The organism is Paracidovorax konjaci (assembly GCF_900112675.1).
In the GTDB taxonomy this organism is placed as follows: domain Bacteria; phylum Pseudomonadota; class Gammaproteobacteria; order Burkholderiales; family Burkholderiaceae_C; genus Paracidovorax; species Paracidovorax konjaci.
Genome location: NZ_FOMQ01000011.1, coordinates 1 through 56,019, shown reverse-complemented (window position 1 = coordinate 56,019; position 56,019 = coordinate 1). Strand labels below are relative to the sequence as shown.

The 56,019-nt window shown below is 69.5% G+C and carries 51 protein-coding genes, 1 pseudogene and 1 riboswitch (1 of these 53 only partly in view); of the genes and pseudogenes, 41 read left to right on the top strand and 11 right to left on the bottom strand.

All coding sequences use genetic code 11. The features are described from left to right. The 7 genes from BM144_RS16100 to BM144_RS23195 all read left to right on the top strand — a co-directional run. A protein-coding gene (locus BM144_RS16100) for a metal-dependent hydrolase family protein (protein WP_092954331.1) crosses the window boundary here: on the top strand, window positions 1-553 show its 3' portion. It extends 680 nt beyond the left edge of the window; only the last 553 of its 1,233 coding nucleotides appear in the window; its start codon lies beyond the left edge, outside the window; it ends in the stop codon at window positions 551-553. Window positions 554-602: 49 nt separating this feature from the next. Continuing rightward, complete coding sequence (locus BM144_RS16095) at window positions 603-1,823, top strand: ABC transporter substrate-binding protein (RefSeq protein WP_092954329.1); 1,221 nt, start codon at window positions 603-605, stop codon at window positions 1,821-1,823. Window positions 1,824-1,902: 79 nt separating this feature from the next. Next, window positions 1,903-2,778 (top strand): branched-chain amino acid ABC transporter permease, encoded by an 876-nt coding sequence (locus tag BM144_RS16090; protein WP_092954327.1) that lies wholly within the window; start codon window positions 1,903-1,905, stop codon window positions 2,776-2,778. A 13-nt stretch (window positions 2,779-2,791) separates the two neighbouring features. Then, on the top strand, window positions 2,792-3,673 hold the full coding sequence (locus tag BM144_RS16085) for a branched-chain amino acid ABC transporter permease (protein WP_092954325.1): 882 nt from the start codon (window positions 2,792-2,794) through the stop codon (window positions 3,671-3,673). Beyond that, a complete protein-coding gene (locus BM144_RS16080; protein ID WP_092954323.1) occupies window positions 3,670-4,431 on the top strand; it encodes an ABC transporter ATP-binding protein in 762 nt (253 codons plus the stop codon). Before BM144_RS16085 ends, BM144_RS16080 begins: the two co-directional genes overlap by 4 nt. Next, window positions 4,428-5,141 carry an ABC transporter ATP-binding protein gene (locus BM144_RS16075; RefSeq protein WP_092954321.1) on the top strand — a complete coding sequence of 238 codons (714 nt, stop codon included), beginning with the start codon at window positions 4,428-4,430 and terminating at the stop codon, window positions 5,139-5,141. The genes BM144_RS16080 and BM144_RS16075 overlap by 4 nt, the downstream gene beginning before the upstream one ends. A gap of 245 nt (window positions 5,142-5,386) precedes the next feature. Further along, the gene (locus BM144_RS23195; RefSeq protein WP_175526051.1) at window positions 5,387-6,175 is read left to right on the top strand and encodes a hypothetical protein; all 789 of its coding nucleotides are present in this window, start codon (window positions 5,387-5,389) and stop codon (window positions 6,173-6,175) included. A 354-nt stretch (window positions 6,176-6,529) separates the two neighbouring features. Here the strand turns inward: BM144_RS23195 and BM144_RS16065 are convergent, their stop codons facing one another. Continuing rightward, window positions 6,530-6,976, bottom strand: coding sequence for a universal stress protein (locus BM144_RS16065; protein ID WP_092954319.1), 447 nt, complete (start codon window positions 6,974-6,976; stop codon window positions 6,530-6,532). 144 nt (window positions 6,977-7,120) lie between these two features. Between BM144_RS16065 and BM144_RS16060 the strand changes: the two genes are divergently transcribed. The 9 genes and pseudogenes from BM144_RS16060 to BM144_RS16020 all read left to right on the top strand — a co-directional run bounded on the left by BM144_RS16060 (window position 7,121) and on the right by BM144_RS16020 (window position 15,254). Further along, complete coding sequence (locus BM144_RS16060; RefSeq protein WP_092954317.1) at window positions 7,121-9,532, top strand: heavy metal translocating P-type ATPase; 2,412 nt, start codon at window positions 7,121-7,123, stop codon at window positions 9,530-9,532. Beyond that, window positions 9,532-9,669, top strand: coding sequence for a cbb3-type cytochrome oxidase assembly protein CcoS (gene ccoS / locus BM144_RS16055; RefSeq protein WP_092954315.1), 138 nt, complete (start codon window positions 9,532-9,534; stop codon window positions 9,667-9,669). The genes BM144_RS16060 and ccoS overlap by 1 nt, the downstream gene beginning before the upstream one ends. A gap of 64 nt (window positions 9,670-9,733) precedes the next feature. After that, window positions 9,734-11,173, top strand: a complete 1,440-nt coding sequence (ccoN, locus tag BM144_RS16050) for a cytochrome-c oxidase, cbb3-type subunit I (RefSeq protein ID WP_092954313.1) — start codon at window positions 9,734-9,736, stop codon at window positions 11,171-11,173. Window positions 11,174-11,192: 19 nt separating this feature from the next. Continuing rightward, window positions 11,193-11,822 carry a cytochrome-c oxidase, cbb3-type subunit II gene (ccoO, locus tag BM144_RS16045; protein WP_092954311.1) on the top strand — a complete coding sequence of 210 codons (630 nt, stop codon included), beginning with the start codon at window positions 11,193-11,195 and terminating at the stop codon, window positions 11,820-11,822. A 12-nt stretch (window positions 11,823-11,834) separates the two neighbouring features. Then, a pseudogene (locus BM144_RS16040) lies at window positions 11,835-11,972 on the top strand (cbb3-type cytochrome oxidase subunit 3); the annotation flags it as partial. Window positions 11,973-12,006: 34 nt separating this feature from the next. Then, window positions 12,007-12,933, top strand: a complete 927-nt coding sequence (gene ccoP, locus BM144_RS16035; RefSeq protein WP_092954306.1) for a cytochrome-c oxidase, cbb3-type subunit III — start codon at window positions 12,007-12,009, stop codon at window positions 12,931-12,933. Window positions 12,934-13,031: 98 nt separating this feature from the next. Continuing rightward, the gene (gene ccoG, locus BM144_RS16030) at window positions 13,032-14,480 is read left to right on the top strand and encodes a cytochrome c oxidase accessory protein CcoG (RefSeq protein ID WP_092954303.1); all 1,449 of its coding nucleotides are present in this window, start codon (window positions 13,032-13,034) and stop codon (window positions 14,478-14,480) included. Between the two features lie 88 nt (window positions 14,481-14,568). Then, window positions 14,569-14,850, top strand: coding sequence for a FixH family protein (locus tag BM144_RS16025; protein WP_092954300.1), 282 nt, complete (start codon window positions 14,569-14,571; stop codon window positions 14,848-14,850). 116 nt (window positions 14,851-14,966) lie between these two features. Further along, window positions 14,967-15,254 (top strand): hypothetical protein, encoded by a 288-nt coding sequence (locus BM144_RS16020; protein ID WP_092954298.1) that lies wholly within the window; start codon window positions 14,967-14,969, stop codon window positions 15,252-15,254. Window positions 15,255-15,431: 177 nt separating this feature from the next. On the opposite strand, the gene fnr is transcribed toward BM144_RS16020, so the two are convergent. Next, window positions 15,432-16,151 (bottom strand): fumarate/nitrate reduction transcriptional regulator Fnr, encoded by a 720-nt coding sequence (gene fnr, locus BM144_RS16015; protein WP_092954620.1) that lies wholly within the window; start codon window positions 16,149-16,151, stop codon window positions 15,432-15,434. Between the two features lie 195 nt (window positions 16,152-16,346). On the opposite strand from fnr, the gene hemN reads away from it, so the two are divergent. The 4 genes from hemN to BM144_RS15995 all read left to right on the top strand — a co-directional run bounded on the left by hemN (window position 16,347) and on the right by BM144_RS15995 (window position 22,020). Then, window positions 16,347-17,729, top strand: coding sequence for an oxygen-independent coproporphyrinogen III oxidase (hemN, locus tag BM144_RS16010; protein ID WP_092954295.1), 1,383 nt, complete (start codon window positions 16,347-16,349; stop codon window positions 17,727-17,729). Window positions 17,730-17,742: 13 nt separating this feature from the next. Continuing rightward, a complete protein-coding gene (locus BM144_RS16005) occupies window positions 17,743-18,525 on the top strand; it encodes a sulfite exporter TauE/SafE family protein (RefSeq protein WP_092954292.1) in 783 nt (260 codons plus the stop codon). A gap of 106 nt (window positions 18,526-18,631) precedes the next feature. Further along, complete coding sequence (locus BM144_RS16000; protein ID WP_092954289.1) at window positions 18,632-19,942, top strand: HD-GYP domain-containing protein; 1,311 nt, start codon at window positions 18,632-18,634, stop codon at window positions 19,940-19,942. Next, window positions 19,939-22,020: a putative bifunctional diguanylate cyclase/phosphodiesterase gene (locus tag BM144_RS15995; protein ID WP_092954286.1), complete on the top strand. Its 2,082-nt coding sequence runs from the start codon at window positions 19,939-19,941 to the stop codon at window positions 22,018-22,020. The genes BM144_RS16000 and BM144_RS15995 overlap by 4 nt, the downstream gene beginning before the upstream one ends. Before the next feature lie 449 nt (window positions 22,021-22,469). Here the strand turns inward: BM144_RS15995 and BM144_RS15990 are convergent, their stop codons facing one another. Together BM144_RS15990 and BM144_RS15985 are read right to left on the bottom strand one after the other, a co-directional pair. After that, complete coding sequence (locus BM144_RS15990) at window positions 22,470-22,913, bottom strand: cell division protein ZapA (protein ID WP_092954283.1); 444 nt, start codon at window positions 22,911-22,913, stop codon at window positions 22,470-22,472. Further along, the gene (locus tag BM144_RS15985) at window positions 22,914-23,159 is read right to left on the bottom strand and encodes a DUF904 domain-containing protein (RefSeq protein ID WP_092954280.1); all 246 of its coding nucleotides are present in this window, start codon (window positions 23,157-23,159) and stop codon (window positions 22,914-22,916) included. Window positions 23,160-23,275: 116 nt separating this feature from the next. Next, a riboswitch (cobalamin riboswitch) is annotated at window positions 23,276-23,528 on the top strand. Between the two features lie 89 nt (window positions 23,529-23,617). Between BM144_RS15985 and BM144_RS15980 the strand changes: the two genes are divergently transcribed. The 10 genes from BM144_RS15980 (at window position 23,618) to BM144_RS15935 (ending at window position 33,996) form a co-directional block, all read left to right on the top strand. After that, window positions 23,618-25,486 carry a TonB-dependent receptor domain-containing protein gene (locus BM144_RS15980; protein WP_175526050.1) on the top strand — a complete coding sequence of 623 codons (1,869 nt, stop codon included), beginning with the start codon at window positions 23,618-23,620 and terminating at the stop codon, window positions 25,484-25,486. Then, window positions 25,483-26,922 (top strand): cobyrinic acid a,c-diamide synthase CobB, encoded by a 1,440-nt coding sequence (locus BM144_RS15975; RefSeq protein ID WP_245783691.1) that lies wholly within the window; start codon window positions 25,483-25,485, stop codon window positions 26,920-26,922. The genes BM144_RS15980 and BM144_RS15975 overlap by 4 nt, the downstream gene beginning before the upstream one ends. Further along, window positions 26,919-27,518, top strand: coding sequence for a bifunctional adenosylcobinamide kinase/adenosylcobinamide-phosphate guanylyltransferase (locus tag BM144_RS15970; RefSeq protein ID WP_092954274.1), 600 nt, complete (start codon window positions 26,919-26,921; stop codon window positions 27,516-27,518). The genes BM144_RS15975 and BM144_RS15970 overlap by 4 nt, the downstream gene beginning before the upstream one ends. Then, complete coding sequence (locus BM144_RS15965; RefSeq protein WP_092954271.1) at window positions 27,515-28,474, top strand: ABC transporter substrate-binding protein; 960 nt, start codon at window positions 27,515-27,517, stop codon at window positions 28,472-28,474. The genes BM144_RS15970 and BM144_RS15965 overlap by 4 nt, the downstream gene beginning before the upstream one ends. Then, complete coding sequence (locus BM144_RS15960) at window positions 28,471-29,547, top strand: FecCD family ABC transporter permease (protein WP_245783690.1); 1,077 nt, start codon at window positions 28,471-28,473, stop codon at window positions 29,545-29,547. The genes BM144_RS15965 and BM144_RS15960 overlap by 4 nt, the downstream gene beginning before the upstream one ends. 5 nt (window positions 29,548-29,552) lie before the next feature. Next, a complete protein-coding gene (locus tag BM144_RS15955; protein ID WP_092954268.1) occupies window positions 29,553-30,350 on the top strand; it encodes an ABC transporter ATP-binding protein in 798 nt (265 codons plus the stop codon). Window positions 30,351-30,422: 72 nt separating this feature from the next. Further along, window positions 30,423-30,992 (top strand): cob(I)yrinic acid a,c-diamide adenosyltransferase, encoded by a 570-nt coding sequence (gene cobO / locus BM144_RS15950; protein WP_092954265.1) that lies wholly within the window; start codon window positions 30,423-30,425, stop codon window positions 30,990-30,992. 199 nt (window positions 30,993-31,191) lie between these two features. Beyond that, the gene (gene bluB / locus BM144_RS15945; protein ID WP_434802675.1) at window positions 31,192-31,950 is read left to right on the top strand and encodes a 5,6-dimethylbenzimidazole synthase; all 759 of its coding nucleotides are present in this window, start codon (window positions 31,192-31,194) and stop codon (window positions 31,948-31,950) included. Then, window positions 31,943-32,950 (top strand): adenosylcobinamide-phosphate synthase CbiB, encoded by a 1,008-nt coding sequence (cbiB, locus tag BM144_RS15940; RefSeq protein WP_092954262.1) that lies wholly within the window; start codon window positions 31,943-31,945, stop codon window positions 32,948-32,950. Before bluB ends, cbiB begins: the two co-directional genes overlap by 8 nt. Then, the gene (locus BM144_RS15935) at window positions 32,947-33,996 is read left to right on the top strand and encodes an aminotransferase class I/II-fold pyridoxal phosphate-dependent enzyme (protein WP_092954608.1); all 1,050 of its coding nucleotides are present in this window, start codon (window positions 32,947-32,949) and stop codon (window positions 33,994-33,996) included. Before cbiB ends, BM144_RS15935 begins: the two co-directional genes overlap by 4 nt. A 7-nt stretch (window positions 33,997-34,003) precedes the next feature. Here BM144_RS15935 and BM144_RS15930 read toward each other — a convergent pair whose 3' ends face one another. Continuing rightward, on the bottom strand, window positions 34,004-35,749 hold the full coding sequence (locus BM144_RS15930) for a phospholipase D-like domain-containing protein (protein ID WP_245783689.1): 1,746 nt from the start codon (window positions 35,747-35,749) through the stop codon (window positions 34,004-34,006). 7 nt (window positions 35,750-35,756) lie between these two features. After that, window positions 35,757-37,247, bottom strand: a complete 1,491-nt coding sequence (locus BM144_RS23320) for a type III effector (RefSeq protein ID WP_245783688.1) — start codon at window positions 37,245-37,247, stop codon at window positions 35,757-35,759. A 243-nt stretch (window positions 37,248-37,490) separates the two neighbouring features. Between BM144_RS23320 and budC the strand changes: the two genes are divergently transcribed. From budC to cobT, 4 genes are all read left to right on the top strand, one after another. Next, window positions 37,491-38,291, top strand: a complete 801-nt coding sequence (gene budC / locus BM144_RS15920) for a meso-2,3-butanediol dehydrogenase (RefSeq protein ID WP_092954601.1) — start codon at window positions 37,491-37,493, stop codon at window positions 38,289-38,291. Between the two features lie 207 nt (window positions 38,292-38,498). Continuing rightward, window positions 38,499-40,247, top strand: a complete 1,749-nt coding sequence (locus BM144_RS15915) for an SIR2 family protein (protein ID WP_092954255.1) — start codon at window positions 38,499-38,501, stop codon at window positions 40,245-40,247. Between the two features lie 217 nt (window positions 40,248-40,464). Beyond that, window positions 40,465-41,940, top strand: a complete 1,476-nt coding sequence (locus BM144_RS15910; RefSeq protein WP_092954252.1) for a cobyric acid synthase — start codon at window positions 40,465-40,467, stop codon at window positions 41,938-41,940. 60 nt (window positions 41,941-42,000) lie between these two features. Further along, window positions 42,001-43,080: a nicotinate-nucleotide--dimethylbenzimidazole phosphoribosyltransferase gene (gene cobT, locus BM144_RS15905; protein WP_092954249.1), complete on the top strand. Its 1,080-nt coding sequence runs from the start codon at window positions 42,001-42,003 to the stop codon at window positions 43,078-43,080. Between the two features lie 189 nt (window positions 43,081-43,269). Here cobT and BM144_RS15900 read toward each other — a convergent pair whose 3' ends face one another. Together BM144_RS15900 and BM144_RS15895 are read right to left on the bottom strand one after the other, a co-directional pair. Next, complete coding sequence (locus tag BM144_RS15900; protein WP_092954246.1) at window positions 43,270-43,677, bottom strand: hypothetical protein; 408 nt, start codon at window positions 43,675-43,677, stop codon at window positions 43,270-43,272. Window positions 43,678-43,703: 26 nt separating this feature from the next. Continuing rightward, window positions 43,704-44,471, bottom strand: a complete 768-nt coding sequence (locus tag BM144_RS15895; protein WP_092954242.1) for a hypothetical protein — start codon at window positions 44,469-44,471, stop codon at window positions 43,704-43,706. Between the two features lie 344 nt (window positions 44,472-44,815). Between BM144_RS15895 and BM144_RS15890 the strand changes: the two genes are divergently transcribed. From BM144_RS15890 to BM144_RS15865, 6 genes are all read left to right on the top strand, one after another. After that, complete coding sequence (locus BM144_RS15890; protein WP_092954239.1) at window positions 44,816-45,874, top strand: ABC transporter ATP-binding protein; 1,059 nt, start codon at window positions 44,816-44,818, stop codon at window positions 45,872-45,874. Between the two features lie 100 nt (window positions 45,875-45,974). Then, a complete protein-coding gene (locus BM144_RS15885) occupies window positions 45,975-47,255 on the top strand; it encodes an ABC transporter substrate-binding protein (RefSeq protein ID WP_092954236.1) in 1,281 nt (426 codons plus the stop codon). Between the two features lie 214 nt (window positions 47,256-47,469). Beyond that, a complete protein-coding gene (locus BM144_RS15880) occupies window positions 47,470-48,378 on the top strand; it encodes an ABC transporter permease (RefSeq protein WP_175526049.1) in 909 nt (302 codons plus the stop codon). Next, window positions 48,378-49,274 carry an ABC transporter permease gene (locus BM144_RS15875; RefSeq protein WP_092954230.1) on the top strand — a complete coding sequence of 299 codons (897 nt, stop codon included), beginning with the start codon at window positions 48,378-48,380 and terminating at the stop codon, window positions 49,272-49,274. The genes BM144_RS15880 and BM144_RS15875 overlap by 1 nt, the downstream gene beginning before the upstream one ends. Before the next feature lie 80 nt (window positions 49,275-49,354). Beyond that, on the top strand, window positions 49,355-50,104 hold the full coding sequence (locus tag BM144_RS15870; protein ID WP_434802674.1) for a GntR family transcriptional regulator: 750 nt from the start codon (window positions 49,355-49,357) through the stop codon (window positions 50,102-50,104). A 47-nt stretch (window positions 50,105-50,151) separates the two neighbouring features. After that, on the top strand, window positions 50,152-50,961 hold the full coding sequence (locus BM144_RS15865) for an aspartate/glutamate racemase family protein (protein WP_092954595.1): 810 nt from the start codon (window positions 50,152-50,154) through the stop codon (window positions 50,959-50,961). A gap of 90 nt (window positions 50,962-51,051) precedes the next feature. Here BM144_RS15865 and BM144_RS15860 read toward each other — a convergent pair whose 3' ends face one another. Then, window positions 51,052-52,623: a tyrosinase family protein gene (locus BM144_RS15860; protein WP_092954227.1), complete on the bottom strand. Its 1,572-nt coding sequence runs from the start codon at window positions 52,621-52,623 to the stop codon at window positions 51,052-51,054. A 140-nt stretch (window positions 52,624-52,763) separates the two neighbouring features. Then, window positions 52,764-54,092: an MFS family transporter gene (locus BM144_RS15855; protein ID WP_092954224.1), complete on the bottom strand. Its 1,329-nt coding sequence runs from the start codon at window positions 54,090-54,092 to the stop codon at window positions 52,764-52,766. A 315-nt stretch (window positions 54,093-54,407) separates the two neighbouring features. Here BM144_RS15855 and BM144_RS15850 point away from each other — a divergent pair, with 315 nt between their 5' ends. Then, window positions 54,408-55,424, top strand: a complete 1,017-nt coding sequence (locus tag BM144_RS15850; protein WP_092954221.1) for a YcjF family protein — start codon at window positions 54,408-54,410, stop codon at window positions 55,422-55,424. 271 nt (window positions 55,425-55,695) lie between these two features. Here BM144_RS15850 and BM144_RS15845 read toward each other — a convergent pair. Next, a partial coding sequence (locus BM144_RS15845) for a transposase (RefSeq protein WP_139225677.1) occupies window positions 55,696-56,019 on the bottom strand: 324 nt, incomplete at its 5' end.

Genomic DNA, 56,019 nt, shown 5'->3' with positions numbered 1-56,019 from the left:
GGCGCATGCCTACACGCCGCGCGCCATCGCCCGCGCGGTGCGCTGCGGTGTGCGCACCATCGAGCACGGCAACCTGGTGGATGCTGCGACGGCCGACCTGATGGCCGAGGCCGGCGCCTTCATGGTGCCCACGCTCATCACCTACGAGGGCCTGGCCAGCGAGGGCGAGCGCTACGGCCTGCCGGCCGTCTCCATCGCCAAGATCGAGTCGGTGCGCGGGCAGGGCCGGCAGGCCATCGAGATCCTGGCCAAGGCCGGCGTGAAGATGGGCCTGGGCAGCGACCTGCTGGCCGAAACCCACTACCTGCAGGCCGACGAACTGCGCCTGCGCGCGGACGTGCTGGGCAACGGGCCGGTGCTGCAGCAGGCCACGCTGATCGGTGCGGAGATCCTGGGCCAGCAGGGCCAGCTGGGCGAAATCACGCCCGGCGCCATCGCCGATCTGCTGCTGGTGGACGGCAACCCGCTCACCGACATCGCCTGCCTGCTGAACCAGGGCGAGCGCATCCGCGCCATCGTCAAGGACGGCGCCTTCGTGAAAAACACGCTCTGATATCCACCCCCCCCCCCCTCGACCTGACCTGATCTGACCGGAGACCACCATGCAACGTAGAAATTTCGTCAAGCTCGGCGGCGCCGCAGCGGCCCTGCAGTGCCTTCCCTCCATCGGCTTCAGCCAGCAGGGCGAGGTGTTCCGCATCGGCTCGCTCACGCCCATCACCGGCGCGGGAAGCCCCTACGGCCCGGGCATGCAACAGGCCATCCGCCTCGCGGTGGACGAAGTGAATGCGGCCGGCGGCGCGGGCGGGCGCAAGCTCGAACTCTTCACCGAGGACGACCAGACCAAGCCCGATGCGGCGGTGCTGGCCGCCAAGAAGCTCATCGAGGTGAACAAGGTGCAGGCCGTGCTGGGCACCTGGGCCTCGGGCGTGACGCTCGCCGTGATGCCGCTCACCGACGCGGCGGGCATCATCCAGATGAACGTCTCGGGTGCGCCGGCCATCTCCACGCTGGACACCAAGGACCTGGTGTGGCGCTTCCAGGCCACCAACGACCGCTTCGGCGCGGCGTTCGCCGAGATCTGCACCAAGCGCGGCTTCAAGCGCCCGGCCACCATGGCGTTCAACAACGCCTCGGGCCTGGGCAACGTGGAAGGCTTCACGCGGGTGTGGGAGAAGCGCGGCGGCAAGGTGGCGGCGCACGTCACGTACGAGCCCAGCCGCCCGAGCTACCGCAGCGAACTGCAGAAGATCCTGGCGGCCAAGCCCGACGTGATCGTGATGGGCTCCTACCTGCCCGACACCACCATCATCCTGCGCGAATGGTTCCAGTCCGGTGCGGACAACAAGTGGGTCATCCCCGGCTGGGCCGCCAATCCCGATCTGGTGAAGGCCCTGGGCCCGGAGGTGTGCGAGGGCATCATCTCGGTGGAGACCGTCTCCAACGAGAAGAGCACCTCGTATGCGCAGTTCGACGCGGCCTTCACCAAGGCCACCGGCAAGCCGGCCTCCACCAACATCTATGCCGCCATGGCCTACGACATGGTGATCTCGCTCGCGCTGGCCATGGAAGCGGCCGGCCCCAAGGCCACGGTGGAGCAGGTCAACGCCAAGCTGCGCGAAGTCTCCAACGCGCCCGGCACCGCCGTGTATTCGTTCGCCGAGGGCAAGGCGCAGCTCGGCAAGAAGGCCAAGGTGAACTACGAGGGCGCCTCCAGCAAGCTGGACTTCGACAAGTTCGGCGACGCCACGCCCGATTTCGGCGTGTTCGTCATCGAGAAGGGCCAGCTGGTGCGCCGCGACGTGGTGTCGATCACGATGTGATCGCGCATGCCGAGGGCGGCCGCGGTGGCGGCGCCTTCGGCCTTCATTTGCCAAGGCGGGACCTGCACGAGATGACGCAATGACCTGGATCGATTTCGCAAACCTGTTGATCAATGGATTGATCGAAGGCCTGGTGGTGGCGTTGCCCGCGCTGGCCATGACGCTGGTGATGGGCGTCAACCGCTTCCCCAATGCGGCCACCGGCGACCTGCTCACCACCGGCGCCTATGCGGCCGTGGCCGTGCAGATGCTGGGCGGCGTGCCGCTCTGGCTGGCGGCGCTGGCGAGCGTGGCCGTCACGGCCGCCGTTTCGGCCGGGTCGTACCAGCTGATCTTCCGCAAGCTGGTGGGGCGGCCCATGGTGGCCTCCATGCTGGCGGCCATCGGGCTGGGCTTCCTGTTGCGCAGCCTGATCTCGTTCTTTGCCGGGCACGACCAGCGCACCTTCGACATGCCGCTGGTGCGCGCGTGGAACTTCGGCGGCATCCGCATCCTGCCCACCGACCTGCTCATCGCGGCCATCGCTGCGGCCTGCCTCGCGGTGGTGTTCGTGCTGATCTACCGCACCAGCTTCGGCCGCCAGCTGCGGGCCGTGGCCGACAGCGCCGACCTGGCGCGCGCCAGCGGCATCCGCGCCGGGGGTCTCATGCTGTGCCTGTGGCTGCTGGTGGGCGCGCTGTCTTCCATCGGCGGGGTGCTGCTGGGGATGAAAGCCATCGTCACGCCCGAGATGGGATGGGAGAGCCTGATCCCCGCATTCGCCGCGATGGTGCTGGGGGGCATCGGCAGCCCGCTGGGGGCGGTGCTGGGCGCGTTGCTGCTGTGCGTGGTGCAGGAGCTGTCGGTGCCGCTGCTCGGGCCGTCGTACAAGCTCGTGCTGTCGTTCGTGGTGCTGGCGCTGGTGCTGCTGTTGCGCCCTGCCGGCATCCTGGGCCGCGTGCAACTGGTGCGCTGAAGGGGGCCGATCCATGATTGCTTATCTCTGTGCCATCGGCATCGTCGCGCTCATCTACTGCCTGCTGGCGCTGGGGCTGAACCTGCAGTTCGGGTTGACCCGGCTCGTGAATTTCGGCGTGGTGGCGTTCTTCGCGGTGGGTGCCTACACCTCGGGGCTGCTGTCGCTCCAGGGCGTTCCGCTGGTGGTGTGCTTCATCGCGGCGGGCGTGCTGTCGGGCCTGCTGGCGCTGCCCATCGGCCTGCTGTCGCTGCGGCTGCGCGACGACTACCTGGCCATCGTCACGCTCGGCTTCTCCGAGGCGGTGCGCATCACCATCCAGCAGGAAAGCTGGCTGACGAAGGGCGTGCAGGGCCTGCCGGGCCTGCCGAAGCTGTTCGCGGGGTGGGGCGGCGGCATGTCCGACGTGGCCATCTTCACGGTGCTGGCCGTGATCGTGGGCGGGGTGTGCTGGGGCACGGTGCGGCTCACGCGCAGCCCCTTCGGCCGCCTGCTCAAGGCCATCGGCGACGACGAGGCCGCGCTGTCGGCGCTGGGCAAGGACCCGGCGCGCTTCAAGGTGCAGGTGTTCATGCTGGGGGCGGCGCTGGCCGGCGTGGCGGGCGCGTTCTACGCGCACTTCATCACGTTCATCACGCCGGAGCAGTTCATACCGCTCATCACCTTCTATGTGTGGATGGGGCTCGTCATGGGCGGGTCGGGCTCGGTGCGCGGCGCCATGTTCGGCTCGCTGCTGCTGATGGTCTTCCTCGAAGGCTCGCGCTTCGCCAAGGACTGGGTGCCCGGCGTGTCGGAGGTGGGCATGGCGAGCCTGCGGCTGGCGGCCGTGGGGCTGGCGCTGATCCTGGTGACGCTCTACCGGCCCCATGGCCTGTTCGGAGGCAAGGCGAAATGAGCATGCTCAAAGTGGAAGCCGTGACCCGGCTGTTCGGCGGCTTCAAGGCCGTGGACGGCGTCTCGCTGCAACTGGCCGAACGGGAGATCCTGGGCATCGCCGGCACCAACGGCGCAGGCAAGAGCACGCTGTTCGCGGCCATCGCGGGCCAGCAGCCGGCCGACCTCGGGCGCATCACGTTCGATGGGCAGGACATCACCCGCATGCCGCCGTACCGGCGCGCGCGCATGGGCCTCGTGCGCACCTTCCAGATCCCGCGGGAGTTCAAGAGCCTGACGGTGCACGAGAACCTCATGGCCGCAGCCGCCAACCCGCAAGGCGAACGGCTGGTGAACGCCTTCTTCCAGACCCGCGGCCTGCGCGCGCACGAGCCGCAGTTGGCCGCCAAGGCCGACGGCATCCTGCAGTTCCTGAACCTGGCGCGCGTGCGCGACGTGCCGGCCGGCGGGTTGTCGGGCGGCCAGAAGAAGCTGGTGGAACTGGGCCGCGTGCTCATGCTCGACCCGCGCTGCATCCTGCTGGACGAACCCTTCGCGGGCGTGAACCCCGTGCTGATCGAAGAAATCTGCGACCGCGTGCGCGAACTGCAGGGCCGGGGCATCGCCTTCATCGTGATCGAACACCACCTGCAGGCGCTCAAGGCGCTGTCGCACCGGATGATCGTGATGGACCGGGGCCGCATCCTGGCCGAGGGCGACCCGCACGGTGTGCTGGACGACCCGCGCGTGCAGGAAGCCTACATGGGAGGAGTGGTATGAGCGAAGCAGGCAACCTGCTGCAGATCGGGCAATTGCGCGGAGGGTACTCGGACGTGGACATCATCCACGGCATCGACCTGTCCGTGGCGCCGGGGCAGATCGTCACGATTGCCGGCACCAACGGCGCGGGCAAGTCCACGCTGGTGAAGGCGCTGCTGGGCCTGCTGCCGCGCGTGGAGGGCCGCATCCACCTGGACGGGCGCGACATCACCCGCCTGTCGGCCGAGGACCGCTTCGACGCGGGCCTGGCCTATGTGCCGCAGGTGGCCAACGTCTTTCCCTCGCTCACCGTGCGCGAGAACCTGCTGGTGGTGCGCGGCGTGCCCCACGTCAGACGCCGCATGGACGAGGTGCTGGCCGACTTTCCCGCACTGGTGGAGCGCCTGCCGCAGCCCGCCAGCAACCTCTCGGGCGGGGAACGCCAGCAGCTGGCTTTTGCCCGCGCGCTGATGCCGTCGCCACGCATCATGGTGCTGGACGAGCCCACGGCCGCGCTGGCGCCGTCGCTGGTGGGCAAGGTGTTCGACATGGTGCAGACGCTGCCAGCGGCCGGCGTGGCGGTGCTCATGGTGGAGCAGCGCGCGCGGCAGGCGCTCACCATCAGCCAGCAGGGCTACATCCTGGACCAGGGGCGCTGCGTGCTGAGCGGGCCCGCGCGCGGCCTGCTGGAAGACCAGCGCATGGCGCAGCTCTATCTGGGCAACCATTGAGATGTTGGAGGGGCGACTGACGAGGAATGACGCGTTTGCTCAGTCATGGAGGTTCATCGACATGTTCGAATTCCTGCAGGCCGGCCAGCGCGCAGGGGGTGAAATCGCCGTGCGAAACGTGCTCTCTGATTCGGATTCAGTGACGGTGTTTCGCATGTGCGTTGCGGGGCTGCAGAAGTTCTTCGAGCATCGCTCACAGGTTTCTCTGGCTTTTCGCAAGTCGCATCGCTGTGCCAAGGCTTTCCATGCCCCGAACTGTTTTGTCCGTCCATGCCACCTTCCAAAATATGCAGCCGTTTGGGGCAGGCGATGATTCGCCATCGCCCGGCAGCCGAAAGACCGGGCAGGAAATGCCCAAAAATCAACGACTGGATGGTTTGGCGCCGCGTTCAACCAAAGCACTGATGCCGTCAGTGGCAAGCGAGCGGCAAGTGAACGCTTCTGCTCGCGAGTTTGCAATGTTTCATGCCTTGCAGCCAGGACCAGCCGACATGTCTCCGGGTGACTTGGGAGCGCGAATCGGCTCAGGCAGTCAAAAGGATGTGTTTCTCCTGAGAGGTCGGCCTGGTGCTTGTGTTGCACTGATCCGCCAGGAGGCAATCGGGCATTTCGATACCCCGCTCTCGCATGCGCAACGAGAGATGGGAGCGCTCTTGCATTTGAAATCGCGGGGATTTAGAACTGTGGAGGTCTATTCACTTGTGCGCGTCGGCGGCAAGATCGGAATCGAGCAGGCCTATTTGCCCCGTGTGAAGAACTCAGCAGATATCGTGGCGTCTGGGGGCGTGGTGCCAGAGGGCAGATATCTCACGGCAGTGACTGTGAGTGACTGCGATGCCAATATATCGACGCTCCGGGAAACCAACACCGTAGTGGATGATCTGCAGTTCTTGGTCGAAGAGTCGGGGTCCATGCACATTACGGATCCGCGTGCGGTTTTCACTGGGGACCCATCCAAGAGCGTGGGATCCGTCAAGGCTCTGCGGGGCTTGGCCCTGTCCGCTATTCTTCCCTCGGACGACGAGAGCGATTGACCATTTTCATGGGGGAACGTGGCTGGCCGCAGGTGGCCGTCGTTCGACTGCGTATGCATGCCGGCTCATGGGCGAGCCTACTTCAAGTCTGGGAGTCAGATGGGTTGCTGGACGGGCCTACGGCCGCGCTCGCGTCTTCGTTCGTGGGCAGGGTCTTCTGCACGATGTAGAAGATTTCGGCCGCTGGCTTGGCGATGCTCATGGTGAAACAGCGTGCGTGCCATGCGTTCATGCGCAGCCAGCAGGGCCATATTTGTATGCTTCAGTTCTGTCTGGGTAACCATTGAGGGCGTTTCCCAGGGAGGCATCCTGCTCTCTGTGCAAATGCGCGCTATGGCCGCCACGGGCGGCGCGTCAGCGCAGCACGAGCACCGGCACCTGCGAATGCGTCAGCACATGCTGCGTCTCGCTGCCCAGCAGCAGGCGCTTGAGGCCCTTGCGGCCGTGCGACGCCATCACGATCAGATCGCACCGCTGCTTGGTGGCCGCCGCGATGATGGCTTCGGCCACCAGGTCCGACTTGGCGACCAGCGCCTTCACCTTCACGCCCTGGGCTGCGCCCTGCGCACGGATGCCGTCCACGAGCGCCTGGGCCTGCGCGGCCCACTCGCCTTCGATGCGGCGCGCCTCGGCGGCATCCACGGGCGACCCGCCCTCGAAATAGCTGCGCGGATAGCGCGGCACGACCTTGAGCACCATGGCCTGGCCACCCGCGAGCCGGGCGAGGCAGAGCCCGTGCTCCACCGCCTTGGCGGACAGATCGGAACCATCGGTGGCAATGAGAATGCGCTGGTAGGGCATCGGTAACCTCCTCGGGGATTGGGGTGTCGGGGGCCGCCTGTCGCAACCGGGCGTTGGCGGTGCCGGCAGGGTAGGGCGACGCCGCGGCCGATGTCTTGACATGGGTCAATGTGGGCCGGGGCGATGCGCCCTAGCCTCCAGGCCATGATGTCCGAAACCTCCGCGCCCCTGCCACCGGTCGATCCCGGGGCAGTGTCCGCGCTGCTCGACGATCCGCAGGAATGGCCCGCCTTCGGCCGGCCCCGACCCGCGCAGGAGGGCGTGCCCGGCAGTGCCGCGGAAGACGCGGCAGCCGGCATCTGGGAATCGCATGTAGTGCTGGGCGGCATGCACTGCGCAGCGTGCGCGCTCACCGTGGAAGACGCGCTGCGCGGCGTGCCCGGCGTGCTGCAGGCGGACGTGAGCGCGGCCACCCACCGCGCGCGCGTGGTGTGGGATGCGCGGCGGGTCCGCCCGTCGGGCTGGATGGCCGCCGTGGCGGGCGCGGGCTATCCTGCGCTGCCGGCCCTGGACGCCTTCGCACGCGAGCAGCGCCAGCGCGGGCAGCGCCGCGCGCTCTGGCGCTGGCTGGTGGCGGGCTTTTGCATGATGCAGGTGATGATGTACGCGTGGCCCGCGTACGTGGCGCAGCCCGGGGATCTTTCCGCCGAGATGGAGCGGCTGCTGCGCTGGGCGTCGTGGGTCATCACGCTGCCGATGATGATCTTCTCGTGCGGGCCGTTCTTTTCGAGCGCGCTGCGCGATCTGCGGCTGCGCCGCGTGAGCATGGACCTGCCCGTGGCGCTGGGCATGGGCATCACCTTCGTCGTCAGCACGGCGGGCACCTTCGAGCCGTCCGGCGTCTTCGGGCGCGAGGTCTACTACGACTCGCTCACCATGTTCGTGTTCTTCCTGCTCACGGGGCGGTGGCTGGAAGGGCGCCTGCGCGACCGTACGGCAGGGGCGCTCGAAGCGGTGATGAACCGGTTGCCCGACAGCGTGGAGCGCTGCGGCGAGGACGGTGCCTTCACGCGCGTGGCCGTGCGCCGGCTGGCCGCGGGCGACCGCATCCGCGTGCTGCCGGGCGAGGCCTTCCCGGCCGATGGCCGCATCGAGCGCGGCAGCACGCAGGTGGACGAGGCGCTGCTCACGGGCGAATCGACGCCGTTGCCCCGGGCCGAAGGCGACGCGGTGGCCGCAGGCAGCTACAACCTGCGCTCGCCGGTGGAGGTGTGCGTGGAGCGCGTGGGCGGCACCACCCGCTTTGCCGAGATCGTGGCCCTGATGGAGGCGGCCTCCGCGCAGAAGCCCCGCCTCGCGCAGCTGGCGGACCGCATCGCGCGGCCCTTCCTCGTCGGCGTGCTCATGGCTGCGGTGCTGGCCGCCGCCTGGTGGTGGCCGCGCGACCCCGAACACGCGCTCATGGTCGCGGTGGCCGTGCTCATCGTGACCTGCCCCTGCGCACTGTCGCTGGCCACGCCGGTGGCCATGCTCACGGCCGCGGGTGCACTGGCCCGCGAAGGCGTGCTGGTGCGCAACCTGCAAGGCCTGGAAGCGCTCGCCGCGGTGGACACGGTGGTGTTCGACAAGACCGGCACGCTCACGCGCGACGGCATCGAGATCTCCGCGGTGCACCCGGCAGAGGGCTTCTCGCACGCGGAGGCCCTGGCGCTGGCCGCGGCGCTGGCGCGGCATTCGCTGCACCCGCTCTCTCGCGCGCTCGTGGATGCGGCCGGTGCCTTGCCAGACACGGCTGTGCGGTGGCGGCTGAGCGACGTGCGCGAGGTGGCCGGCCAGGGGCTGGTGGCCCGCGTGGTCGATGGCGAGGGCCGGCACGCACCGGCCACGCTGCGGCTGGGCAAGCCGCACGGCGCGGCGGACTCCGGCGTCCAGCAGATCGCGCTGTGCGCCGACCCGGTGGAGGAGGGCGGCATCGGCGCGGCAGGTACCGGCTGGCCGGCCGAAGTGGCGCGTTTTGATTGGCGCGAAGACCTGCGGGCCGACGCCGCGGGCGTGGTGCGCCGCCTGCGCGCGGCCGGCGTCGCGGTCGAGCTGCTGTCTGGAGACCGGCCCGAGGCCGTGGCGCGTGTGGCCGAGAGCGCGGGCATCGATGCCGCGCGCGGCGACTGCTCTCCGCAGGACAAGCTCGCGCGCATGCGGGCCTTGCAGGCCGAGGGCCGCCGCGTGGCGATGGTGGGCGACGGGCTCAACGATGGGCCCGTGCTCGCAGGAGCGCACGTGTCGTTCGCGTTCGGGCGCGCGGTGCCGCTGGCACGGTCGCGTTCGGACTTCGTGGTGATGGGCGACCGGTTGGCACTGGTGGAGCGCAGCGTGCAACTGGCGCGCCGCACGCTGCGCGTGGTGCGACAGAACCTTGCCTGGGCCGCCGCCTACAACGCGCTGTGCGTGCCGCTGGCCGTGGTGGGCTGGATGCCCGCGTGGCTGGCCGGCCTGGGGATGGCGCTCAGCTCCCTGCTGGTGGTGGCGAACGCCGCCCGGCTCGCGCGCGCCCCGCGCACCACCGTGCCTGAGGGGCCTGCAGCCCCTGCCGCGCAGCCCTACCTGGGAGCCGTGTGATGGACATCCTGTACCTGCTGATTCCGCTCTCGGTGGTGCTCGTGCTGCTCATCCTCGTCGGGCTCTGGTGGGCCATCGACCGGGGGCAATTCGAGAACGTCGAGCAAGAAGGCGAACGCATTCTTCGGGACGATTGACGCTCGTCAAAGGCTTCCCGATCCCCCCTCGTCAAAATTTGTAAGCAATATAAAGAGGTGCCCGATGGATTCTTCTGTCTCGAATGCCGCGCACTACAACGACACGGTCGTGCGGCAGTTTTCAATCATGGCCGTCGTGTGGGGCGTGGTCGGCATGCTGGTGGGCGTGATCATCGCCGCGCAGCTCGCCTGGCCCGAACTCAACTTCGGTATCCCATGGCTCAGCTATGGCCGCCTGCGGCCGCTGCACACCAACGCGGTGATCTTCGCGTTCGGCGGCTGCGCGCTGTTCGCCACCAGCTACTACGTGGTGCAGCGCACGGGGCAGGTCCGTCTCTTCGCGGGCCGGCTCGCGTCGTTCACGTTCTGGGGATGGCAGGCGGTCATCGTGGCCGCGGCCATCAGCCTGCCGCTGGGCTACACCACCGGCAAGGAATACGCCGAGCTGGAATGGCCCATCGACATCCTGATCACGCTGGTGTGGGTGTCCTATGCCATCGTGTTCTTCGGCACGGTGGGCAAGCGCCGCGTGCGGCACATCTACGTGGCCAACTGGTTCTTCGGCGGCTTCATCCTTGCGGTGGCGCTACTGCACGTGGTCAACAGCGCGGAAGTGCCCGCGGGCTGGATGAAGAGCTACTCGGCCTATGCGGGCGTGCAGGACGCCATGGTCCAGTGGTGGTACGGCCACAATGCCGTGGGCTTCTTTCTCACGGCCGGGTTCCTGGGAATGATGTACTACTTCATCCCGAAGCAGGCCGGCCGTCCGGTGTATTCGTACCGCCTGTCGATCGTGCACTTCTGGGCGCTGATCTTCACCTACATGTGGGCCGGCCCCCACCACCTGCACTACACCGCGCTGCCCGACTGGACGCAGTCCGTGGGCATGGTGTTCTCCCTGATCCTGCTGGCCCCCAGCTGGGGCGGGATGATCAACGGCGTGATGACGCTCTCGGGCGCCTGGCACAAGCTGCGTGAAGACCCCATCCTGCGCTTCCTGATCGTGTCGCTGTCGTTCTACGGCATGGCCACGTTCGAAGGCCCGATGATGTCCATCAAGACGGTCAACGCGCTGAGCCACTACACGGACTGGACCGTGGGCCATGTGCACGCCGGCGCGCTCGGCTGGGTCGGCCTCATCACCATGGGCTCGCTCTACTACCTCGTGCCGCGCCTGTTCGGCCGCGAAAAGATGCACTCCATCAAGGCGATCGAGCTGCATTTCTGGCTGTCCACCATCGGCATCGTGCTCTACATCGCCGCGATGTGGATCGCCGGCGTCATGCAGGGCCTGATGTGGCGCGCGGTCAATGCCGACGGCACGCTCACCTACACCTTCGTGGAGAGCGTGAAGGCCACCTATCCGTTCTACGTCATCCGTTTCTCCGGCGGGCTGCTGTACCTGGGCGGCATGCTGGTGATGGCCTGGAACGTCTGGAAGACCGCCATGGCCGGCCGCTCGGTCAAGGTGCAGATCCCGGTCGTGAGCCCGGCCCACGCCTGAAACCCGAGGAGCGCATTCCATGTCCGACAACACCAAAGCTTCCACCGGTTTCTCCCACGAGAAGATCGAGACCAACAACTTCCTCATGATCGTGCTGATCGTGCTGGTGGTTGCCGTGGGCGGTCTCGCGGAGATCGTTCCGCTGTTCTTCCAGAAGTCCACCACCGAGCCGGTGAACGGCGTGCAGCCGTACACGGCGACGCAACTGCTCGGCCGCGACATCTATCTGCGCGAGGGCTGCTACAACTGCCATTCGCAGATGATCCGGCCCTTCCGCGCCGAGACGCTGCGCTATGGCCACTACTCGGTGGCCGGCGAGTTCGTCTACGACCACCCGTTCCAGTGGGGCAGCAAGCGCACGGGTCCCGACCTGCACCGCGTGGGCGGAAAGTACAGCGACGAGTGGCACCGCATCCACCTGAACAACCCGCGCGACGTGGTGCCCGAGTCCAACATGCCTGCCTACCCCTGGCTGGAGAAGACCGCGGTGGACCCCGCCGTTGCGGCACCCCGCATGAAGGCGCTGCGCACCGTCGGCGTGCCCTACACCGACGAGCAGATCGACGGTGCGGCCGCCGAAGTCAAGGGCAAGACCGAGATGGACGTGCTCGTGGCCTATCTGCAGGTCATGGGGCGTGCGCTCAAGTAACGGGAGACGGCCATGGACATCACCACGGTGCGCATCATCGCCACGCTGGTCTCCTTCGCCTGCTTCATCGGGATCCTGGTCTGGGCGTTCTCGCGCCGCAACCGGGCCCGCTTCGACGAAGCGGCGCAACTGCCGTTCGCCGAGCAGGACGCTCCCCTGAACTCTTTCAAGAACGAGAAGAACCATGAGTGACTTCACCCACAATTTCTGGTCGGTGTACGTCGCCGGACTGACCATCGTCGGCATCGTCGGGTGCCTCCTCCTGCTGTGGATCACGTCGCGCAAGAAGGCCGTGCCGCGCGCGGACAACACGACGGGCCACGTCTGGGACGGCGACCTCACCGAGATGGACAACCCCATGCCGCGCTGGTGGATGTGGCTGTTCGTCATCACCATCGTGTTCGGCCTGGGCTACCTGGCCGCCTATCCGGGCCTGGGCCGCTTCACCGGGCAGCTCGGCTGGTCGCAGCACGGCGAGTACGAGGCCGAGATGGCCAAAGCCAAGGCGGAACTGGAGCCCCTCTATGCGCGCTTTGCCGCGATGACCACCGAGCAGGCAGCCGCCGACCCCGAGGCCATGGCCATCGGCGAGCGCCTCTTCATGAACAACTGCGCGCAGTGCCACGGCTCCGACGCACGCGGCAGCAAGGGATTTCCCAACCTGGCCGACAACGACTGGCTGCACGGCGGTGCGCCGGCCAACATCCGCGAGACGCTGGAGAAGGGCCGCATCGGCACCATGCCTCCGATGGCGGCTGCAGTGGGTACGCCGGAAGAGGTGCGCAACCTCGCGCACTACGTGCTGAGCCTTTCGGGCAGCCCGCACGACTCGCTGCGGGCCTCGCTGGGCAAGACGAAGTTCACGGCCTGCGCGGCCTGCCACGGCATGGACGGCAAGGGCAACACCGCCTTGGGCGCGCCCAACCTGACCGACGACATCTGGCTGCACGGCTGGGGCGAGGCCGCCATCGTGTCCATGATCAACAACGGCAAGGTGAACCAGATGCCGGCCCAGGCCGACAAGCTGACCGAAGCGCAGATCGGCGTGCTCGCCGCCTACGTCTGGGGACTGTCCAACAAGCCGGGCGCCACCGGCACGGCGGTGCGCTGAACCGCTGAACGTATCCCGCGGGGCGGTGCCGGCCGGCGCGCCGCCCCAGCGGAGGATCTTTCGACAAGACGACCGGCCAGCGACAAAGCAGACCCACCATGAAGCCACCTGACGGGAAGCCACGCAAGGTCATTCCGATCTCACCCGTGCCGGCGGACGGCGCATCGGCCCAGGCCGAAGTCGTCTCGCTCTACGAGGCCCAGAAGAAGATCTACCCGCGGTCCATCTCCGGCGTGTTCGCGCGCTGGCGGTGGGCCATGGTCTTTCTCACGCAACTGGTCTTCTACGGCCTGCCCTGGCTGGAGTGGGGCCAGCGGCAGATGGTGCTGTTCGACCTGGGCGCGCGGCGCTTCTACATCTTCGGACTGGTGCTCTACCCGCAGGATTTCATCTACCTGACGGGCCTGCTGATCATCTCGGCCCTCTCGCTGTTCCTCTTCACGGCCGTGGCCGGCCGGCTGTGGTGCGGCTTCGCCTGCCCGCAGACCGTCTACACCGAGATGTTCATGTGGATCGAGCACAAGGTCGAAGGCGACCGGAGTGCCCGCCTGCGGCTGGACAACGGCCCGTGGACGTTCGAGAAGGTGCGCAAGAAGAGCCTCAAGCAGTTCCTCTGGATCGCGGTGTCGGCCTGGACGGGGTTCACCTTCGTCGGGTACTTCGTGCCCATCCGTGAGCTGGGTGCCGAGCTGCTCGCGCTGCAGGGCTCCTGGCAACTCTTCTGGGTGGTCTTCTACGGCTTCGCCACCTATGGCAACGCAGGCTTCCTGCGCGAGCAGGTCTGCAAATACATGTGCCCGTATGCGCGCTTCCAGAGCGCCATGTTCGACAAGGACACCCTGGTCGTCACCTACGACGAGCTGCGCGGCGAGCCGCGCGGCCCGCGCAACAAATCGGTGGACCACCGTGCCAAGGGCCTGGGCGACTGCATCGATTGCACGCTGTGCGTGCAGGTCTGCCCGGTGGGCATCGACATCCGCAACGGTTTGCAGTACGAATGCATCGGCTGCGGCCTCTGCGTGGATGCCTGCAACACCGTGATGGACAAGATGAAGTACCCGCGCGGCCTCATCCGCTACTCCACGCAGAACGGCGTGGCGAACCGCTGGACCCAGTCGCAGATGCTGCGGCGCGTGCTGCGCCCGCGCGTCCTGATCTACACGGCGGTGCTGGTGGCGCTGTGCGTGGGCATGCTCGCGAGCCTCATGGTGCGCACACCGCTCAAGGTGGACGTGGTGCGCGACCGCGCGGCGCTGTCGCGCATCGTGGCCGGCGGTCGGCTGGAGAACGTCTATCGCCTGCAGATCATGAATGCCACCGAGGCGCCGCAGCGGTACCGCATCTCGGCCTCCGGCCTCGACGGTGTCGCCGTGGCTTCCGAGCCCGAGGTGGACATCGCCGCCGCGCAGTCGCGCTGGGTGGCCGTGCGCCTGCAGATCCCCTATGGATCGGCCCCTCCGGGATCGCACACGGTGGCGTTCGATATCGAGGCGCTGGAAGCCGGCGCCCACGTCCGGGAGAAATCGATCTTCCTCGTGCCGCGGTGACGCGGCGCCGGTTGGTGTTATTCAGTATGGTGTGCCCCATCGCCGCATGGTGTGATGGGGCCGTGATGACGAAACGAAGGAGTTCGTGATGACACAGCAATCCTCCCCATCGGCCGTCGTGGCCCCGCAGCCCTGGTGGAAATTCGGCCACGTGTGGCTCGTGATCGCCGGCCCGGCCGTGGTGGTCGTGGCGGGCCTCGCCACCGCGTGGCTGGCGGTCAGCAAGCCCGATCCCGTGCTGGCGGAGGACTATTACCGCCGCGGTATCGAGATCAACCGAACCCTGGAGCGCGCGGGCAACGACGGCATGGCGCCAGCGATGAAGGCCCGCAACCACGCCGCCACGCCGGCGCAGGACCAGCCGCGCTGAAGGGGTCGCCAGGGGGCGGGCCGCCTCGCGGGGCGGTGCCGCCCTGGGCCTCCCGGGGGGGCTTCTGCCGTTCGCGGTGCCCCCCGCACAGACAGTCAGCCAAGGAGCAGATCGCAATGAGGACTCAACGCTTGATGTGGATCGCCTGGCCCGCCTTCCTGGTGGCCGGCCTGATCGAGATGGTGGTGTTCGCCTTCGTGGACCCCGAGGCGCTTCACTGGTTCGACCAGCCGCTCACGCTGTCGCGCGACGGCGTGTACACGGTGGCGTTCTTCGTTTTCTGGGCGCTCACGATGCTGTCGGGCGCGCTGACCACGCTGCTGTCGATGTCGCCGTTCGAGCTCAACCGCTGCCCGGTGCCCACGGGCGAAAGGCCGCTCGAGTGCGGCAAGTTCTCGCAATGAACGTTTTCTGAATGCTGCCTGTCCCGCCAAGGCGTTCGAAACCGGCGCGGCCAGAAGACCAGCAGACGCCGTGGAACCGGCTTTGCCGGGCCACTGGCGTCGCCCCCCCTTCCTGCGAAGCGCAGCGCCGCGAGAGGGGGGGGGAGCGGCGCAAGCCGCTCGGGGGGATGCTCTTTTCTAGTGGCAGGCTTGGCTGTTCACGATGCGCTTGAGGGCGTCGGGGTCCAGGATGCGCACGTGGCGCTGCTTCACTTCCACGGTGCCTTCTTCCACGAACTTCGAGAAGGTGCGGCTCACGGTTTCCAGCTTGAGTCCGAGGTAGCTGCCGATTTCTTCGCGCGTCATGCGCAGGACCAGTTCCGATTGCGAGAAGCCGCGCGCATGCAGGCGCTGGACCAGGTTGAGCAGGAAGGCCGCGAGGCGTTCTTCGGCGCGCATGCTGCCCAGCAGCAGCATGACGCCGTGTTCGCGCACGATCTCCCGGCTCATGATCTTATGGACATGGTGCTGCAGGGCCGTGACTTCGCGCGACAGCTCTTCGATGCGGTCGAAAGGCATCACGCACACCTCGGCATCTTCCAGCGCCACCGCATCGCAGGTGTGGTGGTCGCTCACGATGCCGTCCAGGCCGATGATCTCGCCTGCCATCTGAAAGCCCGTGACCTGGTCGCGTCCATCCTCGGTGGCCACGCAGGTCTTGAAGAAGCCCGTGCGGATGGCGAAGAGCGACGTGAAGGCCTCCCCGTTGCGGAACAGCGTCCCGCCGCGCTTGACCTTGCGGCGCGTGGCGACGATGTCGTCGATGCGCTGCAACTGCTGCTCGTTCAGGCCCAAGGGCATGCAGAGTTCGCGCAGATTGCAGTTGGAGCATGCAACCTTGATGGTGTGCGGATTCATGGATGAGCGGCCTTCCGTTTCAAGCGCGCCGGCCGTGGCCTGCCCGTGGTTCGAAGGGGAAGTGGGCACGGGCAAATGGCTGGCAACTGTCATGGGTCAATTGTGGCAGCGCTGCGCGGCCGAAAGCTTGACGCACGTCAAGGACGGGGCGGTGGCACCTGGGGCACATTGTGGTTCGAGAAGGAATTCCGCACCATGAATGCTGTGACACCCGAGCTTTTGCGCCGCTTCGACGTGCCAGGGCCCCGCTACACCTCCTACCCGACCGCGGACCGGTTCGTGGAGGCCTTCGGCCCGGACGAGTATGTGCTGGCGCTCCAGCAGCGCAGGCTCGGCTCGGCGGCCAAGGCCGTGCCGCTCTCGCTCTACGTGCACATCCCGTTCTGCGAATCGCTTTGCTACTACTGCGCTTGCAACAAGATCATCACGCGCCACCCGGAGCGGGCCGACGTCTACCTGCGCTACCTGAGCCGCGAGATCGATCTGCACATGGCCCACTGCGCTCCCGGGCAGGCGGTGAGCCAGTTGCACATCGGCGGCGGGAGCCCCACCTTCCTGAGCGACGATGGCCTCCAGGAACTCATGGGCATGCTGCGGCGCAGCTTCACGCTGGTGCCGGGCGGCGAATATTCGATCGAGATCGACCCGCGCACGGTGGATGCGGGCCGGCTCGCACGGCTGGCGGAGATGGGCTTCAACCGGCTCAGCTTCGGTGTGCAGGATTTCGACCCCGAGGTCCAGAAGGCGGTGCACCGCGTGCAGCCCGCCGAGCAGGTGTTCGCTCTCATGCACGAAGCGCGCCGCCTGGGTTTCGAATCCATCAACGTGGACCTGATCTACGGCCTGCCGCGGCAGACGCCGGAATCGTTCGACCGCACGCTCGCGCAGGTGAGTGAATTGCGGCCCGACCGGATCGCGCTGTATGCCTATGCCCATCTGCCGGAGCGCTTCAAGCCCCAGCGGCGCATCGTCGCGGCCGAGCTGCCGATGGCATCGGCCAAGGTGTCGATGCTGTCGCGTTCGCTCAATGCATTCCAGGAAGCCGGCTATGTGTACGTGGGCATGGACCACTTCGCATTGCCCGAGGACGCGCTGGCCGTGGCCAAGCGGCAGGGGCGGCTGCACCGCAACTTCCAGGGCTACAGCACCCAGCCCGACTGCGACCTGATCGGCCTGGGGGTATCGGCCATCGGGCGCGTGGGCGCGACCTACAGCCAGAACGCCAAGACCCTCGACGAGTACTACGACTTCATCAACCAGGGGCGCCTGCCCGTGGTGCGCGGGCTCGCGCTCACGCGCGACGACCTCGTGCGCCGCTCGGTCATCATGGCCCTCATGTGCCAGGGCGAAGTGCTGTTCGAGCCCATGGAGCAGTCCTGGCTCATCGACTTCCGCCGGTATTTCGCCGCGGAGATGGAGGTGCTGGAAGGCATGGCGGAGCAGGGGCTCGTCACCGTGGGAGACGACGGCATCTCGGTGACCAGCATGGGCTGGTTCTTTGTGCGCGGCGTGGCCATGGTGTTCGACCGCTACCTGCAGGCCGACCGCAACCGCGTGCGGTTCTCCCGCATCATCTGAACGGGATCCACCCATGCCCGATGCCCTGGTCTGGACCGCCTTCGCCATGGGGCTGGCCGGCGGCCCCCATTGCCTGGCCATGTGCGCGGCACCCTGCGCCGCGCTCATCGGCGGTACGGGAAGGCCCGCTGCCGCCGCCACGGAAGGTGCTCCGGTGCAGTGGGTGGCCATGCCGGTGGGAGGCGGGGGATCGGCCCGCGCTGCGCTGCCGCCGGTCGGGGCGCCGTCGGCCACCGCCGTGCGCACGGCCTGCTTTCACCTGGCGCGGCTCGCAGGCTATGCGACGGCCGGGGCGGTCGCGGCGTTGGCCATGGACCGCCTCGCGTGGCTCACGCAGCAGTCCGCGGCGCTGCGGCCTGCCTGGACACTGATGCACGTCGGCATGCTGGCCTGGGGCCTGCTCATGGCGTTGCAGGCCCGCCAGCCCGCGTGGGTGGAACGGGCGGGCCGTGCCGTGTGGGCGCGGATCGGCCCGAGAGTCCGCGCGCCCGGGGGCGTGGCGGCCGCCGGAATGGCCTGGGCGCTGATGCCTTGCGGGCTGCTGTATTCGGCGCTGCTGGTGGCCGCCCTGGGGGGCAGCCCCTGGCGGGGTGCGGTGGCGATGGCGGCCTTCGGCGTCGGGGGCATGCTCTGGCTGGTGGGCGGTGCCTGGGCCTGGCGGCGGCTGCGCAGCCACGTGGACGCTGCCCGCGCCACCTGGGGTACGCGCGCCGCGGGGGCGCTGCTGGTGGCCGTGGCGGGCTGGGCGCTCTGGATGGACGTCTGGCGCCACCCTATGGAAATGTGGTGCCGATAGGGTTTGAAATTTTGCCCGGCGACCGAAACGGGTGCTTATGAAGTAGTGATAATGGTTACGAACGAGAGGTGTTTCCACACGACCTCCCGTACCCTCGCTACAGAAAGTGAACCACTCCCTCCTCATCGACGTTGGCCGGCTGCGCGTGGGCATGTACATCCAGCTGGAGCTGGGTTGGATGAACCATCCGTTTCCGGTCAGCAGCTTCCGCATCGCGTCGGGTGAGCAGATCGGCACCCTGGTGTCCCTCGGGTTGGGGCAGGTCCGCTGGGTCCCTGGCAAGAGCGACCCGGGGTTGCAGGAAGCCCTGGCATCGGAAGACAGCCGCCGCGAAGCCGCGGCGGCCGGCACCGCGGAAGGCGCAGGCGCAGGCGCAGGGGCGCCGGCCCCGCTGCCGCACGCCGAGCCGGCCGATTCGCTCCAGGCGCGGCTGGAGGCCCAGAGGCGGTCCCTGGCCCAGTGCGACGAGCGCTTCGCCCGGGCCACCCGCATCTACGAACGCCTCGCGCTCCATGCCGAGCAGGATCCTGCCGAGGCGCGCAAGGCCACCGAGTCCCTGATCACCGGCTGCGTGGACGAACTCATGGCCAATGGCGATTCGGCCATCCGCCTGCTGTCCGAGCGGGCCGGCACGCGTGCCGCGCTGCACTCCGTGAACGTGACCGTGCTCGGTCTGCTGCTCGGCAAGGCCCTGGGACTGCAGGGCGACGACCTGAACAACCTCGGCGTCGCGGCCCTGCTGCACGATCTGGGAAAGATCACGCTGCCCCCGCACGTGGCCCAGCCCAGCGCCGTACTCGGCCCGGCCGACCAGGCCCTCTACGAGGCGCACGTGGGCGAGTCCGTGGTGCTGGCGCAGCGCATGGGCCTGGGCCGGGCCGTGGTCTCGGCCATCGCCCAGCACCACGAGATGGCCGACGGCAGCGGTTTCCCGCTCGGGCTGAAGGCAGGCGACCTGGGCCGTGCGGGCCAGGTGCTCGCCCTGGTCAACCATTACGACCGCATGTGCAACCCACTGCGCGGCGCGGCGCCCCTCACGCCGCACGAGGCGCTGTCGGTGCTGTTCGCGCAGCACAAGGCGCGGTTCGATCCCAAGGTGCTGCAGGCGTTCATCCGGCTCATGGGGGTCTATCCCGCGGGGTCGATCGTGCAACTGACCAACGACCGCTATGCGATCGTCGTCTCGGTCGATTCGAGCCGGCCCCTGCGGCCGCTGCTGATCGTGCACGACGGCGCGGTGCCCAAGGAAGAAGCCCTCGTCGTGGACCTGGAGCGCCTGCCCGACCTCGGCATCCGCCGCAGCCTGCGGCCCGCCCAGCTCCCGCGCGATGCGCTGGACTATCTTTCGCCCCGCAAGCGCATCTGCTACTTTTTCGAGCGCGCCGTGGACATCGGCCCGGACGGGGTGGCTTCGTGAGCGGCGCACCCATCGATATTGCCTGGCGCTCCGTCTTCCAGGGGTTGCCCGAGGCGCTCTGGCTGGTCGATGCCCAATCGCTCAACGTCGTCTTCTGCAACCAGGCCGCGGCCGACCTGGCCGGCCGGCCCGCCGAGGCCATGGAAGCGATGCCGGTGCACGCGCTGGCCTGCACGCCCGAAGACCTCGCGTTCTGGTCGCAGGACATGGCCGGCCTGATGGCGGGCATCCATTCGCACTCCAACATGCTGCGCAGCGACGGGCAACTGGTGCCCGTGGACCGCCGCGTGGCCGCGGTCGCCTCGCCCGCGGGCATGCCGCTGCTGGTGCTGGGCATGGTGGACCGCAGCGAACAGGCGTCCACGCAGCGCGAGCTGGAACGCCTGCTGTCCGAACTGCGCGCCACGCTCGATTCGGCTGCCGACGGCATGCTCGTGTGCGACATGGCCGGCCGCGTGCGGGCGTTCAACCAGCGCCTGGCGTTGCTCTGGAACATGCCCGACACCCTGCTGGTCGAGCGCAACGACGCGGCCGTGGAGGCGCACATGGCGGGGCAGGTCGCCGATGCCGATGCCTACCGCGCGCGCCTGCTCGGCATCGCGCAGTTCCCCGACGAGGAAACCACCGACATCCTGCAGTTGCGCAACGGCACGGTGATCGAGCGCCGGTCGGTCCCGCAGCTGAGCCACGGCCGTCCGATGGGCCGGGTGTATTCCTTCCGCGACCTCACGCTCCAGCACGCGGCCCAGAAACGCATCGAACAACTCGCCTACAGCGACGTGCTCACCGGCCTGCCGAACCGCCTGCTGCTGTCGCGCCGCGTCGCGTCGGCCATCGAGTCCGCGCGTGTCCAGGGCGGTGGATTCGCGATCCTGTTCATCGACCTGGACCGCTTCAAGATCATCAACGACTCCCTGGGGCATCTCTTCGGCGACCGCGTGCTGCAGCTGGTCGCGCAGCGCCTGCAGAGCTGCCTGCGGCAGACCGACATGCTGTGCCGGCTCGGGGGCGACGAGTTCGTCATTTACCTGCATTCCGGCGCCACCGACGTGGCGGAAGGCGTGGCGCGCCGCATCCTTGAGGAGATGCGCCAGCCCTTCATGCTCGACGGCATGGGTTTTTCGATCCAGTGCAGCATCGGTATCGCCCTCCACCCGCAGGACGGCGAGACGCTGGACGACCTCATCAAGCAGGCCGACACGGCCATGTACCGCGTGAAGGAGCGGGGCCGCGGCAGCTACGGCTTCTACCAGCCGCAGATGAATGCGGACCTGCTCTCGCGCATGAAGCTCGAGCACGCGATGCGGCAGGCGCTGGACCGGGGGCACATGGCCGTGCACTACCAGCCCCAGATCGCCATGGCGACCGGGCGCGTCGTGGGGGCCGAGGCACTGCTTCGCTGGACCGATCCCGAGCTGGGCGCGATCTCTCCGGGCGTGTTCATCCCGCTGGCCGAGGAGTCGGGCTACATCGTCACGCTGGGTGCGTGGGTGCTGGAGCAGTCGATCCGCGAGGCGGCCGAATGGATGCGCGCCGGCTCTCCGCTCATGGTGGCGGTGAACGTGTCCGCGCTGGAGTTCCGGCAACCCGACTTCGTCGAGCGCCTGGTCGTGCTGCTGCAGCGCCACGGCCTGCCGGCCACGCTGCTGGAGCTGGAACTCACCGAGACCATCCTGCTGCAGGATGCGCAGGAGATGGAGCAGCGCCTCGCCGCGCTGGCCGAGCTGGGGGTGGGACTGGCCATCGACGATTTCGGCACGGGCTATTCCAGCCTGGCCTACCTCAAGAAGCTGGCGATCCACAAGCTCAAGATCGACCAGTCCTTCGTGCGCGGATTGCCGGGCGACGAAGGCGACCGCGCCATCATCCACGCGATCGTGCACATGGGCCGCGCGCTGCGCATCGAAGTCGTCGCCGAAGGGGTGGAGACGCCCGCGCAGCGCCTGGCGCTGGAGCAGATGGAGTGCCATTACTTCCAGGGTTTCCTGTGCGCGCCGGGGTTGCCGGCCGAGGCCTTCCGGGCGCTCATCACGGGTGGCCAGGCCTATGTGTGGGAGCCTGTCCCCGAGCCCACCTGATGGGGCGTGGTCCGGTGCCCGGCGCACCCGTTCGCCGGGGGGCGGGCCTGCGGGCCCGGGGGCGAAATCTGGGGGCGGGGGGCTGCCCCGCCTGTGCATGCGCTTTCGGCCACGGCTTCCTGCCTGCCGCTTACCGGATAGCCGGTGGAATGCAGGCACGCTTTCAGGTGCAAGGGCCCGCCAGGCCCTGAACGAAAAAGCGCCGCGGGGTTGGGCCGCGGCGCTGGGAATGGGTGTCTGCAGTATCCACCGGACCCTCATCCTGAACCGGGGGTTCAGGGGGGCGAGGGCAGCCAGGCGTTGGGCTCATCTGACGCGAGATGATCACGCTCACCGGGCAATGTACCAAGCCCGTGCTCAATGAGCATTGGTTCAAGGAAATATAAAGCCCGGCGGCACTGCAGACGCCTCCATTGTAGGCGCGCAAAACGCCCTTTGGAAGCGCAGGGTCAGAGGTGCCGGTGATCGTCGCCGAGCGCCTGGTCCAGGCGGCGCAGCAGCGCGTCGAGCGCATCGCCACCGGGCGCGCCGGACTCCGCGGTGTCGGCCAGCAGGCTGGCCTGCGAGGGCACCGGCGCGGGCGCCGGCGATGGCTCCAGCGGCGCGGCGGCCGGCGGAGGCAACGGGGCCGATGCATCGAATGCCGGGCCGGCCGGCTCCGCCGCACTGGCAGCGCCCTGGGCCGCAGCCTCGGCACGGTCGGCCAGTTCGAAGGCGAGGTTGAGGGCCGCCAGCACGGCAATGCGCTCGCGGGCGCGGACCTTGCCTGCATCGCGGATGCGGGTCATGGCCGAGTCCACGCGCTCGACGGCCTGCAGCAACCGCTCCTGCTGCCCTTCGGGGCAGGCGAGGCGGTAGCTCTGCTGCATGATCTGCACTTCGATCTGGTTCATTCAGGCGTCCTTGGGCAGGTCGGTCGGGTTGGCCGGTGCATCGTCCTCATCGGGGGGCAGCTTTTCCAGCAGCGCATCCACGCGTATGCGGGCGGTATTGAGGCGCGACCGGAGCGAATCACGCTCCTGCGTGAGCGCGAGCACCTGGGAGGTGAGCAGCGCATTGACGCGCTGCAGCTCGGCATGGCGCGCGAGAAGCCGCTCCACGCGCTCGGTGATCTGGTCGATGGGAGGGGGGGAAACCATCCGGGGATTGTAGGGTTGGCAGTCTCGAAGTGAGACTTCGCGCCGGGTAAGCACCTGTGTGCGGGCCGGCGCACGGGCGCCATTCCGGCATGCGGAGCGCCGCGACGCGGGGGTTGGCTAGAATCCCCGCCGTTGGTGCCTGCGGTCCTGGTTCACAGGCCGCGGTTCAACGGGAAGCAGGGAGGCGCCGTCCGCCATGGGCGCGCCGTGCCTGCGCTGCCCCCGCAACGGTCAGTGGACGAAAGCCGCCGCCCCGGCCCGGCTTTCCCCTCCTTCACAAGCCACTGGGCGCCTTGAACAAGCGCCTGGGAAGGCGTCGGAGGGCGTGGTTCCACCAGCCCGGATACCGGCCAACACGGAGGCCGTGCGCCCCGGCCCACCAGGCCCGGGGCGCACGGCCGTGTCACCCAATGCCGGCGGGGAGGCCGGCGCGGGTCCGCTCTCTGCCGATCGTTTCCATGCATTCACCATTTCCCCGTGTCCGCGGCGCCGCTGGCGTGCGCTCCTTCCCGTCCCTGCACGTTCCCGCCGCCGTGGCGCTGGCCGCAGGCCTCGCCCTCGCGGCCGGCGCCCACGCCGCACCGGCCGCGCAGCTCGGCGATACCGTGGTCACCGCCACGCGCACGCCCCAGCCGCTGTCCGACCTCGTGGCCGACGTGTCCATCGTGGACCGCGAAACGATCGAATCGAGCGGCGCGACGGGCGTGGCCGACGTGCTGGCCCGCGTGCCGGGGGTGGAGATCTCGCGCAACGGCGGGCCCGGCACGACGACCAGCGTGTACCTGCGCGGCGCCGAGCAGCGTTTCACGGCCGTGTTCATCGACGGCGTGCGCATGGATTCGCAGACCACGGGCGGCGCACCCTGGGAGGCGATCCCGCTGGGCCTGATCGACCGCATCGAGGTGCTGCGCGGCCCCGCCGCGGCGGTGTACGGCTCCGACGCCGTCGGCGGCGTGATCCAGATCTTCACGCGCAAGGGCGAAGGCCCGGCGCAGCCCTACGTGGGCGTGGGCGCCGGCAGCCACGGCACCTACAAGGCCGAGGCCGGCGTGAGCGGCTCGGCGGGCGAGGGCCGTGCGGTGGACTACGCGTTGGGTTTCGAGCGCGAGATCAGCGACGGCTTCAATGCCCGGACCATCGCCGGCCAGAACCCCGACAAGGACGGCCTGCGCCATTCGTCCGTGAACGCGCGCGTGGGCCTGCAGATCGACCCGCGCCAGCGGCTCGAAGGCACGCTGGCCGCGGCCGACACCAATGCCGGCTACGACACCACGCCGCTGGGCAACGACGACCGCGCGCTGCACCGCATGCACGCGCTGGGCCTGAACTGGCGCGCGCAGTGGAGCGACCGCTACACCACCCGCGTGTCGGTCACCGATTCGCGCGACCGCTACGAGACACGGCCTTCGCCCTACCTCACCGACACGCGCCTGCGCGGCTACCTGTTCCAGAACGAGTGGCGCGAGGGCGGCCACCTCTTCACTGCCGCGCTCGAGCGCCGCGAGGACGAACTGCGCAACGGCACCATCGACGGCGACCGCTCGCAGGACGCGCTGGCGCTGGGCTACGGATTCACGTCGGGCCCGCACGCGCTGCAGTTCAACGCGCGCCACGACTCCGACAGCGAGTTCGGCGGCCACAGCACCGGCAGCATCGCCTACGGCTACGCGATCACCCCGCAATGGCGCGCGACGGCCTCGGCGGGCACCTCGTTCCGCGCGCCCACGCTCTACCAGCGCTTCAGCCAGTACGGCGTTGCCTCGCTCAAGCCCGAGGAAGGCCGCAACACCGAGGTGGGGCTGCGCTGGGCGCAGGGCGCGAGCAGCGCCTCCGTCGTGGCCTACCGCAACCGTGTGAAGAACCTCATCGTGTTCGGCGCGGCGGGGCCGTGCCAGGATGCGTTCGGCTGCTACGCCAACGCGGGCCGCGCCCGGTACCAGGGCGTGACGCTGTCGGCCCAGCATGCGCTCGGAGGCGTGCAGCTGCGCGCATCGCTGGACCTGCAGAACCACCGCGACGAGGACACCGGCCGCCAGCTCGCCCGCCGCGCCAAGCGCCATGCCACGCTGGGCGCCGACACGCGCATCGCGGGCTGGACGGTGGGCTCGGAGGTGCAGGCCTCGGGCCGCCGCTTCGACAACGCCGCCAACACCTTCGTGCTGGGCGGCTACACGCTGGTGAACCTCTACGCCAGCACGCGCGTGGGCCAGGACACGACCCTGCTGGCGCGCGTGGACAACGTCACCGACAAGGACTACCAGACCGCGCGCACCTACGCACAGGCCGGCCGCACGTTCTATGTGGGCCTGAAGTGGGCGCCGCGTTGAGCGCCTTCGCGGTGCCGGCGGGCAGCGGCACGGTCCGCTGCCCGGCCATCGCCATCGCCGCGCCGTCGTCGGGGCAGGGCAAGACCACGGTGACCGCCGCGCTGGCGCGCCTGCACGCGCGCCAGGGGCGGCACGTGCGGGTGTTCAAGTGCGGCCCGGATTTCCTCGATCCGTGCTGGCACGAACTCGCGAGCGGCGCGCCCGTGCACGCCATCGACCTCTGGATGACCGGCGAGGCCGACGCCGCCGCGCGCCTGCATGCCGCGGCCGTCGAGGCCGACCTGGTGCTCGTCGAGGGCGTGATGGGCCTGTTCGACGGCACGCCGAGCCTGGCCGATCTCGCGCAGCGCTTCGGCCTGCCGGTGCTGGCGGTGGTGGATGCCTCCGCCATGGCGGGTACCTTCGGCGCGCTGGCCTGGGGCCTGCGCCATTACCGGCCGGGCCTGCCCTGGGCGGGCGTGCTGGCCAACCGCGTGGGCAGCGAGCGCCACGCGGGCATGCTGCAGGGCAGCCTCGCGGACGCGCAGGACTGGCTGGGCGCACTGCCGCGCGTGGTGCCCGCGCAGGACGCTGGAGCGGCCCCGCAGCCGGCCCGCCAGCGCGCGGGCCTGCTGCCCGAACGGCACCTGGGCCTGGTGGCGGCGCACGAGCTGGCCGACGGCCTGGCGCGCATCGACCAGGCCGCCGACGCGCTCGCGCAGACGCCGCTGGGCCGCCTGTCGATCGAGGACTGGCGGCAGCGCTTTTCCGTGGACTTCGAGGCGCCCGCGCCGCAGGCCGCGGTGCCGCCGCTGCTGGCGGGGCGCACGGTGGCGGTGGCGGACGATGCCGCCTTCTGCTTCATCTACCGCGCCAACCTGGACACGCTGCAGGCGCTGGGCGCGCGCGTGGTGCGCTTCTCGCCGCTGGCCGATGCGCAGCTGCCCGGCTGCGATGCGGTGTGGCTGCCGGGCGGCTACCCCGAGCTGCATGCCGAGCGGCTGGCCGCCAACACGGGTATGCAGGCCAGCCTGCGCGCGCACGTGGCGGCGGGCCGGGCGGTATGGGCAGAATGCGGCGGCATGATGGTGCTCTTCGAATCGATCACCCTGGCCGACGGCGCCACGCGCCAGCCGCTCTGGGGGCTGCTGCCGGGCCACGTGGCCATGCAGCGGCGGCTGGCGGCCCTGGGGCCGCAGCAGCTGGACCTCGGCGGCCATGTGCTGCGCGGCCACACCTTCCACTACTCGACCTGCGACAGCCGCGCCGACGTGCGCACGCACACCACGCGGCCCGAGGCGGGCAGCGGGCCTTGCGAGGCGCTCTACCGGCACGGCAGCATCCATGCGAGCTATTTCCACGCGTGGTTCCCCTCCAGCCCGCGCGCGGTGGCGGCGCTGTTCGGGGCCGAGGGCGCGCTGCAGGCGGAGCCCGGCGCGCACGGGGACGTGGCATGACGCAGGCGCCGTCGATCGCGCGCAGCGAACTCATCCTGGGCGGGCAGAAGAGCGGCAAATCGCGCCGAGCCGAAGCGCTGGCGCGCGCCTGGCTGGACCGGTCGCCCGCGCACCGGGCCGTGCTGATCGCCACCGGCCAGGCCTGGGATGCCGAGATGCGCGAGCGCATCGCGCGCCACCAGCGCGAACGCGCCGAGCGCGTGCCGGGCATGGCCACGGTGGAGGAGCCGCGCGACGTGGCCGGCGCGCTCGCGCGCTGCAGCACGCCGCAGACGCTGGTGGTGGTCGATTGCCTCACGCTCTGGCTCACGCAGTGGCTGATGCCGCTGCAGGCGGAGGCTTCTGAACCAGACAGTACCCATGCCGCCGGATTCATTGAACAGTCTGCTATGTTTTTAGGAGCAATCCGGCAGGCGCCGGGCCCGGTGGTGGTGGTGGGCAATGAGATCGGCCTGGGCGTGATCCCGATGGGGCGCGAGGTGCGCGGCTTCGTCGATGCGCTGGGCGTGCTCAACCAGCGCACCGCCGAGGCCTGCGAGCGCGTCACGCTCGTGGCCGCCGGGCTGCCGCTCACGCTCAAGGAGCCCGTGCCATGAGGTGGCCCGGCCTGCGGGGTCGCACCGTACCGCTGGCGCTGGCCGCCGCGCTGGTGCTGGGCGTGGCGGGTGCCGCCGGGTGGGGGCCCGCGCATGCGCAGGCTCCGTCCGGGCCGGCGGCGCCGTCGGCTTCTCCGGCGCCGGTCCCCATCGCGATCACTGACGCGCGCGGGCGCCGCGTGGTGTTCCAGAAGCCGCCGCAGCGCATCGTGAGCCTGCTGCCCTCGCTGACCGAATCGGTGTGCGAGCTGCAGCAGTGCGCGCGCCTCGTCGGCGTGGACCGCTATTCCAACTGGCCCGACGCCGTGCGCCGGCTGCCGCAATTGGGCGGCGGCATCGACCCCAACATAGAAGCCATCGTGGCGCAGCGGCCCGACGTGGTACTGCTGGCCGCCAGCTCCCGCGCGAGCGACCGGCTGGAGGCGCTCGGCATTCCCGTCGTGGCGCTGGAGCCCAAGACGCATGCCGACGTGCGCGCGGTGCTGGGCACGCTCGGCACGCTGCTCGGCGTGCCGGCGGAGCAGGGCGCGGAGCGCGTCTGGCGCGTGATCGACGCCGGCGTGCAGGCCGCCGCGCAGTCGCTGCCCCCGCGCGCCCGGGGAGCGCGCGTGTATTTCGAGGTGAGCCGCGGCCCCTATGCGGCCGGCACGGTGTCGTTCATCGGCGAGACGCTCGCGCGCCTGGGCGCGCGCAACGTGGTGCCGCCCGCGCTGGGCCCGTTCCCGCGGCTGAACCCGGAGTTCGTCGTGCGGGCGGCGCCCGACGTGCTCATGGTGGGCAACAGCAGCATGCAGGCGCTGGTGCCGTACCCGGGCTGGGAGAGCCTGCGCGCCGTGCGCGAGCAGCGCGTGTGCGTGTTCGCGCCGGGCGAGGCCGACGTGGTGGTGCGCCCGGGCCCGCGCATGGCCGATGCAGCGCGCATCATGGCGCGCTGCCTTGCGGACAAGGCGCCATGAGCGTGCCGCACGGGCCCGGTGCCGCGCCCCCAGCCCCACCCGATGCGGTGGCCTGCGATGCCGCCGGCCCGCACGGCGTCCGCCGCTCCGCGTGGCTGGCCGCCGGGCTGCTGATCGCCAGCGCCGTGCTGGTATTGCTGGGCGCGGGCGTGGGCAGCACCGGCATCGGCTTCGCCTGGGGCGCGGACGCCGATCCCGTGGCGCGACAGATTTTGTGGGACATCCGCCTGCCGCGCACGCTGGGCGCATGGCTGGCTGGCGCGCTGCTGGGCCTGGCCGGCGCGGTGGCGCAGGGGCTCTTCCGCAACCCGCTGGCCGATCCGTACCTGCTGGGCAGCGCGTCGGGCGCCGCGCTCGGCGGGGCGCTGGCGATGGCGTTCTTCGGCCTGTCGCCCACGGCGGCGCAGTGGCTCGCGCGGCTGGGCGTCACGGGCATGGCGTTCCTGGGCGCGGTGGCGGCGGTGCTGCTCACGCTGGTGCTGGCGCGGGGTGTGCAGCACACGCTGCGGCTGCTGCTGGCCGGCGTGATCGTGGGCGTGGTGCTGGGGGCCGCGCGCGACCTGGTGGAACTGGCCTCGCCCGACATCCTGCAGGCCATGCAGGCCTTCACGCTCGGCAGCACCAGCTTCGTGGGCTGGATCGCCTGCGGCCTGATGGCGGGCGCCTGGGCCCTGAGCGCGGGCGCCGCCTTTGTGCTGGCGCGCGCGCTCGACGGCCTGGTGCTCGGCGAATCCACGGCCGCCAGCCTGGGCCTGCCGCTCGCGCCGATGCGCGCCGGGCTCGTGGCCGCGATGGCGCTCGCCACCGGCACGGCCGTGGCGCAGACCGGGCTGATCGCCTTCGTGGGCCTGGCCGCGCCGCACCTCGTGCGCTCGATCGCGCCGTGCACGCACCAGCGCCACGTGGTGCTGGCCAGCCTGATGGGCGCGGTGCTGCTGCTGGCGGCCGACATCCTCGCGCGCTGGATCCTCGCGCCGCAGGAGCTGCCCGTGGGCGTGCTCACGGCGGCGCTCGGCGGCAGCTACCTGCTGTGGCTCATGCACCGCCGCACGCAGCTCGGCCGTGGCTTATAGTTGCTATGAAAAACATAGCAATCTCTTCAATGGATCTGGCGGCATCCCTCGGAAATGCCTCCATATTGCACGGCGTGGACCTGCAGTTGCCCGCCGGCTCCTGGACCAGCGTGGTCGGCCCGAACGGCGCGGGCAAGTCCACGCTGCTGAAGGCGCTGGCCGGCCTGCTGCCGCGCGGCGCGGTGCGCGGGCAGGTGGAGCTGCTCGGCCGCCCGCTCGCGCACTGGGGCGCCCGCGAGCGGGCGCGGCACCTCGCCTGGCTCGGCCAGGGCGAGCCCGGCGGCGACGACATGCCGGCCTACGAGGTGGCCATGCTCGGCCGCCTGCCGCACCGGCCGTGGCTCGCGCCGCCGGGCCCGGCCGACCATGCCGCGGTGCGCGCGGCGCTGGAGTCCACCCAGGCCTGGGAATGGCGCGACCGGCCGCTCGCGCGGCTGTCGGGCGGTGAGCGCCAGCGCGTGCTGCTGGCGCGCGCGCTCGCCGTGCAGGCGCGCGTGCTGCTCATGGACGAGCCGCTCGCCCACCTCGACCCGCCGCACCAGGCCGACTGGCTGCGCACCGTGCGCGGGCTAGCGCGGCAGGGCTGCGCGGTGGTGAGCGTGCTGCACGAGGTATCGTTTGCGCTGCAGGCCGATGCGCTGGTCATCCTGGCCGCGGGCCGCGTGTTCCACCATGGCCCGTGCGCCGATCCGGCCACCCACGCCGCGCTGGAGGCCGTCTTCGGCCACCGCATCCGCGTGCACGCGGTGGACGGCCTGCACGTGGCCGTGCCGCGCGTGCAAGGGCCGCCGCCCGCGGCGTGAGGCGCGCGGTCCGCTTCTGTTTGTCTGCTTCTCTTTTTCTGCTTCTTCCTTTCGTCGTCTTCCCAACCCGCCATGCAGATCGAATCCCCTCCCACCGAGCGCCGCTCGGACAAACCCGAAGGCGAGCGCCGCGGCCTCGTGCTGGTGAACACCGGCGACGGCAAGGGCAAGAGCACGGCCGCCTTCGGGCTCGCGCTGCGCGCCCACGGCCGCGGCAAGGCGGTGAAGATCTTCCAGTTCATGAAGGTGCCGAGCGCGCGCTTCGGCGAGCACCGCATGTTCGAGCAGCTCGGCATCCCCATCGAGGGCCTGGGCGACGGATTCAGCTGGAAGAGCCGCGACCTGGAGCATTCGGCCGCGCTCGCCCGCGCGGGCTGGGAGCGTGCGCGCGCCGCCATCCTGGGCGGCGAATACTTCCTCGTGGTGCTCGACGAGGTGACCTACCCGCTCATCTATGGCTGGCTGCCGCTCGCCGAGGTGCTGCAGGCGCTGCGCGAGCGCCCGCGCGACGTGCACGTGGTGCTCACCGGCCGCCGCTGCCCGCAGGAGCTGATCGACGTGGCCGACACGGTCACCGAGATGGCGCTCGTCAAGCATGCCTTCCAGGCCGGCGTGCCCGCGCAGCGCGGGATCGAGGATTGATGGAACACCCCCCTGGGCGGCTGCGCCGCTTCTCCCCGCTCTCGCCGCACCGCTTGCGGCGGGCAGGGGGAGGGCGACAGTGGCCCGGCAAGGCCGGTTCCGCGGCGTCTGCCGGCATGGCCTGCTCCGCGGCCATCGGACCGGCGAAGGCCGCGCCGCACGGCGCCAGGGGCCGCGAACAGGAAAGCAGCACACCGTGATGCCTGAAGAAGAATCCGCCGGCCAGGGCATGGGCCGGCCCTACAGCGACGCGGAGCGCGACGCCGTCTACCGCGCCATCCACGAGCGGCGCGACATGCGCCACTTCGCGGGCGGCAGCGTGGCGCCCGGCGTGCTGGCCCGGCTGCTGCGCGCGGCGCACCACGGGCCCAGCGTGGGCTTCATGCAGCCCTGGCGCTTCATCCGCGTGACCGATGCGGCGCTGCGCGCGCGCCTGCACGCCTGCGTGCAGGCCGAGCGCGAGCGCACGGCCGGTGTGCTGGGGGACGGCGCGCAGGTAGAGGGCGCGGGCCGGCGGGACGAGTTCCTGCGGCTCAAGCTGGAGGGCATCCTCGATGCGGCCGAGCTGATCGCCGTGGCGCTGGCCGACGGGCGCGAGGCCCACGTCTTCGGCCGCCGCACGATGCCGCACATGGACATCGCCTCGGTGGGCTGCGCCATCGAGAACCTGTGGCTGGCCGCGCGGGCCGAGGGGCTGGGCCTGGGCTGGGTGTCGATCTTCGACCCGGCCGAGGTGGCGGCCCTGCTGGGCCTGCCGCCCGGCGCCGAGGCCGTGGCGCTGCTGTGCCTGGGGCCCGTGCACGATTTCTACCCCGCGCCGATGCTGGAGCGCGAGCGCTGGGCGCGCCGCGCGCCGCTCGCCTCGGTGGTGTTCGACGATGCCTGGGGCCGGCCCGCACGGTGGCTTCCGGACGCCGGGGCGGAGGAGGGCGCCATGCCGGGGCAGCGCGATGGCTGAGCTGGCCGCCGTGCTGATGCAGGCGGCGGGAGACGCACTGCCCGGGGCGCTGGCCCTGGTGCTGGCGCTCGCGATCGACCGGTGGTGGGGCGAGCCGCCCGCGGCCCTGCACCCCGTCGTCTGGATGGGCCGGGCGCTGCACTGGTGCGGCGCGCGCATCGCGCCCGCGCGGCCGCGCGCGGACGACCGGCGCGCCTTCGCGCTGGGCGCGGGGGCGTGGCTGCTGCTGGCCGCGCTGGTGGCCGGCGCGGCCTGGGCGCTGGAGCGCTCCACGCTGGAGCTGCCGCTGCTGCTCGCCGTGCCCGTGCTGGCGCTGCTGTTCAAGCCGCTTTTCGCGTGGCGCATGCTGCGGGGGGAGGTGCTGGCGGTGGAGTCGGCGCTGTCCCAGTCGCTGCCGGCCGGGCGGGAGCGGCTCGCGCGGCTCGTGAGCCGCGACGTGCATGCGCTGCAGGCCGTGCAGGTGCGCGAATCGGCCATCGAGTCGCTGGCCGAGAACCTGAACGATTCGGTGGTGGCGCCGCTCTTCTGGTTCGTGCTGCTGGGGCTGCCGGGCGCGGCGCTCTACCGCTTCGCCAACACCGCCGATGCCATGTGGGGCTACCCCGGCATGCGCGGCGGCCGCTACTGGCAATGGGCCGGCAAGTGGGCCGCGCGCGCGGACGACGTGCTCTCCTGGGTGCCGGCGCGCCTCACCGCGGCGCTGCTGTTGCTGGGCGCGCGCGGCGTGCGCTGGGCGGCCGTGGCCCGGCAGGCGCGCAAGACCCCGTCGCCCAACAGCGGCTGGCCCATGGCCGCCATGGCGCTGGCGCTCGGCGTGCGCCTGGCCAAGCCGGGCGTCTACACGCTGCACCGGCGCGGCCGCCGCGCCGCGCCGCTGCACACGCGCCGCGCCGCCACGCTGGCGGGCGAGGCCGTGCTGCTGTGCGTGCCGCTCGCGCTGGCGGCGCTGTGGCTGCGCGAACTGCTGCACATGGCGCTGGCGGCAGGGTGGAGCGCATGAGGCCGCCGGGGCCTTCTCTGCCCGTGCACGGCGGGCCCGATGCGCTGGGCGTGCCGCTGCACGACTTCTCCACCAACGCGAACGCCTGCGGCCCGTGCCCGGCGGCGCTGGCGGCCGTGCAGGGCGCCGACGCCGCCCGCTATCCGGACCCGGCCTACACCGCGCTGCGCGAGGCCCTGGGCGCATGGCACGGCGTGGCGCCCGCGCGCATCGTGGTCGCGGCGAGCGCGAGCGAATTCATCCACCGCCTGGCCGCCTGGGCCGCGCGGCGCGGCCTGGCCGGCGTGGCCGTGCCCGCGCACGGCTACGGCGACTATGCGCGCGCCGCGGCGGCCTGGGGCTTGCCGGTGCGCCGGTTCCCGGACGTCGGGCCCGCGCCGGTGCTCCACTGGGCCTGCGACCCCGCAAGCCCGCTGGGCACGCCCGACCCGGCCCTGGCCGCGTGGCGCGCACAGGAGCGAGACGGCTGTGCGGGGCCGGACGGCGGCCTGCGCATCGTCGATTGCGCCTATGCGCCGCTGCGGCTGGAGCCGGCCGGTGCCGGCGAGTCGCTGCCCGCGGACGCCTGGCAGCTCTGGACGCCCAACAAGGCCCTCGGCCTCACGGGCGTGCGCGCGGCCTATGCCGTCGCCCCCCTCCACGCATCGCCGGACGCGGTCGCCGCGCTGCAGTCGCTGGCGCCGTCCTGGCCCGTGGGCGCGCACGGCGTGGCGATGCTGTCGGCCTGGGTGGCGCCGGAAGTGCAGCGCTGGCTGGCCGGCACGCTGGACACGCTGCGCGCGTGGAAGGCGGCGCAGCAGGCGCTGTGCGAGTCCCTGGACTGGCGTGTACTGCCCGGCAGCCAAGCCAATTACTTCGTTGCGAAGCCCCCTGCTGCAGACCTGGCGCAGCGGCTGCGCGCGCTGCGCGATGGGGGTGTCAAGCTTCGGGATTGCACTTCCTTCGGGCTGCCGGGGTGGGTGAGGCTTGGTGTGCTCGGCTCTGAAGGAAGGAAGACGCTGGAGCAGGCTTGGCGCGCGTCAAGCGTCTGCGTAGCCCGAAGCTGAGCTGTCTTCAGCGCTTTCTGTAGATGCTCTCTTTGCTGTTGCTGCCTTGGCGGATGTCCTCAAAGAGCGCACGGCATAATCGATCGTCGCGGGTTTCGAAGACCATGAGGTTCTCGTTCGAGCGATAGTGGGATTGGCCGTCGAGGTTATAGGAGCCTGTCATGACGACGCAGGTGCCATCGGCCCGGGTGAGCAGGTAATTCTTCGCGTGCAGCACGAGTTCGCTATCCATGTTGATCCGAAGCGTTTGCGCCCACTGCGGCTCCGGGGCGTAATGCTTGATTGTCAGTGTTCCCACAGGAGGATTAGTCGTGCGCCGGTAAAGTTGCGTCGCGGCCAGATCCGCGATCTTCCTGCTGGACACGTCCACCAGAATATTGACGTCGCAACCTCTGGCGAGCGCTTTGCCGATCAATGCGAACGCCTCTGTTCCCAACTTTTTGCCTGCAATGTCCAGCCTGTCTCCGGAACCGGCGCTACCGAAGATTTTCGCCAATGCGAAGCCGATGGGTTTGCCTTCGATGCGACCTCCCGTGGAGAACATGTTCCGGTAGCCGTTGGAGGGGTTCTGCATCCAAAGAACCTTGTGTTTGCCGCCGCGAAAAGCTATGCCGGTGTTGTCAAATGCATCGAGCATGCGTTCTTGATCTGCGACCCGGCTATCGGAGCCGAAGGGAGACCGGATCTGCACCTGCTTCAGCGCTTTGAAAGTGTCCGCTGGTCGAGCCAACGGCTGCATTGCAGCCTCGTCGCCATTGCAGAGCAACCGTCCGCACGAGATGGCATGGTTGCCGATCAACTCATCGACGAAATAGTCGCGTTGGCTGCGAGCCAGACCACTGCCGATGGCTATGCATCCGCCATCCAGCCAGCCATCCTTGGTCTTGTTGGCGATGCTGGCCCCGAGCGTCGCCGCGATACCCCTGTCGTTGATCGCGAACTTATTGTGATGGGAGCCTGCTGCGCCACGGGCTTTGGCCGAGACGAAGTAAATGCGGCATCTCACATTGCCGAGGCGGAGATGTTCGTCGGTCTGCTGGCGGTTGTATGCGCGCACGACTTCGGGCCATGTCGTCGTGCCTGGAAGACGGCTTTCTGTCTTGAGCGACATATTGGCCGTGACGTTCTGGCCGACCACGGCGGCAACGAGGGCGTTCCGCTGGAGTTTGTTGTCGTTGTACAGCAATATGAATGTGAAGTCCGCGTCATGTTGCCGCTTGGCCAGAGATTCCAGCATGGCGAAGGTGGTGCCGGAGACTTGCCCCGGAACGTGGTCTTTGGCCGGATTGACACTGAAAGAGGTCATGATGGCCAGCCTGTCTGCGGATTCGATGGTGAGACGTATGAGTCTTTTCTGGCGGTCTTCGCTGGATGGCACCGTATCCAGCACGAGGGTGGAGGGGTCGAGATGGAAAAAGCGTGGTGGCATGCGACTGGAAAGTTCAGCATGCAACTCTCCCACCAGGTCACCATCGGCGCGAGCCGATGGCGCCGCTGTCGATGCTTCTGCCTGGGGAAAGGGGCTTTCAGCAGACGCGATGCCCGCTATGTCCACGGCGCCCCCGTTGCCGAGAAGCGCTGCGGGGCCGGCGCCGCGCGGTGGAAGGGAGGCTGTCTGGGTCCGCGAGCCCTGCACAGGAAATGACAATGCCTGCGTTCTGGCGGTCGCGGTGCGCTCGCTGGCGGTCGGAGAGCGCTGAACGTAGGCATCGCGCCCCGGCCTGGCAAGACGGTTGGCTGGTGAGGAAATCATGTCGTTTTCAATCCTCGCGCCGCGCCGTTAAAGGATCCCAAAGAGAGATGCGGTGCGACGAGCCCAAGCCGAAAATGCTGGCGGCGGATGCTTGAGCCGGCTTGGTTCGGTCGGCTGTGTCGTTCTGCGAATCCATCGCGCGCTGCAACAGAGAAGCGGCGCCCGTGTTGCAGTTGCCGACCATGTCGGAGGCGTGCGGTGGCAGGCGCTGGAAACGCGGAGTGGAAGCGGACAGGGCATGGCGCTGTTCGGTATCCGCGATGGGCGGCCGCTCTTCGGACGGAACACCGGACCCATCGCGGCCCATCAGTTCGTCCTGGTAGAGCTGATGCAGCAGGAATTGCTGCCGAGCATGCATCAAGTCGAGACTGCCGGCGCCGGTGATTTCCTTGAAGTAGGCCTTGCGCCCAAGTTCCTTGGGCGGACTCTCGAAAGCGCGAAGATCTCTTTCTGGCGCGGGGGGCTTCTCCACCCTGAAATCCCCGCTTTTCTTCGGCCAAAGTTCCATGGTGTGCATGGGAAGAAGCCGGTAGATCGACATCACCTCCTTGTGGATGTCGGCCGGATCGACCGTTTCACCGCGAGCGAGGCGATAGGCCGTATAGAAGTCCTCGCGACTGGCGAACCGCTCTCTTGCGAGTTGCGCGACCACCTGCCGGACATGCTCTGGATAGCGTTGGTCGCCGGCTTGGCGCATTTTGGACAGAAGACGCTTCATCGAGGTTTCGTCCAGAGCCACGGGCCCGCGCAGAGGATCCCCTCCAACCCCATAGAGCACCGCGCCGCTCTTGCGGCCCTTGCCCGGGTCGCCCGCCACCACGTAACCATGCGTCGGGACGGCATAGCCTCGGGTATTGCGATTGACGTAATAGACCGGAATTTTGCGCAGTGATTCGGCGCCGCGGGATCGCATTTCTTCGAGCACTGCAGAAAAGGCTTCGTGTTCCTTGCCGGACGGCAGACCTGGAAACTTGGGCGGTAGCCGGACATCGACGATGGTGCCATCGTGATCCCGGCGCAACTCCATCACGGCGGTCTTGCCCGCGACGCGTTGGGTGCAACGCGTCCAGCCATCGCCGAGATCCAGTTGCGACGAGTCCGGGCCGCCGGATGTCCTCGCCATGAAACGAATGAAGTCTGTGGCTTGGTCTTGGGCAGTTCGCGACCCGATGAACTGGCGAACCTTGCTTGCCGCCTTTTCCAGAATACCTTGGCCCTGCGTCCAGCCCAAACGGGATCGTGCCCTGACGATGGACTCTGTGTCCCGCAGCGCGTGAGGATCGATGCGATGTTCCGCGGCAACAGGGTTGTCCCGCCTGCGATCGGAAGTATTCCCGGCTCCGGCACTGCGTGGCGCCAGATCGGGCGGACGGTGCAGGGCCGGATGGCTGGAACTGCTGCCCGCCGCTTCGTCGCTCCGCGGCATTTCTGAAGCAGGCAGGCGAGACGACGCAGAGGCTGCTGACCGATGCAAGCCCCGGGTGTTGGACATAGTCATTTGGTGAATCTTTGGAAATGGCCGAAAACTAACCGTTGTGCAATATTTTTCTAGCACTCTGCACCGGTTGCCAGCGTGCATCCGCAGCGTGGCGAAAACACTCTTCGGAAAAAGAAGTTCTTGCTGGCTCGAATCATTGCCTCGGTGCGTGGGGTATTTGCCTACATCGATGAGGGGCTGGTGGGAAGCATGTTCGCGTGCATCGACTGGGACAATCGCCGCTTTGTAAGCAATGGAGAAGCCATGCTCGACAACCAACTCGGATCTCGGGGCGCGCCTTTTGCCCGCTTCGCCGGCAAGGTCGTGATCGTCACCGGCGCGGGCTCCGGCATCGGCGCCGCCACCGCGCGCCGCTTCTCGGAAGAAGGCGCGATGGTCGCCATCGCCGACCTGAGTGACGAGAAACTCGCCGCCACCCGCGCCGACCTGCCCGCCGACCGCACGCTCGCGCACCCGGCCGACGTGTCCCTGTTCGACGAGGTGCAGGAACTCGTCGATGCCACCGTGGAGCGCTTCGGCCGGCTCGACGTCATGGTCAACAACGCCGGCATCGCCGTGCAGGGCAAGGTCACCGAAGCGAGCCTGGAAGACTGGCACCGCGTCCTGGCCACCAACGTCTCCGGCGTCTTCCACGGCGCACGCTCCGCCATGCCGCACCTGATCAAGAGCCGGGGCTGCATCGTCAACACCTCGTCCGTCTCGGGCCTGGGCGGCGATTGGGACATGAGCTTCTACAACACCTCCAAGGGGGCCATCTCCAACTTCACGCGCGCGCTGGCGCTCGACCACGGCCGCGACGGCGTGCGCGTGAACGCGGTGGCGCCCAGCCTCACCTTCACGGGCATGACCGAAGACATCAAGGGCAACCCCGAACTGCTCGCCAAGTTCGCCGAACGCATCCCGCTCGGCCGCGGCGCCGAACCCGAAGAGATCGCCTCCGTGATCGCCTTCCTCGCGAGCCCGGACGCGGGTTTCGTCACGGGGGTGGTGCTGCCGGTGGATGGCGGGGTGTCGGCATCCAACGGGCAACCGGCGCAGGGATGAGGGCAGGGCCGGTCCGCCTGCGGCCCGCACGTTGCGGTCCGGCGACCGGCCCAGTGCCTTGGCGATGCAGGCCAGTTCCCACCACAAACTCTGATAAGTTCAGCACCGCCGAAAAAAGCGCGTGAAAAAATTCGCCATGCCGGCTCACCGGGGCTACCCGGGGCTGCCCAGGCCGTGGCGGCAAGATCAAATCAGGGAGGGATTGTGATGGTGGAATCGCCGGTGGCCGAGTGGGCGCTCGATGGCGTGCTGGCCGAAATGGCAAACATCCATGCCTCGATGAAGGACCGGCAATTCGCCTTCATCCTGGGTTCGGGTGCATCGTTCACTTCGGGCATTCCTACCGGCCATCATCTGGCCGAGCGCTGGATCAAGGACCTGCACCTGCGGGAGTGCCTGGATTCACGCCCGCTGGAGGAGTGGATCGCCAGCTGCGGCATCGGAGGCGGCCAGCTCACCCTGGAGACGGTGGCCGAGCACTACCCGCAAATCTTCGAACGGCGCTTCGAAGGTGACCGCGAGGCGGGCTATGCCGAACTGGAAGCTGCGATGGAGGGCAAGTCGCCCAGCCTGGGCTATTCGCTGCTGGCGGAGATCATCGAACGGACGCGGCACAAGGTCGTCGTCACGACCAACTTCGACAACCTCGTGGCCGATGCCCTGGCCATGCACGCCCACCAGTCGCCCCTGGTGGTGGCCCATGAATCGCTCGCGGGCTTCGTGCGTCCTCAACTGAGGCGACCGCTGGTGGCAAAGATCCACCGCGATCTTTTCCTGCACCCCATCAATGACACGGTGGGCGTTTCCACCCTGGAGCAGGGGTGGAGGATCGCGCTGAAGAAGTTGTTCCAGTACTTCACCCCGGTCGTGGTGGGCTACGGTGGAAACGACGGCAGTCTCATGGACATGCTGTTGGAATTGGAAGAAGGGGACATCGCCGGGCGGATGCTGTGGTGTTACCGCGAGGGCGCGAGGCCGCCGGAAAAGGCGTTGCAGGTGCTGCGCAAGCACAAGGGCCTGATGGTGAAGATTGCCGGCTTCGACGAGTTCATGCTGCAGTTGGCTGCGAAATTGGTGGAGGATTTCGACGTTGCCGCCATTGCCGAACGCACCGCCAAACTCGGACAGGACCGTGCGGAGCGTTATCGCAAGCAGGCGAGTGAACTGCGCGAAACCTCATCGCGAGGCTCAGTTGAAAAGCAGAAGGCGGGAGCTGTTCTTAGCGAATCTGTGCGCTCCGGTAAGAGTTGGTGGGCCTGGGAACTGCAAGCACAGGCTGCGGTGGACTTGGACGAACGCAACCGGATTTATAAGCAGGGACTCAGACTGTTCCCGCGTAGCGCTGGGCTCATTGGTAACTACGCTAACTTCCTGGGGGACCAGCGGAAGGACTACGTCGCGGCTGAAGCGATGTATAGAAAAGCGCTTGAAATCGACCCCGACCACGCGAACAACACTGGCAATTACGCTAACTTCCTGGCGGATCAGCGGAAGGACGACGCGGCTGAGGCGATGTACAACAAGGCGCTTGGGCTCGCCCCCACTGACGTCGACTTCCTAGCGAACTTCGCATCGGCGCTGCTGACCCGGGGGGACGATGCATCGGTCAAAGCCGTTGTCCCCTTGGTGCAACGCCTGCTCAAACTTTGGCAACCAGACTTGTCCCAGGCAGTCGCTGAAGGGCTGCTCTATGGAGCCTTGGTGCATGAAATAGCGCCAGACGCGGAGCTTGCCGACATGCTGGGGCGGCTCAAGGGCGTCTTGCTCGCCGGTTACCCCAAAGGAGACTGGGACTTCTCTCCGGTGTCCGATTCCATCCTGCCGCGCTTGCCGGAGCCGCGCCGCCAGCTGTTCTCCGCGTTGATGGAAGCCATCCTGGACAAGGAACGCCTGCCCGCCCTGGATTCCATCGAATCCTGGCGCGAGTTGGAGGCCATCGATCCGTTTGCCGGCTGACGGTATTCCGGGTGGGGCCGTTCGCCGGTACGGCCTGCCCCGCAGCGCTCCAGCATGGCCCGCAGTGTGGCGGCCCGATCGGCGGGCAGCGCAGGAGACAATACGGCTCCCCCGCCATCCCCGCGACTGCCGTGCATCCTCCGTCTTCCGGATTCCATACCGTTCCCCACAGCTCTCCGCGCAGCGGGCAGGCTGCATCCCGCCGGCGCAGCTTTCCATGACCGCCCGCTGCATCATGGTCCTCGGCACCTCCAGCGGTGCCGGCAAGAGCTGGCTCGCGACGGCGCTGTGCCGGTGGTTCAGCGACCAGGGGCTGCGCGTGGCGCCGTTCAAGGCGCAGAACATGAGCAACAACGCGCGCGTGGTGGAGGCGCCCGGGGGCGGGCAGGGGGAGATCGGCAGCGCGCAGTATTTCCAGGCGCTGGCCGCGCGGGCCGAGCCCGAGGTGCGCATGAACCCGGTGCTGCTCAAGCCCGAAGCTGATACGCGCAGCCAGGTGGTGCTGATGGGGCAGGTGAGCGATGAACTCACGCGCATGCCCTGGCGCGGGCGCAGCGCGCAGGTGTGGCCGCACGTGGCCGGCGCGCTCGATGCGCTGCGCGCCGAGAACGACATCGTGGTGATCGAGGGCGCGGGCTCACCGGCCGAGATCAACCTGCACGCGAGCGACATCGTCAACATGCGCGTGGCGCGGCATGCGGGTGCGCACGGGCTGCTGGTGACCGACATCGACCGCGGCGGCGCCTTCGCGCACCTCTACGGCACCTGGGCGCTGTTGCCCGAGGGCGAGCGCGCGCTGATCCGGGGGTTCGTGCTCAACAAGTTCCGCGGCGATGCCGCATTGCTCGCGCCCGCGCCCGAGATGCTGCGCGAGCGCACGGGCGTGCCCACGGTGGCCACCATCCCCATGCAGTGGCGCCACGGCCTGCCCGAGGAAGACGGCGTGTTCGACGATGCCGGCCACGTGCGCGCGGGCGCGGGCGGCGCGGTGCACACCACGGTGGCCGTGGTGGCGTACCCGCGCATCAGCAACCTCGACGAATTCCAGCCGCTCAAGGGCGTGCCGGGCCTGCGCCTCGTGTGGGCGCGCAGCCCGGCCGAGGTGGCCGCGGCCGACTGGATCGTGCTGCCCGGCTCCAAGGCCACCGCGGCCGACCTGGCCTGGCTGCGCGCGCAGGGGCTGGATGCGGCCATCGCCGCGCACGCGGCGCGCGGCGGCCGCGTGCTGGGCATCTGCGGCGGGCTGCAGATGCTGGGCGAGGCATTGATCGACACCCACGGCGTGGACGGCAACGCGCCGGGCCTGGGCCTGCTGCCGCTGGTGACGGCCTTCGAGCCCGCCAAGACGGTGCGCCGCACGCAGACCGCCTTCGGCACGCTGGAAGGCGCCTGGAGCGCGCTGTCCGGCGCGGCGGTGCGGGGCTACGAGATCCACCACGGCCGCACCGCGCAGCACCCGGCCATGGCCGCCGCGGGCGACGTGGCGCGCGAGGTGATTCCCGGCCTGGCGTGGCAGAACGCGCGCGGCAACGTGCTGGGCGTGTACCTGCACGGCCTGTTCGAGGATGCGGCCGCGCTGCGCGCGCTCTTCGGCGCCGATGTGCCCACGCTCGACGCGGTGTTCGACCGCCTGGCGCGCGGCGTGGACGAATGGTTCGATGCGGCGTGGCGCGATGCGCAGCGCCGTGGATGAGCGAGCGCATGCCCCTGGGCGCGCGCTCGCCCGCAACGCTTTTTCCTGGAACATGAAGCAATGACCCCCATCGCCGCCGCTGCCAGTCCCTGGCCCGAGATCGCCCCCCTGCCGGACGAAGGGCTCGCCGCCCGCCTGCGGCACCGCATCGACCACAAGACCAAGCCGCTCGGCGCGCTGGGCCGGCTGGAATCGCTGGCCGTGCGCATCGGCCGCATCCTGGGCACCGAGGCGCCGGAACTGCGCGAGCCGCAGATGCTGGTGTGCGCGGCCGACCACGGCATCGCGGCGCGCGGCGTGTCGGCGTTCCCCAGCGAAGTGACGGCGCAGATGGTGGAGAACTTCCTGGCGGGCGGAGCGGCCGTGAGCGTGCTCGCGCGCCAGCACGGCCTGGCGCTGACGGTAGCCGACTGCGGCGTGGCCACGGGTGTGCCCCCGCGCGCGGGCGTGCCGGGCCGGCCGCGGCTGCTGGGCGACTGCCGCGTGGCGGCCGGCACGGCCGATGCGTCGGTGGGCCCCGCGATGGCTGCGGACCAATGCGCACAGGCCATCGCGAACGGCCGCGCGATCGTGCGGGCCCTGCCGGGCAACGCGCTGCTGCTGGGCGAGATGGGCATCGGCAACACCTCGGTGGCGAGCCTGCTGCTGGCGCGCCTGTGCGGCGTGGCGCTGGAGGACTGCACGGGCGCCGGCACGGGCCTGGACGCCGAGGGCATCGCGCGCAAGCGCGCCGTGCTGCGGCAGGCGCTGCAGGCCAATGCCGGTGCCACCGCGCCGCTCGACGCGCTGGCCGCGTTGGGCGGGCTGGAGGTGGCGACGCTCGTGGGCGCCGTGCTGCAGGCCGCCGCCGAGCGCCGCGTGGTCGTGGTGGACGGCTTCATCACCAGCGCTGCGGTACTGGTGGCCAGCCGCCTCGCGCCGGCGGTGCTGGAGCGCTGCGTGTTCTCCCACCGCTCGGGCGAGCCGGGGCACGCGCTCATGCTCGACGCCCTGGGCGCAGAACCTTTGCTGGACCTGGGCCTGCGCCTGGGCGAGGGCTCGGGCGCCGCGCTGGCATGGCCGCTGCTCACCTCGGCCTGCGCCATCCTGCGGGAGATGGCTAGCTTCGAGGAAGCCGGCGTGGCGCAGAAGGCTGACTGAGCGGCAGCGTCGGCGCCGGTGCCAGTGCCAGCGCTCCACGGCGGTGCCGGAAGGTCCGTTGGTCCGGATTGCACTGAAAAGTGCTCCATGCCGCCTAATTCATTGAATAGTTTGCTATTGAAAATGTAGCAAATGGGTTGTCCGTGCGGGCCCGGACCGAAGCGTGTGGCCCGGGGCGGGGCGGTGCGGTCAGGCCGCTGCCGCCGCACCGTCCTTCGCGGCGATGTCCTTCAGCAGTGCCAACAGCGGATCGTTCGGGTCGGGCCGGTGCGTCTCGGGCAGCGCGGGGTCCCAGTCGGGGTTGTGGCGGTTCAGCCAGGCGCCGGTGACGATGTGGCGGGCGATGTCCTGGCGGCGCTGGGCGGCGGCCTCGTCGTCGGCACCCTCGCCGGACTCCGGGGCGCCCGCGGCGGCGGCCATGTCGGCATCGGCGGCGCGCAGCGTCTGCTCCACCTCGGCCACGGCGTTCTCGAAATCGCGCAGCACGTAGTGCGCCAGCAGGGCGCGCTCGTCGAAGGGTTCGCCGGGGTTGCCTGGGGGCAGGGCCGGTGCGGCGAGGGGGCGGGCGGGGGCCTCGGCGGGGGTGTCGGTGCTCATGTCGGGCGCCTTTCAGGGGCTCGGGGTCAGAAGTAGGGGCGGTACGGCGCGTAGTGCTGTGCCGTGGCGTAGGGGTCGAAGCTGGCCGCGTAGTGCTGGAAGGCCGCCGCCGGGTACTGCACCGCGTGGTACACGTTGGCGGCCGTGTGGGCTGCGTGGTGCATCGCCGCGCTGGCCCCGTAGGCCGCTGCGGCCACGCCGCCCAGGCCGGCCATGGCGCCATAGGCCACCTGGTTCAGCTTGTAGTGGCCGTAGGCCGCGGCCTGGTGCGCGAGGTGGTGCGGGTTGAAGTGGTGGATCGCCGGCATCACCGTGGCGGCGGCGTGGTACACGCCCGCGGCCATGCCGTACTGCGCGGTATGCGAGATGGCATGCATGTGGCTGTGCGCGCTGCCGAAGGAATAGCGCGCGGCCTGCTGGTGGTAGTGCTTTTCGTATTTATGGGCCTGCGCCTCGTAGCGGAAACCCATTTTCTTGAACATGTCGGCCTTGAACCCGCTGACCTTGGCTTGGTATTTGTGGTGCATGCCCTGGGCCGCGCCGTGCATGGCGGCCCCGGCGTGGTAGCCCATGCCCGCGAAGGTGTTGGACAGGATGCCGCGCGGGCGGGAGGGCAGCGCGGAGCGCGGCGACATCGTGGGCTCCTGGTGCGGCATGCCGCCGCGCCCGTGCAGGCCGGTGTGGCTGTGCAGCAGCGACCGCGACCGCGCGGGCGCCGGGCCCGCGGGGGCGTGTTGGTCCGGTGCCGCGGGCTGCGGCACGCCGTGTGTTCTGTTGAACTTGACCTCGTTCATGGCGACTCCAGTGGTTCGGCCGGCACGGCACGGGGCCGCGCTTCGGTGATGCCGATGGTGGCGCGGACCGGCGCGTTGCCATGCCGCGCATGCGAAGCCGTGGGCGCCGTCGCGAAAGCACCGGCGGGGCACGGGATGGCGCACCGGCATGTGCCCGCGCCCCCGGCGGCGCGGACCGGCCCTGCATGCCCCGGGGTGGAGCGCCGGCACGGGCCGGGGTGGGGGCCGCGCTCCGCCAGGTTGGTGCAGCACGCGCCGCGTGCACCGTGGCGCGGCAATTCTGTATACAAAATGGTGCGCAAACGGTATGCGATGCTGGCACGCCGCTTGCGTACCGCCGGGGCATGGATGCCAACTCCTCCCTCTCCCCGGCCCCGGCCGCCATCGAGATCGTGGCGCTGACCAAGCGCTATGCCACGGGCCAGCCCGCGGTCGACGGCATCGACCTGCGCATCGCAAGCGGCAGCTACTGCTGCCTGCTGGGGCCCTCGGGCTGCGGCAAGAGCACCACGCTGAGCATGATCGCGGGGCACGAGTCGGTGACCAGCGGCGACGTGCTGCTGGACAACCGCAACATCACCGACCTGCCGGCCGCCGCGCGCGGCACGGCGATGATGTTCCAGAGCTTCGCGCTGTTCCCGCACCTCACGGCGCTGGACAACGTGGCCTTCAGCCTCAAGATGCAGGGCGTGGCGCGCGCGGAGCGGCACCGCCGCGCGCAGGACCTGCTGGAGCGCGTGGCCATGGGCCACCTCGCGCAGCGCAAGCCGGCGGAGCTGTCGGGCGGGCAGCAGCAGCGCGTGGCGCTGGCCCGCGCGCTCATCACCGAGCCGCGCGTGCTGCTGCTCGACGAGCCGCTCTCGGCGCTCGACCCGTTCCTGCGCGTACAGATGCGCGCGGAGCTGCGCCGCTGGCAGAAGGAGCTGGGGCTGACCTTCATCCACGTCACGCACTCGCAGGAAGAGGCGATGGCGCTGGCCGACACGATGGTGGTGATGAACCACGGCCGCATCGAGCAGGTGGGATCGCCGCACGCGGTCTACAACCGCCCGGCCAGCGAATTCGTGGCGCGCTTCATGGGCGGGCACAACGTGCTGGCCACGGCCGAAGGCCCCGTGGGCGTGCGCACCGACCGCATCCGCATCGACCCGCCCGGCACCCCGCTGCCGGAGGGCAGCGCGCAGCGCCCCGCGGTGGTGACCGACGTCGAATACCAGGGCACGCACGTGCTCGTGGGCCTGCAGGACGGCCAGGCGGGCGCGCCGGCCGCCACGGCCACAGCCGCCTATTCGGCCATGGTCTCCGAAGCCGCCTTCGCGGCCCGCCCCTGGAGCGTGGGCGACGCGGCCCTCGTGCACTGGACCCGCGACATCGCGCACCCGCTGGGGCGGCCGGCGGCCTGAGCGCCTTCGCTTACGCCTTCGCCGACCTGATCCTTCTCTGTCCGTTTCCCTTCACCGTTCACCGTCCCCCCTGTCCTTCATCCCAACCAGGAGCCGATCCATGTCCGACGTGATTTCCGATTCCCCGTCCCCCGCCCACGGCCTGCAGCGCCGCTCGCTGCTCCAGGGCACGGCGGGCATTCTGGCCGCGGGCCTGTTCCCGGCCATCCATGCGCAGGAGAAGATCGTGCTGCGCTACCTGGGCACCGCGGTGAACCAGGACAAGGCCATCGCCGAGAAGTTCAAGGCCGACACGGGCATCGAGATCCAGTACGTGGCCGTGACCACCGACGACGTTACCAAGCGCGCGGTGACGGCGCCCAACAGCTTCGACCTGATCGACACCGAGTACTTCTCGCTCAAGAAGATCGTGCCCACCGGCAACCTCAAGGGCATCGACACGAAGCGCATCAAGAACGCCGACAAGATCACCCCGCTGTTCACGCAGGGCACCGTGGCCGGCAAGGCCGTGGGCGAGCAGGGCACGGCACCCAAGAAGGTGATGTTCCTCGAAGGCGAGAAGAGCAAGGTCTTCGCGAAGTCGCCCACGCAGTTCATGTCGCTGATCCCCACCGTGTACAACGCCGACACGCTGGGTATTCGGCCCGACCTCATCAAGCGACCGATCGATTCCTGGGCCGAGCTGCTGAACCCCGAGTTCAAGGGCAAGACGGCGATCCTGAACATCCCGTCGATCGGCATCATGGACGCGGCCATGGTGGTGGAGGCCATGGGCCTCTACAAGTACCCCGACAAGGGGAACATGACCAAGAAGGAGATCGACCTCACGATCAAGACGCTGATCGAAGCCAAGAAGGCTGGCCAGTTCCGCGCGCTCTGGAAAGACTTCAACGAGAGCGTGAACCTGATGGCCTCCGGCGAGGTGGTGATCCAGTCGATGTGGAGCCCCGCCGTCACCGCCGTGCGCTCGAAGGGCGTGGCCTGCAACTTCCAGCCGCTCAAGGAAGGCTACCGCGCGTGGGCCGCGGGCTTCGGCGTGCCGGCCACGCTTTCGGGCCGCAAGCTCGACGGCGCCTACGAGTTCATCAACTGGTTCCTCGACGGCTGGGCCGGTGCGTACCTCAACCGCCAGGGCTACTACAGCGCCGTGCTGGACACCGCCAAGGCCAAGATGGAAGCCTATGAATGGGCCTACTGGATGGAAGGCAAGCCCGCCGAAAAAGACATCAAGGGCCCGCAGGGCCAGGTGCTCGCCAAGGCCGGCTCGGTGCGCGACGGCGGCAGCTACGAAGCGCGCATGGGCGCCATCGCCTGCTGGAACGCGGTGATGGACGAGAACAACTACATGGTGCAGAAGTGGAATGAGTTCGTGGCTGCATGAGGGCTACCCCCTGAGCGGCTGACGCCGCTTCCCCCTTCTCTCGCCGCGCTGGGCGCGGCGGGAAGGGGGACCACGCCGGCGGCCGGGCGAAGCCCGTTCCACGGCGTGTGCTGGCTTGGCCTGCTCCGCGGCCTTCTGACGGGTGGCGCACTGCCTGTCCAAGAGCCCGCGCCCATTGCGTGCGATTTGATCTGTCAGCGACTCAGGTGTTGTGATGAATGCTTCTGTCTCGTCCCCTCCGACCCGCATGCCGGCGAAGCAGGGTGTTGCCGCCTGGTGGCAGGCGGCGCCGCTCACGCTGGTGTTCGTGCTGTTCTTCCTCGTGCCGCTGGCGCTGGTGCTGATGGTGAGCTTCTGGGATTTCAGCGAATACGAGCTATTACCGGGGTTCACGTTCAAGAACTATGTGGCGATCTTCGAGGGGTGCGCCGATCTCGCGCAGCCGTGCGTGACTCTGAGCACGTATCTGTCCACGCTCAAGTTCAGCCTGCTGGTGTGGGGCATCACGCTGGTGCTGGGGTTCGCGGTGGCGTATTTCCTGGCGTTCCATGTGCGCTCGCCGGGCATGCAGACGCTGCTGTTCGTGCTGTGCACCGTGCCGTTCTGGACGTCGAACGTGATCCGCATGGTCTCCTGGGTGCCGCTGCTCGGGCGCAACGGGCTGGTGAACCAGACGCTGGCCGATCTGCGCCTGATCGATACGCCCATCGAGTGGCTGCTGTTCTCCGATTTCTCGGTGGTGCTCGCGTTCGTGCACCTCTACACGATGTTCATGATCGTGCCGATCTTCAACAGCATGATGCGCATCGACCGCAGCCTGCTCGAGGCGGCCAGCGACGCCGGCGCGAGCGGCTGGCAGACGCTCTGGAACGTGGTGGTGCCGCTGTCGCGCACGGGCATCGTGATCGGCTCGATCTTCGTGCTCACCATCGTGATGGGTGATTTCGTGACCATCGGCGTGATGGGCGGGCAGCAGATTGCGTCGGTGGGCAAGATCATCCAGGTGCAGACTTCGTACCTTCAGTTCCCGCTCGCGGCGGCCAATGCCGTGATCCTGCTGGCCATCGTGCTGATGGTCATCTGGGGCCTGACGCGCCTCGTGGACCTCCGAAAGGAACTGTGATGCCGCGCACCCTCCGTGTCCGCGAACCCCGCCCGGCGAGCTTCTGGGCGCTGGCCTGCGTCTTCGCGCTGTTCGTGCTCTTCATGTACGGGCCGATGCTCGTGATCTTCATCCTGAGCTTCCAGGGCCCCGAGGGCGGGCTCACGTTTCCGCTGCGGGGGCTGTCGCTGCACTGGTTCCGCCAGCTCGCCGAAGGCCTGGGCGTGGTGGACATCGGCGCGGCGCTGCGGCGCTCATTGGCGCTGGGCCTCGCGGTGATGGCCTGCACGGTGGCGTTCTCGGTGCTGGCGGGCCTGGCGTTCCGCAAGCGGCTCGCGGGCGGCAATCTGCTGTTCTTCATCGTCGTGGCCAGCCTCATCATGCCGTCCATCATCGTCTCGCTGGGCATCGGGCTGGAGTTCCGGCTCATCGACACGGGCGTGAAGGCCGTGCTGGAGCGCCTGGGCTGGCAGGAGGCGCTGGAGGGCTACGGCACGTCGCTGGGCCTCTTCACCTCCGCGCTGGGCGCGCACCTCACGTGGACGCTGCCCTTCGGGCTGCTCATCATGTTCGCGGTGTTCAACCGCTTCAATCCGGCCTACGAAGAGGCCGCGCGCGATCTGGGCGCCACGCAGTGGCAGACCTTCCGGCACGTGGTGCTGCCGCTGATCGCGCCCTCGGTGGTGGGCATCGGCATGTTCGGCTTCACGCTGAGCTGGGACGAGATCGCGCGCACCTCGCAGGCCATCGGCGATGTGAACACGCTGCCGCTCGAACTGCAGGGGCTCACCTCCACCGTCACCACGCCGGCCATCTACGCGCTGGGCACCGTGACCACGGTGGTGTCGTTCGCGGTGATGGGCTGCACGATCGCCCTGGTGTGGCTGCTCGGGCGCCGCAAGGCGGGCGCGCGGTGAGCGGCGCGGCGACCCCGCGGCGTGCGGCGCCGCCCCGGCCGCGCGCGCGGCGCTCCTCCGGGCCGGCTTCGGCCCCGGGCGTGTCCGCTGCGGCCGTTCCACCGGGCGAGGCTGGCGGCGTGGACGAGGAGGGCGCCGAGGGCCTCAGCGACCACGCGATGTATGAACGCATGATCTCCGCCATCCTGGACCACCGGCTGCCGCCGGGCACCAAGCTGGTGGAGGACAAGCTGGCGCTGGCCTTCGGCGTCTCGCGCACGCGCGTGCGGCCCGTGCTGGTGCGGCTCGCGGGCGAGCAGGTGGTCACGCTCACGCCGCGGCGCGGCGCGTCCATCGCCCAGCCCACGGTGGACGAGGCGCGCGAGGTGTTCGAGGCGCGCCGCCTCATCGAGCCGCGGCTCGTGGCGCTTTTCGTGCAGCGCGCCACGGCGCAGGACCTGCGCGGCCTGGTGGACACGGTGGCGCAGGAAGAGGCCGCGCGTGGGGCCGGCGACATGCGCCGCGCGATCCGCCTGTCGGGCGACTTCCACCTGCACATCGCGCAGGCCGCGGGCCACCGGACGCTGGGGCGCATCCTGCGCGAGCTGGTCTCGCGCACCTCGCTGATCCTCATGGCCTACAGCCCGGGCCATGCGCAGGCGCGCGAGGAAGCTACGGCCTGCGGCTGCCGCGAGCACCGCGCGCTGATCGATGCGATCCGCCTGCGCGATGGGCCGGAGGCCGGCCGGCGCATGCTGGACCACCTGGCCCGCATCGAATCTGAACTGGAGTTCGCGCCCCCGGCCGCCAGCGCGCCGGACCTGGTCCAGCTCCTGGGCGGTGCCGCATGAGCGCGGCTTCGGCCGCCAGAGCGGCCGAGGGCGGCACGGCGCCGACTGTGCGCCGGCTGCTGGTCATCAACCCCAACACGTCTGTGGCGGTGAGTGCGCTGCTGCAGCGCCACGTGCAGGCGGCTGCGGGGCCGCAGGTGGCCGTGCGCACCGTGACGGCGCGGTTCGGCGCCCCCTACATCGCCTGTGAGGCCAGCTACGCCGTGGCGGGGCACGCCGTGCTCGACGCCTGGGCCGCTGCGCTCGCGGACGCCACGCCGCCGGGCGGGGCGCCGCCCGGGGCGCAGGAGCACGGCGCGCCCGACGCGGTGCTGATCGGCTGCTTCGGCGACCCGGGCCTGCTGGCGCTGCGCGAATGCAGCCCGGTGCCGGTCACGGGGCTGGCCGAGGCCGCGTTCATCGCCGCGGCGCGCCACGGGCGCTTCGGCATCGTCACGGGCGGCGAGCGCTGGGGGCCCATGCTGCAGCGCCTGGCGCACGCGCTCGGCCATGCGCCAGCGCTCGCGGGCATCCACACCGTGGCGCCCAGCGGCGCGCAGCTCGCGGCCGACCCGGTGGCCGCGCAGGCCCTGCTGGCGCGGGCGTGCCAGGGCATGGCGCGGCAGCCCGGGGTGCGGGCCGTGGTGCTGGGGGGCGCGGGCCTGGCCGGCATGGCGCAGGCCGTGCAGCCGGAGGTGGACGTGCCCGTGATCGACAGCGTGGCCGCGGGCGCCGGGTGGGCGCTGCAGGCGCCGGCACCGGCCGCCGCGCGTGCCTTGCGGAGCGCGGCGGGGTGCGATGCGGTGTGGGAAGGCCTCTCGCCGGAACTGGCGGGGCTCGGCCGGGCGCGGGGCCCGCACGGCGGGCCGGGCGGCTGAAGCCCGCCAGGTGCCACGCACCGCCCGCGGGCAGGAGCCGTGCGGTGCGCAGGGCGCAGCAGGTGCTGCCGCGCCCCGCGCCAGGTGCCGTCAGTTGCCCTGGAGCGGCGTCACCGTGATGCTGCCGTAGCGGATCTCCGACTGGCGCGGCGTGGCGCCTTCCACGTCGGAGGGCACGATCGTTACGGTGATGGAGGGCGCGTCCTGCAGGATGGCTGCGAGGTCTTCGTCGATCGGGAACGAATAGCGCACGCCGCCGTGGTGCGCGTGCCCGAAAGCCTCGCCGCGCGCCTTGGCCACGCGCGAGATGAAGCCCACGAACTGCGGCGTCTCGGTGCTGGTCTCGGCGTTGGCGTTGGGCAGGTTGACGAACACCTTGGCGCTCACGCTGCGGTTCGGCGCAGACGACACGTCGTTGATGTTCAGCACGTAGAGCCGGGGCGAGGCGTTTGCAGCCAGTGCCCTGAGGGGCTGGCGCAGCGTGGGCGGGATGCTCACCGAATGCGTCACCGGCGCCGTGCGCAGCACGCGCTGCTGCGGCGCGGCGAGCACCAGCGGCCGGGGCGCGGGCGCGGCTGCCATGGTGGCTGCCTTCGGCCCGGAGGATTCGGCCACCGCGGCGCGGCTGCGCAGGCGGCCCACCGGGGGCGCCTTGGCGAGCGAATCGTAGGCGTAGCCCAGCGCTTCGGACTTCAGGACATCCTGCACCTTGATGGAGGTCCACACGCCGTTCTCGTCGTAGAAGCTCCACGAGTGGCCCAGCCACGAGGCATCCGTGGGGTTGGCGTTGCGCGGCGACGTGGCGAGCCAGCTCGGCCACATGCGGTCCACGTTGGCGTGGTGGCAGAAGAACACCGGGTCCCGCGCGGCCGTGGCGAGCACGCCCATGTCGGAGCCGTAGTTGGGTGCGAGGTTCTGATCAGTGCCCGTCCACACGTGGACCTTGTTGTGCGGAATGCGCTCGAGCTGACCGGGGCTGCCGCCGTTGGGGCCTGCCGGGTTGTCCCCGCCGAACAGCGCGAACGTGGGCGCGCCCAGCACCAGGTACATCGCGCGCGGGCCGACGGCTTCCAGCGGCATCTGCGCGCCGGGCTTCACGTGCGCGGGGTCGCGCAGCGGGTTGTAGAGCGCGCTCGCGGGGTTGGCGTAGATCTGCGGGAAGGTCTGCGTCGCCGCGCCCTGCGTGCTCCAGTCCCAGTAGGGCAGCCGCAGGTCGGGATCGCCGGAGGCCTTGACCAGCGCGCGCTCCACGAAGAACAGGTAGGCGCGGTGCCAGGGCAGGAACCACCAGCTGTCGTGGATCTCCTCGCCCTGCTGGCCGTCGGTGCCGCCGCCGCAGGCCCAGCAGTGCACGTAGCTCTGGCGCAGCCAGCCGATGGGGTTGTCGGGGTTCTGCTGGCTCAGGGCCTTGAGGTTCTGCCAGCCCCGCGTGAGGCTGGCGATCTCCGCGTCGGTGAGTGCGAAGGCGCTCTTGCGCGGCCTGACGGCGATCTGCCCGCCCACGAAGGGGCGGGCCGGGGCCGTGGGCTTGGGCGGTGCGCAGTTCTGGGGATTGTCGGCAGGAAGGTTGTCGGCCCATGCCGAACCTGCCGTGAAAAAGCTGGCCGTGAGGCCGGCGAGCTGGAGAAGTGCGTCCCTGCGGGACGTGTCCGATCGATGCATTGCGCATTCCCTCCGATGGTTGTTATGGATGGCCCAAGGGCCCGCAAGGATCACGGGTGCGATCCGCGCAGGCCAATGTATCCCGGAGCGTGGAATTGGGCAATGCCGCGCGCGGCACGGCCGGGTCCTTTCCCGTCCTCTCAGTGGTCGTGGTGCAGGTAGCTCGCCTGCCGCGGCAGGCGCAGGCTGACGAAGAAGGCCACCACCATCATCGCGGTCACGTACCAGAAGAAGGCCGACTCGTGGCCGAGCGATTTGAGGCCCAGCGCCACGTACTCGGCCGAGCCGCCGAAGATCGCGTTGGCCACCGCATAGGCCAGGCCCACGCCCAGCGCGCGCACTTCGGGAGGGAACATCTCGGCCTTCACGATGCCGCTGATGGACGTGTAGAAGCTCACGATGGCCAGCGCCACTGCGATGAGCGCGAACGCCGCCACCGGGTTCGTCACATGCTGCAGCGCCGTCAGGATCGGCACCGTGCCGAGGGCGCCCAGCGCGCCGAACAGCAGCATGTTGTTGCGCCGGCCGATGCGGTCCGACAGCGCGCCGAAGAGCGGCTGCATGCACATGTAGAGGAACAGCGCCCCGGTCATCACGTAGCTCGTGGTCTTGATGGGCAGACCCACCGTGTTCACGAGGTACTTCTGCATGTAGGTGGTGAAGGTGTAGAAGATCAGCGAGCCGCCGGCCGTGTAGCCCAGCACGGTGAAGAAGGCCGCCTTGTGGTGGCGGAAGAGGCCCGCCATGGTGCCGGCCTCTTCGTTCTTCCTGGCTGCGTCGGTCTGGGTCTCGTGCAGCGTGCGGCGCAGCATCAGCGCCACCACGGCGGAGATGGCACCGATCACGAACGGGATGCGCCAGCCCCAGGCCTTGAGTTCGGCCTCGGACAGCACCGTCTCCAGGACCACGATCACCAACACGGCCAGCAGCTGACCGCCGATCAGCGTCACGTACTGGAACGACGAGAAGAAGCCGCGCTGGCCGCGCAGCGCCACCTCGCTCATGTAGGTGGCCGTGGTGCCGTACTCGCCGCCCACGGAGAGCCCCTGGAACAGCCGGCAGACCAGCAGCAGGAACGGCGCCCACGCGCCGATGGCGGCATACGTGGGCAGGCAGGCGATGACCAGCGAGCCCGCGCACATCATGGTCACCGAGATCAGCATCGAGGTCTTGCGGCCGTAGCGGTCCGCGATGCGGCCGAACAGCCAGCCGCCGATGGGCCGCATCAGAAAGCCCGCCGCGAACACGCCCGCCGTGTTCAGCAACTGCGCGGTGGGGTCGGATTTGGGAAAGAACGCCGGCGCGAAATACAGCGCCGCGAAGGCATAGACATAGAAGTCGAACCACTCCACGAGGTTGCCCGAGGAGGCCGCCATGATCGAGAAGACGCGGTGGCGTTTCTCTTCGGACGTGTAGGCGCGGGGAGGGGATTGCGGCGCATCGGCCGCGACGGGGGGAGTCGTGCTCATTCCTGGGATGCCTTTCTGGCCGGGCGCGCCGCCGGGGCGGCGCGCAGCGTGTGTGTGAGTTGTTCTGGCCGGCGGGGATTTTGCGCCCCGGCTGCGCACCCTTGATGTCAGTCAACCTCCCAACTGCGCCTGTCCGCAGGCCTCCGTACAACCATGTTTGCTATTATTTTCATAGCAAACTATTCAATGGATACGGCGGCATAAAGCCCGTGGGGCTTGAAGTGCCCGCTGCGGGGGCGGGAACCAACGGCTGTCGGGTAGGCTCCTTCCGGGGCCTTACTTTCCATCGACCCGTCACCGACAAGGATCTTTTGCATGCAGCCTGACCAGACCCGCGCCGTCATGACCCTCGCCCTCATGGCCGCCTTCGCCGACGAGCACAAGGACGAGCGCGAGCGGGAGCACATCCGCGAGATGGCCGAATCCCTGGGCGCCGCCAGCGGCACCGACCTCATGAAGACCTACCAGGACGTGCTCCTGGGCCGCGCCAGCCTGGAGGGCGCCGTGGCCGCGCTGGACACCCCCGGCCTGCGCCAGCTCGCCTTCGAGATGGCCGTGGGCGTGTGCGATGCCGACGGCGTCTGCAATGCGCGCGAAAAGGCCTTCCTGGAGCGGCTGCGCGCCGCGCTCGGCATCGCCCCCGCGGAAGCCGGCGCCATCACCGAGCAGGCCGATGCGCTCGCGGGCGCACCCGTGCGGGCCGCGCCGGTCGAGGGCGAGAGCGTGCCCCCCGCCGCGCTGGCCGTGGCCGCAGCGCCCGTCGCCGCGGCGGCCTCGGCCCCCGGTGCTGCCACCGCCGCCCAGCGCCCCGCATCGGTCAGCGACGCCGAGATCGACTCCATGGTGCTGAACGCCGCCATCCTCAACGGCGCGCTCGAACTCCTGCCGCAATCGCTGGCCTCCATGGCCATCATCCCGCTGCAGACACGCCTGGTGTACCGCATCGGCAAGGTCTACGGCTACGAGCTGGACAGGGGCCACATCACCGACTTCCTCGCCACCGTGGGCGTGGGCCTCACCTCGCAATACGTCGAACAGTTCGGCCGCAAGCTCGTGGGCGGCCTGCTCGGCAAGGTCATGGGCGGCATGGGCCGCGCGGTGGGCAGCGCCGCCACCGGATCGGCCTTCTCGTTCGCCACCACCTACGCCCTGGGCAAGGTGGCCCAGCGCTACTACGCTGGCGGCCGCACCCTTGGCACGGACGCACTCAAAAGCGCCTTCACCCGCACGGCCGAGGAAGCCAAGGGCCTGCAGCAGCGCTACGCCCCGCAGATCCAGGAGCGGGCGAAGGGGCTGGATGTGGGGAAATTGTTGAAGGAATTGCGGGCGTGAGGCGAGGGGAGGAGGGGGGGCGGGCCCTCCTTTTCTTCGCTTGTCTGCCACTGTTCCCGTCCGCCCTGCGGCAGGTGAGGTATGCCGGGCAGTCTGCGCGCGCCCGATTTGGGAGATGCCGATCTGCGAGACATCCGAGGCGACGACCCTGGGGTTCAATGACGCGCCCAGGTGTGGCGCGATGCCTACGACCCTTGGTTCGTTTGCTACCTGTCTTGTACAGCTTCGTTTGAAGCAATCCCCCAGAACTTCCCCGCATCATTTAGAGCGGCTAACAAAACGGTGCGAGATGGCGAATGCAAATGACGCAGCAAGCCAGAGAAAGCAGCGCGACATGAATATCGATGCGACGTTCGAAGCGAGTGCGCAACTTGCCGAAGGCAGCCAACCAAGCGTGGGTGCGCTCCACCACCCAGCGATGACGCCCGAGCCGGTCATTGCGCTCGATACCACGCCGGGCAATACGCGCCGTGATGCCCAGCTTGCGCAGGTGGGCTCGGCAACGCGCAAAGTCATAGCCCTTGTCGGCATGCAACTTGTGGGGCCAACGTCTGGGCCGGCCACGACAGCCTCTCACCGTGGGCAAGGCATCGAC

What these genes read in the sequence shown, in the direction of transcription:
- BM144_RS16095 (WP_092954329.1), top strand. Translation starts at nt 603, where the DNA reads ATGCAACGTAGAAATTTCGTCAAGCTCGGCGGCGCCGCAGCGGCCCTG.
- BM144_RS16090 (WP_092954327.1), top strand. Translation starts at nt 1,903, where the DNA reads ATGACCTGGATCGATTTCGCAAACCTGTTGATCAATGGATTGATCGAA.
- BM144_RS16085 (WP_092954325.1), top strand. Translation starts at nt 2,792, where the DNA reads ATGATTGCTTATCTCTGTGCCATCGGCATCGTCGCGCTCATCTACTGC.
- BM144_RS16080 (WP_092954323.1), top strand. Translation starts at nt 3,670, where the DNA reads ATGAGCATGCTCAAAGTGGAAGCCGTGACCCGGCTGTTCGGCGGCTTC.
- BM144_RS16075 (WP_092954321.1), top strand. Translation starts at nt 4,428, where the DNA reads ATGAGCGAAGCAGGCAACCTGCTGCAGATCGGGCAATTGCGCGGAGGG.
- BM144_RS23195 (WP_175526051.1), top strand. Translation starts at nt 5,387, where the DNA reads ATGCCCCGAACTGTTTTGTCCGTCCATGCCACCTTCCAAAATATGCAG.
- BM144_RS16065 (WP_092954319.1), bottom strand. Translation starts at nt 6,976, where the DNA reads ATGCCCTACCAGCGCATTCTCATTGCCACCGATGGTTCCGATCTGTCC.
- BM144_RS16060 (WP_092954317.1), top strand. Translation starts at nt 7,121, where the DNA reads ATGATGTCCGAAACCTCCGCGCCCCTGCCACCGGTCGATCCCGGGGCA.
- ccoS (WP_092954315.1), top strand. Translation starts at nt 9,532, where the DNA reads ATGGACATCCTGTACCTGCTGATTCCGCTCTCGGTGGTGCTCGTGCTG.
- ccoN (WP_092954313.1), top strand. Translation starts at nt 9,734, where the DNA reads ATGGATTCTTCTGTCTCGAATGCCGCGCACTACAACGACACGGTCGTG.
- ccoO (WP_092954311.1), top strand. Translation starts at nt 11,193, where the DNA reads ATGTCCGACAACACCAAAGCTTCCACCGGTTTCTCCCACGAGAAGATC.
- ccoP (WP_092954306.1), top strand. Translation starts at nt 12,007, where the DNA reads ATGAGTGACTTCACCCACAATTTCTGGTCGGTGTACGTCGCCGGACTG.
- ccoG (WP_092954303.1), top strand. Translation starts at nt 13,032, where the DNA reads ATGAAGCCACCTGACGGGAAGCCACGCAAGGTCATTCCGATCTCACCC.
- BM144_RS16025 (WP_092954300.1), top strand. Translation starts at nt 14,569, where the DNA reads ATGACACAGCAATCCTCCCCATCGGCCGTCGTGGCCCCGCAGCCCTGG.
- BM144_RS16020 (WP_092954298.1), top strand. Translation starts at nt 14,967, where the DNA reads ATGAGGACTCAACGCTTGATGTGGATCGCCTGGCCCGCCTTCCTGGTG.
- fnr (WP_092954620.1), bottom strand. Translation starts at nt 16,151, where the DNA reads ATGAATCCGCACACCATCAAGGTTGCATGCTCCAACTGCAATCTGCGC.
- hemN (WP_092954295.1), top strand. Translation starts at nt 16,347, where the DNA reads ATGAATGCTGTGACACCCGAGCTTTTGCGCCGCTTCGACGTGCCAGGG.
- BM144_RS16005 (WP_092954292.1), top strand. Translation starts at nt 17,743, where the DNA reads ATGCCCGATGCCCTGGTCTGGACCGCCTTCGCCATGGGGCTGGCCGGC.
- BM144_RS15990 (WP_092954283.1), bottom strand. Translation starts at nt 22,913, where the DNA reads ATGAACCAGATCGAAGTGCAGATCATGCAGCAGAGCTACCGCCTCGCC.
- BM144_RS15985 (WP_092954280.1), bottom strand. Translation starts at nt 23,159, where the DNA reads ATGGTTTCCCCCCCTCCCATCGACCAGATCACCGAGCGCGTGGAGCGG.
- BM144_RS15980 (WP_175526050.1), top strand. Translation starts at nt 23,618, where the DNA reads ATGCATTCACCATTTCCCCGTGTCCGCGGCGCCGCTGGCGTGCGCTCC.
- BM144_RS15970 (WP_092954274.1), top strand. Translation starts at nt 26,919, where the DNA reads ATGACGCAGGCGCCGTCGATCGCGCGCAGCGAACTCATCCTGGGCGGG.
- BM144_RS15965 (WP_092954271.1), top strand. Translation starts at nt 27,515, where the DNA reads ATGAGGTGGCCCGGCCTGCGGGGTCGCACCGTACCGCTGGCGCTGGCC.
- BM144_RS15960 (WP_245783690.1), top strand. Translation starts at nt 28,471, where the DNA reads ATGAGCGTGCCGCACGGGCCCGGTGCCGCGCCCCCAGCCCCACCCGAT.
- BM144_RS15955 (WP_092954268.1), top strand. Translation starts at nt 29,553, where the DNA reads ATGAAAAACATAGCAATCTCTTCAATGGATCTGGCGGCATCCCTCGGA.
- cobO (WP_092954265.1), top strand. Translation starts at nt 30,423, where the DNA reads ATGCAGATCGAATCCCCTCCCACCGAGCGCCGCTCGGACAAACCCGAA.
- bluB (WP_434802675.1), top strand. Translation starts at nt 31,192, where the DNA reads ATGCCTGAAGAAGAATCCGCCGGCCAGGGCATGGGCCGGCCCTACAGC.
- cbiB (WP_092954262.1), top strand. Translation starts at nt 31,943, where the DNA reads ATGGCTGAGCTGGCCGCCGTGCTGATGCAGGCGGCGGGAGACGCACTG.
- BM144_RS15935 (WP_092954608.1), top strand. Translation starts at nt 32,947, where the DNA reads ATGAGGCCGCCGGGGCCTTCTCTGCCCGTGCACGGCGGGCCCGATGCG.
- BM144_RS15930 (WP_245783689.1), bottom strand. Translation starts at nt 35,749, where the DNA reads ATGATTTCCTCACCAGCCAACCGTCTTGCCAGGCCGGGGCGCGATGCC.
- BM144_RS23320 (WP_245783688.1), bottom strand. Translation starts at nt 37,247, where the DNA reads ATGACTATGTCCAACACCCGGGGCTTGCATCGGTCAGCAGCCTCTGCG.
- budC (WP_092954601.1), top strand. Translation starts at nt 37,491, where the DNA reads ATGCTCGACAACCAACTCGGATCTCGGGGCGCGCCTTTTGCCCGCTTC.
- BM144_RS15915 (WP_092954255.1), top strand. Translation starts at nt 38,499, where the DNA reads ATGGTGGAATCGCCGGTGGCCGAGTGGGCGCTCGATGGCGTGCTGGCC.
- BM144_RS15910 (WP_092954252.1), top strand. Translation starts at nt 40,465, where the DNA reads ATGACCGCCCGCTGCATCATGGTCCTCGGCACCTCCAGCGGTGCCGGC.
- cobT (WP_092954249.1), top strand. Translation starts at nt 42,001, where the DNA reads ATGACCCCCATCGCCGCCGCTGCCAGTCCCTGGCCCGAGATCGCCCCC.
- BM144_RS15900 (WP_092954246.1), bottom strand. Translation starts at nt 43,677, where the DNA reads ATGAGCACCGACACCCCCGCCGAGGCCCCCGCCCGCCCCCTCGCCGCA.
- BM144_RS15895 (WP_092954242.1), bottom strand. Translation starts at nt 44,471, where the DNA reads ATGAACGAGGTCAAGTTCAACAGAACACACGGCGTGCCGCAGCCCGCG.
- BM144_RS15890 (WP_092954239.1), top strand. Translation starts at nt 44,816, where the DNA reads ATGGATGCCAACTCCTCCCTCTCCCCGGCCCCGGCCGCCATCGAGATC.
- BM144_RS15885 (WP_092954236.1), top strand. Translation starts at nt 45,975, where the DNA reads ATGTCCGACGTGATTTCCGATTCCCCGTCCCCCGCCCACGGCCTGCAG.
- BM144_RS15880 (WP_175526049.1), top strand. Translation starts at nt 47,470, where the DNA reads ATGAATGCTTCTGTCTCGTCCCCTCCGACCCGCATGCCGGCGAAGCAG.
- BM144_RS15875 (WP_092954230.1), top strand. Translation starts at nt 48,378, where the DNA reads ATGCCGCGCACCCTCCGTGTCCGCGAACCCCGCCCGGCGAGCTTCTGG.
- BM144_RS15860 (WP_092954227.1), bottom strand. Translation starts at nt 52,623, where the DNA reads ATGCATCGATCGGACACGTCCCGCAGGGACGCACTTCTCCAGCTCGCC.
- BM144_RS15855 (WP_092954224.1), bottom strand. Translation starts at nt 54,092, where the DNA reads ATGAGCACGACTCCCCCCGTCGCGGCCGATGCGCCGCAATCCCCTCCC.
- BM144_RS15850 (WP_092954221.1), top strand. Translation starts at nt 54,408, where the DNA reads ATGCAGCCTGACCAGACCCGCGCCGTCATGACCCTCGCCCTCATGGCC.